The 57,671-nt window shown below is 58.0% G+C and carries 48 protein-coding genes (1 of these 48 cut by a window edge); 17 read left to right on the top strand and 31 right to left on the bottom strand.

Features of this window, described 5'->3' with window-relative positions:
- From ACUNV4_RS05345 to manD, 4 genes are all read left to right on the top strand, one after another.
- A protein-coding gene (locus ACUNV4_RS05345; protein WP_430877477.1) for a VCBS repeat-containing protein crosses the window boundary here: on the top strand, positions 1-1,719 show its 3' portion. It extends 1,170 nt beyond the left edge of the window; 1,719 of the gene's 2,889 nt are visible here — the last part of the coding sequence; the start codon falls outside the window, past its left edge; it ends in the stop codon at positions 1,717-1,719.
- A gap of 294 nt (positions 1,720-2,013) precedes the next feature.
- Positions 2,014-2,742 carry a TerC family protein gene (locus tag ACUNV4_RS05340; RefSeq protein WP_430877476.1) on the top strand — a complete coding sequence of 243 codons (729 nt, stop codon included), beginning with the start codon at positions 2,014-2,016 and terminating at the stop codon, positions 2,740-2,742.
- A gap of 134 nt (positions 2,743-2,876) precedes the next feature.
- The gene (locus ACUNV4_RS05335; RefSeq protein WP_430877475.1) at positions 2,877-4,004 is read left to right on the top strand and encodes a Gfo/Idh/MocA family protein; all 1,128 of its coding nucleotides are present in this window, start codon (positions 2,877-2,879) and stop codon (positions 4,002-4,004) included.
- Positions 4,005-4,032: 28 nt separating this feature from the next.
- Positions 4,033-5,259, top strand: coding sequence for a D-mannonate dehydratase ManD (manD, locus tag ACUNV4_RS05330; RefSeq protein ID WP_430877474.1), 1,227 nt, complete (start codon positions 4,033-4,035; stop codon positions 5,257-5,259).
- 33 nt (positions 5,260-5,292) lie between these two features.
- Here the strand turns inward: manD and ACUNV4_RS05325 are convergent, their stop codons facing one another.
- From ACUNV4_RS05325 to ACUNV4_RS05250, 16 genes are all read right to left on the bottom strand, one after another.
- On the bottom strand, positions 5,293-6,441 hold the full coding sequence (locus ACUNV4_RS05325) for a CaiB/BaiF CoA transferase family protein (protein WP_430877473.1): 1,149 nt from the start codon (positions 6,439-6,441) through the stop codon (positions 5,293-5,295).
- 68 nt (positions 6,442-6,509) lie between these two features.
- Entirely contained in the window at positions 6,510-6,833 is a 324-nt protein-coding gene (locus tag ACUNV4_RS05320; RefSeq protein WP_430877472.1) for an AzlD domain-containing protein, read from the bottom strand.
- Positions 6,830-7,558, bottom strand: coding sequence for an AzlC family ABC transporter permease (locus tag ACUNV4_RS05315; protein WP_430877471.1), 729 nt, complete (start codon positions 7,556-7,558; stop codon positions 6,830-6,832). The genes ACUNV4_RS05320 and ACUNV4_RS05315 overlap by 4 nt, the downstream gene beginning before the upstream one ends.
- A 152-nt stretch (positions 7,559-7,710) precedes the next feature.
- Positions 7,711-9,924 carry a 1,4-alpha-glucan branching protein GlgB gene (glgB, locus tag ACUNV4_RS05310; protein ID WP_430877470.1) on the bottom strand — a complete coding sequence of 738 codons (2,214 nt, stop codon included), beginning with the start codon at positions 9,922-9,924 and terminating at the stop codon, positions 7,711-7,713.
- Positions 9,925-9,936: 12 nt separating this feature from the next.
- Positions 9,937-11,211, bottom strand: a complete 1,275-nt coding sequence (gene glgC / locus ACUNV4_RS05305; protein ID WP_430877469.1) for a glucose-1-phosphate adenylyltransferase — start codon at positions 11,209-11,211, stop codon at positions 9,937-9,939.
- A 134-nt stretch (positions 11,212-11,345) separates the two neighbouring features.
- Positions 11,346-12,869, bottom strand: coding sequence for a mannitol dehydrogenase family protein (locus ACUNV4_RS05300; RefSeq protein ID WP_430877468.1), 1,524 nt, complete (start codon positions 12,867-12,869; stop codon positions 11,346-11,348).
- Between the two features lie 96 nt (positions 12,870-12,965).
- Complete coding sequence (locus ACUNV4_RS05295; RefSeq protein WP_430877467.1) at positions 12,966-14,738, bottom strand: purine-cytosine permease family protein; 1,773 nt, start codon at positions 14,736-14,738, stop codon at positions 12,966-12,968.
- Positions 14,739-14,803: 65 nt separating this feature from the next.
- The gene (locus ACUNV4_RS05290) at positions 14,804-16,051 is read right to left on the bottom strand and encodes an ABC transporter substrate-binding protein (RefSeq protein WP_430877466.1); all 1,248 of its coding nucleotides are present in this window, start codon (positions 16,049-16,051) and stop codon (positions 14,804-14,806) included.
- Between the two features lie 1,290 nt (positions 16,052-17,341).
- Positions 17,342-18,481 (bottom strand): spondin domain-containing protein, encoded by a 1,140-nt coding sequence (locus tag ACUNV4_RS05285; RefSeq protein WP_430877465.1) that lies wholly within the window; start codon positions 18,479-18,481, stop codon positions 17,342-17,344.
- 329 nt (positions 18,482-18,810) lie between these two features.
- Positions 18,811-19,707 carry a thymidylate synthase gene (gene thyA / locus ACUNV4_RS05280; RefSeq protein WP_430877464.1) on the bottom strand — a complete coding sequence of 299 codons (897 nt, stop codon included), beginning with the start codon at positions 19,705-19,707 and terminating at the stop codon, positions 18,811-18,813.
- Positions 19,708-19,712: 5 nt separating this feature from the next.
- Positions 19,713-20,510 carry a prolipoprotein diacylglyceryl transferase gene (gene lgt / locus ACUNV4_RS05275; RefSeq protein WP_430877463.1) on the bottom strand — a complete coding sequence of 266 codons (798 nt, stop codon included), beginning with the start codon at positions 20,508-20,510 and terminating at the stop codon, positions 19,713-19,715.
- Positions 20,511-20,716: 206 nt separating this feature from the next.
- Positions 20,717-21,898 (bottom strand): class I SAM-dependent rRNA methyltransferase, encoded by a 1,182-nt coding sequence (locus ACUNV4_RS05270; RefSeq protein WP_430877462.1) that lies wholly within the window; start codon positions 21,896-21,898, stop codon positions 20,717-20,719.
- A 78-nt stretch (positions 21,899-21,976) separates the two neighbouring features.
- Positions 21,977-22,465: a sigma D regulator gene (locus ACUNV4_RS05265; RefSeq protein WP_430877461.1), complete on the bottom strand. Its 489-nt coding sequence runs from the start codon at positions 22,463-22,465 to the stop codon at positions 21,977-21,979.
- Between the two features lie 207 nt (positions 22,466-22,672).
- Positions 22,673-23,131 (bottom strand): YcgN family cysteine cluster protein, encoded by a 459-nt coding sequence (locus ACUNV4_RS05260; RefSeq protein ID WP_430877460.1) that lies wholly within the window; start codon positions 23,129-23,131, stop codon positions 22,673-22,675.
- Between the two features lies 1 nt (position 23,132).
- Positions 23,133-24,152 (bottom strand): class 1 fructose-bisphosphatase, encoded by a 1,020-nt coding sequence (locus ACUNV4_RS05255; protein WP_430877459.1) that lies wholly within the window; start codon positions 24,150-24,152, stop codon positions 23,133-23,135.
- Positions 24,152-24,322 (bottom strand): rubredoxin, encoded by a 171-nt coding sequence (locus ACUNV4_RS05250; RefSeq protein ID WP_430877458.1) that lies wholly within the window; start codon positions 24,320-24,322, stop codon positions 24,152-24,154. Before ACUNV4_RS05250 ends, ACUNV4_RS05255 begins: the two co-directional genes overlap by 1 nt.
- Before the next feature lie 110 nt (positions 24,323-24,432).
- On the opposite strand from ACUNV4_RS05250, the gene hemL reads away from it, so the two are divergent.
- Both hemL and ACUNV4_RS05240 read left to right on the top strand, forming a co-directional pair.
- A complete protein-coding gene (hemL, locus tag ACUNV4_RS05245; protein ID WP_430877457.1) occupies positions 24,433-25,752 on the top strand; it encodes a glutamate-1-semialdehyde 2,1-aminomutase in 1,320 nt (439 codons plus the stop codon).
- Between the two features lie 30 nt (positions 25,753-25,782).
- On the top strand, positions 25,783-26,502 hold the full coding sequence (locus tag ACUNV4_RS05240; RefSeq protein WP_430877456.1) for a sulfotransferase-like domain-containing protein: 720 nt from the start codon (positions 25,783-25,785) through the stop codon (positions 26,500-26,502).
- A gap of 8 nt (positions 26,503-26,510) precedes the next feature.
- Here ACUNV4_RS05240 and ACUNV4_RS05235 read toward each other — a convergent pair whose 3' ends face one another.
- The gene (locus ACUNV4_RS05235; protein WP_430877455.1) at positions 26,511-27,239 is read right to left on the bottom strand and encodes a Crp/Fnr family transcriptional regulator; all 729 of its coding nucleotides are present in this window, start codon (positions 27,237-27,239) and stop codon (positions 26,511-26,513) included.
- Positions 27,240-27,485: 246 nt separating this feature from the next.
- Positions 27,486-28,202, bottom strand: coding sequence for a DUF4159 domain-containing protein (locus ACUNV4_RS05230; RefSeq protein WP_430877454.1), 717 nt, complete (start codon positions 28,200-28,202; stop codon positions 27,486-27,488).
- Between the two features lie 271 nt (positions 28,203-28,473).
- Here ACUNV4_RS05230 and ACUNV4_RS05225 point away from each other — a divergent pair, with 271 nt between their 5' ends.
- Entirely contained in the window at positions 28,474-29,427 is a 954-nt protein-coding gene (locus ACUNV4_RS05225) for an AEC family transporter (protein WP_430877453.1), read from the top strand.
- Positions 29,428-29,440: 13 nt separating this feature from the next.
- On the opposite strand, the gene ACUNV4_RS05220 is transcribed toward ACUNV4_RS05225, so the two are convergent.
- Positions 29,441-30,328: a VOC family protein gene (locus ACUNV4_RS05220; protein WP_430877452.1), complete on the bottom strand. Its 888-nt coding sequence runs from the start codon at positions 30,326-30,328 to the stop codon at positions 29,441-29,443.
- 10 nt (positions 30,329-30,338) lie between these two features.
- The gene (locus ACUNV4_RS05215) at positions 30,339-31,079 is read right to left on the bottom strand and encodes a serine O-acetyltransferase (RefSeq protein ID WP_430877451.1); all 741 of its coding nucleotides are present in this window, start codon (positions 31,077-31,079) and stop codon (positions 30,339-30,341) included.
- Positions 31,080-31,266: 187 nt separating this feature from the next.
- Here ACUNV4_RS05215 and ACUNV4_RS05210 point away from each other — a divergent pair, with 187 nt between their 5' ends.
- The 6 genes from ACUNV4_RS05210 (at position 31,267) to ACUNV4_RS05185 (ending at position 38,251) form a co-directional block, all read left to right on the top strand.
- Positions 31,267-32,202, top strand: coding sequence for a LysR family transcriptional regulator (locus ACUNV4_RS05210; RefSeq protein WP_430877450.1), 936 nt, complete (start codon positions 31,267-31,269; stop codon positions 32,200-32,202).
- 167 nt (positions 32,203-32,369) lie between these two features.
- Positions 32,370-32,504 (top strand): ABC transporter ATP-binding protein, encoded by a 135-nt coding sequence (locus ACUNV4_RS05205; protein ID WP_430877449.1) that lies wholly within the window; start codon positions 32,370-32,372, stop codon positions 32,502-32,504.
- Between the two features lie 15 nt (positions 32,505-32,519).
- Positions 32,520-33,380 (top strand): NAD(P)-dependent oxidoreductase, encoded by an 861-nt coding sequence (locus ACUNV4_RS05200; RefSeq protein ID WP_430877448.1) that lies wholly within the window; start codon positions 32,520-32,522, stop codon positions 33,378-33,380.
- Positions 33,373-34,890: an aldehyde dehydrogenase family protein gene (locus ACUNV4_RS05195; protein ID WP_430877447.1), complete on the top strand. Its 1,518-nt coding sequence runs from the start codon at positions 33,373-33,375 to the stop codon at positions 34,888-34,890. The genes ACUNV4_RS05200 and ACUNV4_RS05195 overlap by 8 nt, the downstream gene beginning before the upstream one ends.
- A gap of 10 nt (positions 34,891-34,900) precedes the next feature.
- Positions 34,901-36,076, top strand: a complete 1,176-nt coding sequence (locus tag ACUNV4_RS05190; RefSeq protein WP_430877446.1) for a M20 aminoacylase family protein — start codon at positions 34,901-34,903, stop codon at positions 36,074-36,076.
- Between the two features lie 186 nt (positions 36,077-36,262).
- Positions 36,263-38,251 carry an integrin alpha gene (locus ACUNV4_RS05185; protein ID WP_430877445.1) on the top strand — a complete coding sequence of 663 codons (1,989 nt, stop codon included), beginning with the start codon at positions 36,263-36,265 and terminating at the stop codon, positions 38,249-38,251.
- Positions 38,252-38,326: 75 nt separating this feature from the next.
- Here the strand turns inward: ACUNV4_RS05185 and ACUNV4_RS05180 are convergent, their stop codons facing one another.
- The 4 genes from ACUNV4_RS05180 to gcvT all read right to left on the bottom strand — a co-directional run bounded on the left by ACUNV4_RS05180 (position 38,327) and on the right by gcvT (position 43,539).
- The gene (locus ACUNV4_RS05180; protein WP_430877444.1) at positions 38,327-38,875 is read right to left on the bottom strand and encodes a porin family protein; all 549 of its coding nucleotides are present in this window, start codon (positions 38,873-38,875) and stop codon (positions 38,327-38,329) included.
- A 198-nt stretch (positions 38,876-39,073) separates the two neighbouring features.
- Positions 39,074-41,968: an aminomethyl-transferring glycine dehydrogenase gene (gcvP, locus tag ACUNV4_RS05175; protein ID WP_430877443.1), complete on the bottom strand. Its 2,895-nt coding sequence runs from the start codon at positions 41,966-41,968 to the stop codon at positions 39,074-39,076.
- A 64-nt stretch (positions 41,969-42,032) separates the two neighbouring features.
- Positions 42,033-42,422: a glycine cleavage system protein GcvH gene (gene gcvH / locus ACUNV4_RS05170; RefSeq protein ID WP_430877442.1), complete on the bottom strand. Its 390-nt coding sequence runs from the start codon at positions 42,420-42,422 to the stop codon at positions 42,033-42,035.
- Positions 42,423-42,459: 37 nt separating this feature from the next.
- Entirely contained in the window at positions 42,460-43,539 is a 1,080-nt protein-coding gene (gene gcvT, locus ACUNV4_RS05165; RefSeq protein ID WP_430877441.1) for a glycine cleavage system aminomethyltransferase GcvT, read from the bottom strand.
- A gap of 122 nt (positions 43,540-43,661) precedes the next feature.
- On the opposite strand from gcvT, the gene ACUNV4_RS05160 reads away from it, so the two are divergent.
- Positions 43,662-43,805 carry a hypothetical protein gene (locus tag ACUNV4_RS05160; protein WP_430877440.1) on the top strand — a complete coding sequence of 48 codons (144 nt, stop codon included), beginning with the start codon at positions 43,662-43,664 and terminating at the stop codon, positions 43,803-43,805.
- A gap of 16 nt (positions 43,806-43,821) precedes the next feature.
- Here the strand turns inward: ACUNV4_RS05160 and lnt are convergent, their stop codons facing one another.
- Genes lnt through miaB form a run of 5 tightly spaced genes read right to left on the bottom strand, consistent with a single transcriptional unit; the run spans position 43,822 to position 49,113 of the window.
- Complete coding sequence (lnt, locus tag ACUNV4_RS05155) at positions 43,822-45,324, bottom strand: apolipoprotein N-acyltransferase (RefSeq protein WP_430877439.1); 1,503 nt, start codon at positions 45,322-45,324, stop codon at positions 43,822-43,824.
- Between the two features lie 13 nt (positions 45,325-45,337).
- Positions 45,338-46,186, bottom strand: a complete 849-nt coding sequence (locus tag ACUNV4_RS05150) for an HlyC/CorC family transporter (RefSeq protein WP_430877438.1) — start codon at positions 46,184-46,186, stop codon at positions 45,338-45,340.
- Complete coding sequence (ybeY, locus tag ACUNV4_RS05145; protein ID WP_430877437.1) at positions 46,183-46,809, bottom strand: rRNA maturation RNase YbeY; 627 nt, start codon at positions 46,807-46,809, stop codon at positions 46,183-46,185. Before ybeY ends, ACUNV4_RS05150 begins: the two co-directional genes overlap by 4 nt.
- The gene (locus tag ACUNV4_RS05140; RefSeq protein ID WP_430877436.1) at positions 46,802-47,767 is read right to left on the bottom strand and encodes a PhoH family protein; all 966 of its coding nucleotides are present in this window, start codon (positions 47,765-47,767) and stop codon (positions 46,802-46,804) included. The genes ybeY and ACUNV4_RS05140 overlap by 8 nt, the downstream gene beginning before the upstream one ends.
- On the bottom strand, positions 47,755-49,113 hold the full coding sequence (miaB, locus tag ACUNV4_RS05135; RefSeq protein WP_430877435.1) for a tRNA (N6-isopentenyl adenosine(37)-C2)-methylthiotransferase MiaB: 1,359 nt from the start codon (positions 49,111-49,113) through the stop codon (positions 47,755-47,757). The genes ACUNV4_RS05140 and miaB overlap by 13 nt, the downstream gene beginning before the upstream one ends.
- 1,267 nt (positions 49,114-50,380) lie before the next feature.
- Here miaB and cysD point away from each other — a divergent pair.
- From cysD to ACUNV4_RS05120, 3 genes are read left to right on the top strand one after another with little or no spacing between them, the layout of a single operon-like run.
- Complete coding sequence (gene cysD / locus ACUNV4_RS05130) at positions 50,381-51,265, top strand: sulfate adenylyltransferase subunit CysD (protein WP_430878283.1); 885 nt, start codon at positions 50,381-50,383, stop codon at positions 51,263-51,265.
- The gene (gene cysN / locus ACUNV4_RS05125) at positions 51,265-53,181 is read left to right on the top strand and encodes a sulfate adenylyltransferase subunit CysN (protein WP_430877434.1); all 1,917 of its coding nucleotides are present in this window, start codon (positions 51,265-51,267) and stop codon (positions 53,179-53,181) included. Before cysD ends, cysN begins: the two co-directional genes overlap by 1 nt.
- An 18-nt stretch (positions 53,182-53,199) precedes the next feature.
- Positions 53,200-54,126: a nucleoside hydrolase gene (locus ACUNV4_RS05120; RefSeq protein ID WP_430877433.1), complete on the top strand. Its 927-nt coding sequence runs from the start codon at positions 53,200-53,202 to the stop codon at positions 54,124-54,126.
- Between the two features lie 136 nt (positions 54,127-54,262).
- On the opposite strand, the gene ACUNV4_RS05115 is transcribed toward ACUNV4_RS05120, so the two are convergent.
- Positions 54,263-54,652: a DUF1127 domain-containing protein gene (locus tag ACUNV4_RS05115; RefSeq protein ID WP_430877432.1), complete on the bottom strand. Its 390-nt coding sequence runs from the start codon at positions 54,650-54,652 to the stop codon at positions 54,263-54,265.
- Positions 54,653-55,192: 540 nt separating this feature from the next.
- Positions 55,193-57,394: an esterase-like activity of phytase family protein gene (locus tag ACUNV4_RS05110; RefSeq protein ID WP_430877431.1), complete on the bottom strand. Its 2,202-nt coding sequence runs from the start codon at positions 57,392-57,394 to the stop codon at positions 55,193-55,195.
- Positions 57,395-57,671: the final 277 nt, after the last annotated feature.

Below are 57,671 nucleotides of genomic sequence, written 5' to 3'. Positions count from 1 at the left end.
GCCTACGGTCGCTTCACGGAGGAAACCATCTGGACGTTCAATGGTATCGGTGACATCAATGGCGACGGTCTGGAAGAGAGGTCCCAGAACAACTACGTCGGTGTTGAAGTGATCTACGGCGGTGTCGACGCAGGGTTCGGTTCGGTTGCCCTGAACGGGATCAACGGTTTCACGATCTCCGGTACGGTTGACTCTGTCTATATCGATAGCGTGACCGGTCTCGAAGGCGACTTCAATGGTGACGGCCTGAATGATCTCCTGATCGGCAGTCCTGGCGGCTATGACCCCGGCGTGGACATCGATGCGCTGATCGACTCCCCCTACGCCGATGAGTTTTACCAGCTGAGAACAGGCGTTGCCTACATCATCTTCGGACGAGAAGACAGCGGAGCACCGGCATCGCCATGGCAGGCCTATCCTGCCCTGGCACCCGACTCCATCGAATTGCGCTGGGAGCAGTCTGCTGCTGCGGATATTGCCGGATTCGAGATAATCCGCGATGAGCTTGTCATCGGAACGCCCGGTCCCGAGGAGCGCTCTTTCGAAGTGCCCGATGCCACACGATACAATCGCCAGACCTACCAGCTGATCACGATCGACGCGGCAGGAGAACGTTCGTCTCCACTGTTCCTGAGCGTCAACAACAACATCGACAATTTCCCGGAGCTGGGTGGCGAGGTCTATTCAGACACACTGGCCGAGATTTTCTGGGTATTTTACAACCGCGAATATGACATCTATCGAGACGGTGTGAAGGTTGATCGCCTGCAGGCCCAGAGCTGGCTTGACACGCTGTACGATGCTCAGGAGCATACCTACCGCATCGAGACCATCAGGCAGTACTTCGAAGACCACGTGCTGCGCTCAACCCTCTTCACGCTTCCGGCACAAACGGGCACCCGCCCGCCAGCAGCGGTCACAGGGCTCAGCTTTGCCCTGTATTCCGAACACACCCTGGAACTGTTCTGGGAGCCTGCTGCCTGGGGTACACCGCCGCTGAGCTACGAAATCAGGGAGTCTGGCAGACCACTTGCCACTACCTCGGGAACCAGCCTGATGGACTACGACATCTATTACTACGGCGGTTATGACTACGAGATAGTCACCGTCGATGGAAACGGCCGTCGCTCGGCGCCTGCCAACCTGTTTGTATCGGTGTACTCGGCGCTGGCGGAAATCCGGCCAGCCATGCCGGTAAACCTGTCATCCATCGCCTTGTCCGAGACGTCGATACAGCTGGAATGGGAACCGTCTGATATTGGCACACCAGCTACTGGCTATGACATCTACAGCTACGAGACTCATATCGGTCGAACCAGCGATACACGCTTCAACATCGACGGACTTGCGCCTGACACGATCCATCATGCCTACCAGGTTGTCGCCTTCAATGATGATGGTCAGCAGTCGGAGTGGAATTACTTCCCCGAGGTATCAACTGCGGGCGGACCGACAGCTCCCGCCTCGGCCGAGGCGATCGCCTATGGGCCGCACACGGCCGAGCTTTTCTGGTCACGCGTCGAGTTCAATGCCACGCCCGTCAGCGGCTATGACATATATCGCGACGATGTGCTGATCGACACCGTATCCTCGATCAGTTACATGGACTACGCGCTCGACGCGGACACCGCGTATCGCTATACCGTGTACTCGGTATCCGATACCGGCGTGCGCTCACAGGCCTTTGCAACTGCCCTGGTGCAGACCCCGGCAAACTAGCCTAGATGGACTGAAACGCCAATCGATCGCCCGCAGCTACGCGGGCGATCGCCCGGCCTGATTGACACTCTGACCTTCGCCCCTTGCTGCCGAACAAGACCGGGCTGCGTCGCGCCATTGCCCTGGTAGTCACATTGACCGCTTTCACCGTTGATTACAAACAACCGCCATCCCCATCCTGACAGGCTATAAAGAGACCAAGTAAACTGCCGCACGAACCGTATGTGTCAGTTGCACGGATGATCACCTCCTGGCGACGCACACTCCACCGAACACAACAACAGAGCGCACACGATGTTTGACTGGTTGGCAAGCCCCGAAGCCTGGATTGCACTGGGCACGTTGACGGCACTGGAAATAGTGCTGGGTATAGACAACATCATATTCATCTCGATTCTCGTCAGCCGCCTGCCGCTCGAGCAGCGGGATCGGGCAAGAAAGCTGGGGATCGGACTGGCCATGTTTGCCCGCCTGGCTCTGCTTTTCTCGATCACCTGGGTCATGGGGCTGGTGGATCCGTGGTTTACCGTATTCGATCAGCAGATTTCCGGACGCGACATCATCCTCATCGGTGGCGGCCTGTTTCTGCTGGCCAAGTCCACTCATGAGATCCATGCCAGTTTCGAGGTCGAGGAGGAATCCGAGAAATCAGCCGCATCGGCTGCCTTCTACAGCGTTCTCATCCAGATCGCCATACTGGACATCGTCTTTTCCCTGGACTCGGTCATTACTGCCGTCGGTCTGGTGGATGAGCTGCCGATCATGGTCGCTGCCATCGTCATCGCGGTCGCTGTCATGCTGCTGGCCTCGAAGGCCATCAGCGATTTCGTCGACAACAACCCCACCATCAAGATACTGGCGCTCTCCTTTCTGATCATGGTGGGCATGACGCTGATCGTCGAAGGCTTCGATGTCCATGTGCCCAAGGGATACATCTACTTTGCCATGGCCTTTTCGGTCGCTGTCGAGATGATCAATATCAGGATGCGCAAGCGGCATACCCATACCTTGAAGCTGAAGTAGGCTCGAAGGAACTCGGAGCTCTGCGACTCCGGCGCCCGAGTGTTTGCTGACCGATACAGGAACCTCATGAAATGGACCGGCGTATTGATACTCCATACTGCCGGCACCAGAGGAACAATGAGGGAGCGATTCAAATGAAAGTCCTGATTCTCGGAACCGGCTTTGCCGGAGAAGGTCACGCCGATGCCTTTCGTGGCGCTGGCGTCGACGTGGTGGGTATTGTCGGACGTACCCCGCATGTCGTCAGCAAGGTTGCTGAAAAGCTGGGTGTCCCCTACCACGGAAGCGATTGGCAGAGCGCGTTGCAAGAGTGTCGGCCGGACATCGTCTCCATCGCCACACCCGGGGGCGCGCATTACGAACCCATCAGGCAAGCCATCGACTTCGGCTGCCATGTGTTCTGCGACAAGCCCATGACAGACAACGCGGAGACCGCTGTCGAGCTCTATGAGCTTGCACGGCAGAAAGGCGTGAAGACAGCCTATGCCGCCAGCTTCCGCTTCACCTCCGGTGTATTACACGCGAAGCGACTGGTTGCCGAGGGTGCAATCGGCGAGCCTGTCGAAGTCGAGTGCATGTCTCACTTCAACCTCGAGAAAACCATTCCCTTTGGGTGGTCGCATCGCAAGGAGGAAGGCGGCGGTCGTCTCAACAACAACTTCACTCATACGCTGTCAATCGTGACATCGGTCATCGGTGAGCGCATTCTGTCGATCATGGGTGAGGTGCGCGATGACATGAGGAAAGCGCCGATCGTGGATGGCGTGCACAACTTCATGCAGAGACGAGAGTTCATTCCCTCGGACCTGAATGACCCATCGCTGAAGTGGGGAGAGAGTAACGTCGAGTGGTCCTATACCGTCATGGCCAGACTGGCCAGTCCATGGGCGACGAAGCCCGTCTCGGTTCTCTTCAAGCACGGCGGACTGGTACCACGGTTCCACGAAGACCATATCGTTTTCTATGGCAAGGAAGGCGCAATCTATCTCAAGGGGCATTACGGCAGTGGCCAGCTGTACCTGTGGGGCAGGAACCAGGCCTGGGAGGAAATCGCACGCCCTGCCGACCTCATGGCATCGATACCGGATGTCGAGGGTGAGACGGAACAGTGCTGGCACTATCTCGCCCGCGAGTTCGTCAAGGACATCCGCGGCAAGGATGTCGAGCCCTACCCGACCTTCCGGGAAGGCAGCCAATACCAGCAGATCATCGACTTGATTCGCAGGAACGATGACTGGAAAGACGTCACCGACTTGCAATGAACCGGCATCGTCAAAGGAGAACTCACGCATGAAGATTACCGACGCCAGGGTATTTGTGGGTGGCCCGGCCAAGAACTATGTGACGCTCAAGATCATGACCGATCAGGGTGTTCACGGCCTCGGGGATGCCACTCTCAACAACCGCGAAACCCTGCCGGCAGCCTATCTGCAGGACTACCTGATCCCGAACCTCATCGGCATGGATCCGCGCAACAGCGAAGACATCTGGCAACTCCTGTATCGAGGCGCCTACTTTCGTCGTGGCCCCATCGCCATGGCCGCCTATGGCGCCATTGACATGGCCTTGTGGGACATCAAGGGCAAACTGGCCGACATGCCGCTCTATCAACTGTTTGGCGGCAAGAGCCGCGAATCTGCCATGGTCTATGCACATGCAACCGGTGCCGACCTGGAAGACCTCGTCGATTCCATTGCCTACTATGTCGAGCAGGGCTACAAGGCCGTGCGTGTGCAATGCGGCATTCCCGGCATGCCAACAGCCAGTTATGCCGTGCCCGAGAAAAAGGGTGATGTGAAGAACTACATTTCCGACTTCAGCGGCATCCGCCCCAAGGTAGAGATCTGGGATAGTGATCGCTACCTGCGCTTCATGCCTGAGGCTCTGGCGAAGATTCGCGAGCGTTTTGGTCCAGAGTTGCATATTCTGCACGATGTCCACCACCGACTCACGCCACGTGAAGCCGCCGAATTTGCCAAGGCAGTGGAGCCAATACGCCTGTTCTGGCTCGAAGATCCGACACCTGCCGAAGATCAGAATGCGCTCCGATTGATCCGGCAGCATTCCACCACACCCATAGCGATTGGTGAGGTGTTCAACTCGGTGTGGGAGTGCAACAGGCTGATTGAAGAGGAATTGATCGACTTCATACGAATCGCCGTGACCTATGGCGGAGGCATCACACCGGTCAAGCGCATTGTCGATCTTGCCTCCTTTCACCACGTGCGCACCGGCTTTCACGGAGCCCCCAGCCACTCACCCATTTCCATGGCCGCTCAGGCACATCTGAATGCCTGGGCGCCCAATTTCGGCATCCAGGAATATCTGGTCCTGGGCACCCCGGAATGCGATGCCCTGTTCCCATCGGAACATCGCATGGAAAACGGCATGTTCCATGTCAGTGACGCGCCCGGTCTGGGCGTGGAGTTCGATGAATCCGAAGCTCGGCGCTACAGCTACCAGCCAGGCAGTCACCCGATCGTCAGACTGCAGGACGGAACAATGTGGAATTACTGACCGCCCCCTGATGACGGCCTCGGGAAGGTCCTTTCACTCACTGACATCGCCAGCAGTACCGCCAGAGCCGTGTGGCGACTGATCACAATCCTCCTCCTGCCATTGACGCAATACCTCGGCACCTGGCTGACAGCCTGCCGGTGGAGGACCTTGAATACGGCCCGGCGTTCGACTGAATCGTGGCGCCGGTGCCGGCTGAACGCAGCCATCATGAGTTTCGAACACGACTCGGGACGCGTTGTGAGGGTGTTCAGCGGCGGCGCGCAATCCCAGTACCGGCGCAACGCAGCAATCGGTCCCTTCCAGCAGGGCACGCCAATGTGTCGAATCTCGCTGTGCAAAAAGGGTGGCCAGGCGTTTCTTCAGTCGTGGCCAGCACTCGGGGTTCTGGTAATCCTGAAAATCTTCGTCGTCCTGCAACCGCAGACATCGCAGGAACTCGCCATGGAACTTCGGCTCCAGAGGCCCGATCGATATCCACTCTCCGTCAGCACACTGATAGGTATTGTAATGGGGAGCGGCGCCATCCAGCAGATTCTCGCCTCGCCTGTCCTGCCAGCGATCATTGTGCATCAGACCATGCAGCATGGTACTCAGGTGCGCAGTACCATCGCAGATGGCCGCATCGACCACCTGTCCCTTACCACTGGTCCGGCACTCGTACAAGGCCGCCATGATGCCAAAGGCCAGGTACATTGCACCACCACCAAAGTCGCCCAGCAGGTTCACCGGTATGGCAGGCCTGCCGTCCCGCTCGCCCATGGCACTCAAGACCCCGCTGATCGCAATGTAGTTGATGTCATGGCCAGCCGATCGAGCCAAAGGACCGTCCTGTCCCCAGCCTGTCATACGCCCGTACACCAGAGCAGGGTTCACCTGCCAGCACACCTCGGGGCCCAGACCCAGCCGCTCCATGACGCCAGGCCTGAAACCTTCAATCAGCACATCGGCCCTCGATAACAATTCAAGCGCAGTCGCAATACCGTCAGGGGTCTTCAGGTCTACAGCGACAGCACGCTTGCCACGATTGAGCACATCGTAGTCAATGCCCAGCAGATTGTCGCTCTGCTGGCGTTCCAGCCGGACAACATCGGCCCCCATGTCTGCCAGCAGCATGGCTGCAAACGGTGCCGGACCCAGCCCTGCAAATTCGATGACGCGCAATCCTGTCAAGGGCCCCAATGGTCTCTCCTGTTCAGCGTCGTTAGCGTAATACCAGAGAATGCACCAGCATCGGCAGAACAGCCGATTTACAGGAAAAACCGCAGTGCCAGAAACAGGGCCATTCCCGAGACGATGGTCCACAACAGATGCCGCGTGACAGCCACGAACACGATACTGGCAATGCCGGCCACCAGATACTCGTTGTGCAAGCTCAATTGCATCTCGCCCTGTGGTGCCAGCATCATCGGTACCGTGATGGCACTCAGAACAGCTACTGGCACATAGCGCAGGGCCTTGATCAACCAGGCCGGCATGGGCAAGCGGCCACTGAGCGCAAGTACCGGATATCGAACACCGAAGGTGACGATCATCATGCCCAGAATCAGGAGTGCTTCCTGCCAGTGAGTCATGATGGCAATTCTCGAGATTTCGACATGGTCGTGCGCCTGCCACCGACCTCCACCAGCATGGCAATGGCAATCCCCGTCAGAGAACCCAGCATCAGACCCAGTTGATTGGGCCACTCACGCAACAGCAGTGAGACGGCACCTGCCACAACCGCACACAGGATCATCGGAACGTTCTGCAATAGAGGTACCACGATACCGATGAAGGTCACGACCATCGCAAATTCCAGCCCCCAATTGGCCATCCCCTGAAGTTGCGTGCCGGCTACCATGCCGATAACCGTACACAGCAACCAGTTGGAATACATCGCCATCGACGAGCCCAGGTGATACCAGTGCGTGAAGGGGGAGTCATCGCCTCGGGCATAACGTTGCACCACCACGGCAAAGGTCTCGTCGGTAAGCCAGAAACCCAGCGGAATCAGCCAGCGCTGCGGCAGTCTCGACAGATAGGGTCCGAGAGAGGCCGAATACAGGGCATGGCGCAGATTCACGACAAACGTGGTGAGAACAATCACGAGGATACCGGCCCCTTGCGCCACCAGCCCCGCTGCCACGAATTGCGATGAACCTGCAAACACGAACAGACTCATGCCCAGGGTTGCGGCTATCGACAATCCGGCATTGATGGCCAGTGCGCCGAACAGTATGCCGAACGGGATGGCGCCTACCACCACAGGTATCGTGTCACGTGCGCCGGACCAGAATTCCGAGGATGCGTTTGACATGCTGATCGAGATACAAGCTGTTAGGGGACGCAAACAGTTGATTTGCCAGCTTATACTATCTGATGCCAACGCGTTTTGGTTGCCCCTGCGACAAGTGACACTAGTACTGGTGCAGTTGCTCTGGCAAATGCACCCTCCCGCAGCGCGGAAGATCAGCCATCAGTCTCGATCCCGATAACCTGCTCCACCAGTGGATGCACCTGGAAGATCATCGTCGCCAGTGGTGGCAAGGTCAGATTTACCGAGTCGGGTCGGCCATGTGACGGAATGCTCGCCGCCATCACCTCCCCCAGATTACCCACACCACTGCCACCGTAGGCGGTACTGTCGCTGTTGAGTCGCTCGATATATCGACCGGGTACAGGTACGCCGATTCGGTAGTTGTAATGCACCACAGGCGTGAAATTGCAGACAACAACGACAAGGTCTTCAGCGGCCTTTCCGTGCCGAATGAATGCAACGACACCGTTGTCATTGTCCGTGCAATCGATCCACTCGAACCCTGATGAATCGCAGTCCCTTTCGTAGAGCCCCGGTGTGTTCCTGTACAGCCGATTCAGGTCCCGCACCAGCCTCTGCACGCCTGCATGTTGAGGATCATCCAGCAGATTCCAATCCAGCTCACCATCGTAGGCCCATTCGCGACCTTGCGCGAACTCCCCTCCCATGAACAGGAGCTTCTTGCCGGGATGCGCGTACATGAACGCGTAATACAACCGCAAATTGGCGAATTGCTGCCAGGCATCCCCTGGCATTCGTGCCAGCAGCGAGCCTTTGCCGTGCACCACCTCGTCGTGGGACAAGGGCAGAACGAAATTTTCAGTGAAGGCGTACAGCAGGCTGAAGGTGATCTTGTCCTGATGAAATCGTCGATGAATCGGATCTTCCTTGAAGAAGCTCAGCGTATCGTGCATCCAGCCCATGTTCCACTTGTAGGTGAAACCCAGGCCGCCCAGATAGACAGGCCGAGACACCATTGGCCAGGCAGTGGATTCCTCAGCCATGGTCATCCCGCCGTGAGCATGCACCACCGTGTTCATCTGTTGAAGAAAGGCCACGACTGCCAGATTTTCGTTGCCTCCATGTTCGTTGGGTATCCACTCGCCATCTTCACGTGAATAATCCAGATAAAGCATTGATGCCACCGCGTCAACCCGCAATACATCGATGTGATATTCCTCTATCCAGAACAAGGCATTGGCAAGCAGGTAGTTCACTACCTCATTGCGCCCATAGTTGAAAATCAGAGTGCCCCAATCGCTATGCGCCCCCTGACGCGGATCGGCATGCTCGTACAGATGAGTGCCATCGAACTCACCAAGCCCATGGGTATCGCGAGGAAAGTGCGCAGGTACCCAGTCCAGAATCACACCAATGCCTTCGCGGTGACAGCGATCGATGAACATCTTGAACTCGTGTGGTGTACCAGAACGCCAGGTTGGCGCATACATTCCGATGGGCTGATAACCCCATGAGCCATCGAACGGGTGTTCGGTAACCGGCAACAACTCGATATGGGTATAGCCCATCTCCTTTACATATGGCACCAGTTCATCGGAGAGTTCCTGGTAGCTCATCCATTGCGAGTACTCACCAGCCTTGCGTTTCCATGAGCCCAGATGCACCTCGTAGATGGACACCGGTGCATCCAGTGCGGTCGCGCTGGCCCGGTTTGCCAGGTAATCGCTATCGCCCCATTGCATCTCGATATCATCCGGGACAATGGAGGCGTTCCCCGGGGGCGGTTCGAAGTAGCGTCCAAAGGGATCAGCCTTGAGTGGCAACAAGGTGCCGTCGCGCCCCTTGATTTCGAATTTATACAACTCACCGGGCATCAGACCGGGAACGAACAGATCCCAGGCCCCGCTATCAGGGTGTGCCCGCATGACATGTCGGCGACCATCCCAGTCGTTGAAAGGTCCGACGACACTCACACGCCGGGCATTGGGTGCCCAGACGGCAAAGTGTACGCCGGTGACACCATCGCATTCCATGACTTTGGCACCCAGCTTGTCGTAGAGCTTCAGATGGGTACCCTCACCCATCAGATATCGGTCCATGTCACCCAGCAGTGATGGAAATCGATAGGGGTCATCGATCGTGCAGTACTCCTGACCTGTATGCACACGTAGACGGTAACCGTTGGTGGCAGGAAGCAAAGTGGCTTCGAACAATCCGGGATGCCTCATCGACATGTCGGCCAATACCGAGCCCCGATGATCTACCACCTCGACCGCGTCAGCCTGTGGTTGCAGCGTACGCACCACGACGTGCCTGTTCTCGGAATGCGGCCCCAACACCGCAAACGGATCATGATGATCTCCACGGGAAACAGCCTCCACGGTCTCTCTGTCGACAACGGTCATGGCAATGTCCTTTTATCGTACGCTGTGCAGGCTTTGTCCCAACATATCCGGCGTCACCAGCACCACGCCCTTGTCTGTCACGCGAAAGCCGCGTGCTCTGTCCTGCTCATGGTCCTCACCAATGACCGTATTCTCAGGCAAGTGACAACCTCGATCGATGATGGCCTTTTGAATGCGGCAATGACGCCCGACCTCGACATCTGGCAACAGCACCGAATCGGTCACTGTCGAATACGAATGCACCGTGACATTGGAGAACAACAGCGAGCGGTTGATTCTTGCACCTGATATGACGCACCCCCCCGACACCATGGAATCGTGCGCTTCTCCGCGCCTGTCATCGTCATTGAATACGAATTTTGCCGGTGGCAGTTGCGTCTGATGCGTCAGGATCGGCCATTCCTGATCGTACAGGTTCAATTGAGGTTCCACAGATACCAGTTCCATATGCGCCTCCCAGTACGCGTCCAGCGTTCCGACATCCCTCCAGAAAGCCTGTTTACCGGTGTCCGCATCACGGAATGGGTAGGCAAACACATTGTTGTTTTCGATCATCGACGGAATGATGTCGTTACCGAAATCGTGCTGTGAGTCCTCGCTGTCCGCATCCGCAATCAATTGGTCGAAAAGAAACTGCGTATTGAAGATATAGTTACCCATCGAGGCAAGGGTCAGTGCGTCATTGCCGGGAATGGGCGTCGGGTGATCCGGCTTTTCATCAAAACGCAGCACACGACTATCCTCGTTCACCGTCATGACGCCAAACGAACCGGCTGCTTCGGCAATGGGGACTTCCAGGCAAGAGACGGTCATATCCGCCTCGTTGGCCACGTGAAAAGCCAACATGGGTCCATAGTCCATCTTGTAGATATGATCGCCGGAGAGCACCAGCACGTAATCGGGTTTATGCGTTCGGATGATATCCAGATTCTGATAGATGGCATCAGCGGTGCCGGAATACCACTCGTCCCCCGTGCGTTGTGATGCAGGAAGCACCTCCACGAACTCACCCAGTTCGCTCTGGAAGTTGCTCCACCCTCGCACCAGATGGCGTACGAGAGAGTGCGACTTGTATTGAGTGAGCACTCCAATACGACGTATTCCCGAATTGACACAGTTCGACAACGGAAAATCGATGATGCGACATTTTCCGCCAAAGGGCACCCCCGGCTTGGCTCGCCAGTCCGTCAACTCATACAGCCGCGAACCACGCCCGCCTGCCAACACCAATGCCAGCGTCTTTTTTGTCAGACGACTAACGTAGCGAGAATCCTGATCAATTGCCATACATGAATCCTTCTGTTTCCAGTCAGTGGTTATCGAACATTTGCCAACGGATGTCGAGTGAGTTTGCCAGCCCTGTTTGCATGTCACATGACCCACCGCTGATGGTTCACGGTGGTTTCTTGAGGGAGTGGCTACTACTCTGGCATGACATACAAAGTCCCTTCCAGATAGCGACGCAGCGTACTCTCGGTACCGTCTGCCCACAGAGCCTTCAAGGCACGCGTGAACGGTTGGCTGAAGAGCCTGACGTGAGCCAGATCCCCGTAAATTTCACGCATGCCAAGCCAGGCCCCCGGATCAGAGCGAGCTGCACGAGCGCGCTCGACAAGGTGACCCCAGGAAGGGTCGTTGGCTTCGATAACGGCGCCACTTTCCGTCTCGCCAAAGCAGTAGCGGCACCACAGAGCTGAAGCGAGTGCCAGCCCCTCTACGCTATCGCCCTCGGTCGTGCGATCGATGATGCTGGGTACGATGAACTTTGGCTGCCTGTTCGATCCGTCCAGACACAGGCGCCGCACGGTATCCACCACGTGCGGATTGCGGAAGCGCGATACGATCGCCGCATAGTAGGCTTCAAGGTCAGTATCGGGTACAGGCGGTACGATGGGTAGAATCTCCTCGCGTTCCACCCTGTCCAGAAAGCCGCTAATCAGTGGATGTGCCATGGCGTCCCCCGAGCCTTCGATGTCGAGCAACCCGGCCGGGTAGGCAATCAGGGCGTGTCCGCCATTGAGGATGCGAATTTTCATGGTCTCGAATGGCGTCACATCTTCCACGAATTGAACGCCAACGGCCTCCCACCGAGGGCGACCGTCCACGAACTTGTCTTCAAGTACCCACTGCAGGTAGTCCTCACAGAATACCGGCGCTGCATCGGCTATACCCAACTTGTCGGCGACAAGACGTCGCTCCCTGTCGCCGGTGGCGGGGGCAATCCGGTCAACCATCCCGTTGGGAAAACTCGAATGCGCATCGATCCACAGCGCCAGCGCGGGTTCAACCAGGCTCGCCATGCCGACCACGGCACGCCGAGTCACCATACCGTTATGTGGCAGATTGTCGCAGGACATCACGGTGAAGGCCTGCTGACCTCTGTTCCGCCGTGTTCTCAGCGCTCGTGTAATCAGTCCGAATACCGTGGAGGGTGAATCGAAATTCGTGGCATCCGCCTTGATCGCCGGGTGTTGCGCATCAAACAGGCCACTCTCAGCGTCTACAAAGTAACCCCCTTCGGTTACCGTCAGTGACACGATACGAATCGCCGGATTCTCCAGTGCCGCCAGAATGGCCGCGCTGTCAGCCGGTGGCAGGTAATCGATCATGACTCCGGTGACGCGGGAATCACTTGTGGTTGCAGATTGCGCAGTCACCGTGCCCAACCAATCCTGGCTCATCAGCTGATCGCGCGCCTGCGCATCACCAGGCATGACGCTCGCGCCAATGACGGCCCAGTCAAGGTCACGTCCCTCGTTCATCAGAGCGTCCAGATAGATACCTTGATGGGCCCGATGAAAGTTGCCCACGCCAAAATGCACGATTCCGGCGGACAATGAATCTCGCCCATAGCAAGGTCGAGCAACCGCTTCGGGCAGGTCGTCAAGCGTCTCCAATGAGAGCGATACCCCCCTGGCCCGCACAGTTGTCTCGTCCGTTGTCATGGAGATGCCTCACGTCAAGTGTCAGAATCGTTGACAAGTGATGCGGTATGGCTACCGCATCACTCGGTTCACTGCTCTTTCGTGCAATCTGCCTGATTACGTCGCTGGGGCAGCCTGCATCGGACCGGTAGAGGCGTGATCACCCTTCTGCATTGCCTTGGATCGTTGTAGATCCCACCAGGCAAAGACAAAATAGATCAGCGTGCACCAGATGGTTACGCTATAGAACATCTCCCTGTTGACATAGTAGGCGTAAAGATCCGGGCTGTTGAACAGCACGCGCCAGGCTAACACCGCCGGCACGACCAGACCGACCAGGATCCACACCGCTCGAATTCCCTTTGTCAGCGTGGATGTGTCCTTGACATCGACATGGGTTTCCGTCGCCGCCAATCTGGCATGGTATTCCTCGACCTTCCTGTTGAACTCCTGCTCCCGCTGCTCCGCTTCCGGGTAGCTCTCGCCGGCGCCCGCTGCCTTCGCCAACAGGGTGTAGCAGACAATCGCGACCATCCAGGTCGGCAGGAACAGGTATACGAAATACAGGATACCGGTGGCATTCAGCCCGAAGCCGAACACCAGACAGATCGCCCAGGTTATCAGCGCCGGTTTGTTGTCCCTGAGCCCCTTCAGGCGGTGCCAATTGCTCTTGAGGCCGAGCCGAGGAAAGACATGCTGTTCGGCGAATACGATACCGCCAATTGGTACGAGTACGAGTCCTGCGTAGGCCAGAATAGGCAGGATCTGGCGGTAGATGAACGGGAAGCAGCTGCCGACGACGACCACAGCCCCGACGGCAAGCGTCACTTTCTGGCGCGGAACCTTGGGGAATACCGCTTGAGCTGCAAGACCTGCGCGATAGAGATTCGGATTGGCCGTTGTCCATCCCGCGATGATGACGATGACAAAACCGGTGGCACCCAGCGCGTAGTAGGCAACATCCCCCGGTGACACCACTGCAATGCTCAGCTTCATCATGGACGCCGTCGCGGCCCCCATCAGTGCGGCAGAAATCCAGGCAACGTAATGACCGAACATCATGCCGGTTGCAGTGCAAAGACCGTAAACCGACTTCTTCGCATAACGCAGCATCGCCATATCAACCAGACCGAAATGCGCGAAGGTGTTCGCCGCCCAGGCGAAACCAATCACTTCCACCAAACCGATCCCGGGCTGCCCTTCAGCATTGATGCCGGTAAAGACAGTCGCGCCCGCGAGGTTCACGAATTCGGAGAAACTGGCCAGCGTTGTATATCCGGTCAGAGTTTCATTCAACGCCGGTATCAGTACCATGCCACCAGCCGTGAACATCACCATCAGCCAGGGTGTGCAAATGGTGGCAAACTCGGCCACCACGTTGAAACCGTAGTAAGCCACTACCACCGCTATCACGCTTGCCGAGGCGGCAATGGCGGCGAAGGCAAGATTGCTGGGATACGGATAGATCTGCGGTGGGATATCGAACAGTACCCGAACCGCGGTCGCCGACACCGTGATCATGGCTGCCGAAATGGCCGCGAATATCAATACATTCGCGCCATTGTAAATCCGCGAGGTCATATCCCCAAGGTGATATTCGATATAGGTGTACAGGCTGAGCCGGGTCTTGACCGCGATCGGCGCGGTGATCAGCCAGAAGCTCATGGCGGCAAGTGTGTTGCCGATGAGGAGCCCGAGCAGGATATCCTGGATGCTGGCGCCCATCGCCACGAAGGCAGCACCGATGACAAACTCGGTTGCGGCGACGTGTTCTGCGCCATAAAGTCCAAGGAAATGTTTGGGCCCGTGTAGCCGGTGTTTTGGCACGGGTAGCAATTCGTCGTCCATCTCCGATATGGAGTGACCTTGATCGGTTGCTGTATCTACCATCGGTTTACCCTCTCCTGATTGATGATTGTTCGACACACAGCCATCCGGCAGCGTGTCGATCCCTGTTACCGGTTAAGCATCTCGACTCGGACCATCTGTTTCTCGGTTACCCACTGAGAGTTCTTGAGCGCATCTTCAATGGTGGCAGCGTCCTCCAGAACGTCGGCGAACTGTTGGCCGACCGCAGTTGCAATTCCCGTGAACTCGGGAAAGGCCACGAATTGCACTCCGGTGTAAGGCACCTCTTCTACCGTTGGTGCCGTCGGGTCCGCCGATTCGATGCTGGCGAGCGTCATGGCGGCAAATGGAACCTTCTGATACTCAGGGTTTTCATACAAGGACTTGCGAGTTCCCGGTGGCACGCTGGCCCACCCGTCAATCTCTGCAACCAGGGCAAGGTAGTCTTTCGATGTTGCCCAGGCCACGAATTTCTTCGCAGATTCCTGTCTGTCGGTGCTTGTGGGAATGGCCAGCGCCCAGGCCCACAGCCAATTGGCTCTCTTACCCAAACCGTTGTCGGGTGCCATGGCGAAACCCACGGAGTCGGCAACAGTAGAATCCTCGTTCATCACGAACTGACCGGCGGCTGTAGCATCTATCCAGATGGCGCACTGGCCCTGTTGAAACAACGCCAGATTTTCCTGGTAGCCCTTGGAATGGGCATCCACCGGACCGTACTTCGATAGCAATTCTGCATAGGTGGTCAGAGCGCTGTTCCAGGCTTCACTATCGAGCTGGGGTTGCCAGTCCATGTCAAACCATCTGGCACCAAATGAATTCGCCATGGATGTCACTAGCGCCATGTTTTCTCCCCAGCCAGCCTTGCCTCGCAGACAGATCCCGGAAACACCCTGTTCCCGATCCGTCAACGCACTGGCAGCCTCTATGATGAAATCCCAGGTAGGCTCCTCCGGCATTTCCAGGTCCGATGCCTCGAACAAGTCAGTGCGATACATCGTGAAGGAAGACTCTCCATAGAATGGCGCTCCGTACAGCACCCCGTCGTACGACAAACCGGCTCGAATTGGCGGTAGAAGGTCGCCAATATCATAGCCACCCGGTAGATCATCCAACGGCACCAACCAGTCCCGCTCCGCCCAGATGGATGCTTCATAGGTACCTATCGTGACCACATCGAACTGGCCGCCGCCGGTGGCTATGTCTGTTGTCGCACGTTGACGCAAGGTGTTTTCATCAAGCGTCACCCATTCCACGGTAATGTCAGGGTTGGCTTTTGTAAAATGTTCCGTCAAGCCCTGCATACGAACCATGTCGCCATTATCGACGGTTGCAATGGTAATCGTTTCAGCCATCGCAGCTGAAAAGGTTGTGCTGAGAGCAAGACACGCGATCGGCATTGATGTGATACGTGTGGTTTTCATCTTCGGTCCTCCTGGAGATGTGAAAGCACTTTGATCGTTACGAGAGGCAATGAGAGCGCTCGGCCGGCGACGGGACAGGCCTACTCGGCAGGTCTCCGCCTGCGGAATCGGACGAGAAATGTAGTGTTCTCGGTAAGCCCTGCACATCGATGATCGTTCCTCACAGAAACTGTTATCACCGGGCACAACCTGAACATACGCTCGTCAAAACAGTCAAACCAGTACATAACTGCTCGATATCGGTACAACCCTGCAAGTTGCCGGTTCGCAATGAAGTCAGTTGGTACGCTTGACGAGGACACACCAACGGCCTCGAGGACACGCTTGGCTGCGTATCGGAAACTGCTGCGCAAGAGACAAGACTACCGTACCCTTTCACGTAGTCGCTACGGGTAGTCACTCATTGACACCCGCTCGGAAACGCATCGCGTTGTCGCTCTTGCGCGAAACAGATCCATTCACAGGTGAGCGGTACGATGAAAAACTCTCGCCATACGAGTAATTCATCGAAAATTTTCCAACGATCACGTGGTGCATCAATCTTCGATATGACGGCGACCACATCCTGCGGACCTGGCATACCGAAATGCAGATATGGAAAAACCCACGTTAGGCCTATTCTGGCAGGAGGCGTTACGGAATGATGCATAGTCAGGGATGACCTTGCTAGCTGCCCACAAAGGCACTCAGGTCATCCACCACAAGAGCCGCAGCAGACCTGGCGATGTGATCGCGGGCCTTCCGCCGATCGATCAGCTCGCTCTAGCACGCGCAGAAAGCGCAAGCCACAGGATTTGACAACCCGCTCGGGGGAGTATGACGTCTCCAGAATGAACTCGAGAAGTCCAAATGCGGCTACGTCACCGGACAGGGGAATTGAAGTAGATCGGATTCGATCCCCTGTTCTCGATCAATCACACCCTGGCCATGCACCGTGCCAATGTCAATCGCCTGGTTCATTGCCTCTGCTGCACCACCAGGAAACCCGAGGCACTGGTGCAACATCAGCGGATCCATCTAGCCAACCACAATCGGATTATTCGGCAGAAGCAGAGAGCAAGGGGTCCGGTGATGTGACAGATCAAGCAACAATACAATTCAAGTACTTCTTGACGAACCATCGAACACATCGAACACATCGATCGAAGTCAGTTTTCAGTTGCTCCGGTGTAAAAAATACACCGGAGCAAATTTCACTACATGAAGGATTTTTCGACAGGATTATGGTTGAGGAGTAATGGTGACTCGCAGCACACTGCCGTTCAGACTGACGCTCTGGCCGCGACCACTCAGGCTGCTGACTCGTGTGTCCGGGTCTATATCACCGGTATTGGCTTCGCTTTGCCTCTGAACCTGATTCGCACCGGTACCAGGCTCCTCATCCAGCTCCGTCCCTGCATCCCAGATGGCAATATCCGATTCCAGCACTGCTCCGGATACCGGTTGACCATCGACGAAAAGATCCAGACTGTTATCCGCATCGGTCGCTGTGTAGAACCAGTCGTTTGACGGGATAAACATCGTGACGAAATCCAGCTTGTCACCATCGACTGCCTGCAGGGTGAATTCGTAGGAACCACCCGGACCAATTGGCCCAGGAGCTTCAGCACCGACAGGAATACTGAATGCCACCGAGCCAGGTACGGCTTCAGCATACGGCGCGACATTTCCATCTTCGGCGACCGCTTCCAAACCGGCGTTGGCAGCATCACGAGGCAGCAGCAATGGACTATCGTCTTCATTTCGATGCACGATGAAGACGCCCGGTGACAATGGAACAGCCTGAGTAGTATTATCGGACAACACGTTCAATGTGTCTGCTGTGGAAATGTTTTCCAGCAAGACCGAGAACGTTGTTGCATTGCCTGCATCGATCTGCCCACGGATCTCGCCCGCAGCGTTAGCGTCGGTATGAACGTTGAAATACAGTTCACCGCGATTGAATGCACCTATTTCATCATCAGTCAAGGCCCTGGCATCCGCCGGTACAGTCCAGGTCGATCCGCCGTCGGCGCTCGTCAGACCAATCAGCACCGGACCAGTGGAGCCTGCGAAGCCGCGATGGATATGAGCCATGGTTGCATCACCCGACAGGTTGCTGACACCCACCGTGGCGGTCACCATACCATCGGCGTCAACGGAAACCTCTGCCGAACCACTGGCGCCATCCGGCACAGCTACAGGCACTGGTATTTCCTGTGCAGCGCTGAGAGTCACCGAGATACTCTGAGACTCATCAATGCCCGACTGGTCGACGTCGTCATCATCGTCACTACTGCTGCAAGCACCGAGCGCAAGCAGGACTGACAAGGTCAACACGCTCTTCAATGGCGCATTCATTGGTGATTTACGTTTTTTCATCACGAATCCAAATAGTAGAGAGAGGGCGGATCACTCCCGCAGACAGTCAGAAGAGCTATCCATGAGCAAGACAGATATCTGTCCGAGACAATGACGGGATCGAGCAGCAAGGATCGCCGACCATGAACATATGCCATGGCCGGCATTCCATTCGTTCCCGATTCGCGTCTAAGGTTCCCGGCTCGAAGGTTGATTCGGACTACAAGTATGCCAACCGGCAGTTTTCTTCAGGAAAGGCCAAAATGCCATCCGCTCATTGCACACCAACAGTGAGGCACACACTGCACTCACGCCAGCTGCACGCTGGCAAGGCGCCATTTCGACCCTGTCTATACTGCAACATCCGCCTTGATTGCAGGATGTGGGTCATACCCCTCGACCTCGAAATCCTCGATTCGATAATCATCGATATTCGCGGCCTGGCGTGTCAGGCGCATCCGAGGTAATGCGCGAGGTTCACGCGAGAGCTGCTCACGTGCCTGCTCGAGGTGGTTGAGGTACAAATGCACATCGCCACCTGCCCAGACGAACTCGCCGGGGCGCAGACCGGCTTGCTGCGCCAGCATCAGCTGCAGAGCAACGGCCCCAACATAATTGAACGGTGCGCCGAGCAGCAGGTCAACCGAGCGCTGATACATAAGACAATTGAGCCGGCCATCCGAAGTCACGTGATACTGATAGATCATGTGGCAAGGTGGCAGCGCCATCGAACCCAGCTCGGGAACATTCCAGGCGTGGAAGATCATGCGCCGGCTCGCCGGTGTTTCCTTCAGCATACGGACAAGGTCGGCAATCTGATCATATTCACGACCATCATTACCCAACCAGCGACGCCACTGCTTGCCATACACCGGTCCAAGCTCGCCCCACTGAGCCGCGAAGGTATCGTCATCCATGATACGTTGCTCGAATTCCTCTTGCGAAATCTCATCGCCCGTTTCGCGACGATAGCTGGCCAGGGGCCAATCGCTCCAGATCCGCACATTCTCGCGCAGTAACGGCTGAATGTTAGTTCCACCAGTGAGAAACCAGATCATCTCCTTGACCGCGGTTTTCCAGTAAACACGCTTGGTGGTCAGGATGGGAACTGTACCGCCTGAGAGATCAAAGCGAATCATGGCTCCGAAAATGGAGCGAGTACCAACCCCGGTACGATCCACTCGTTCGTCGCCACGTTCCAGAACCTGGGTGAGCAAGTCGAGATATTGGTATTCCGGGTGTCTCATGCAGATCAGGCCGTTCGCTTGTCATAGGCGCTGTACAACAACCACGCCCCTAGCAGAATCATCGGGAAGGACAGCAGCTGTCCCATGGTCAACCAGTTGAAGGCGATGAATCCCAGATCAGCATCCGGCTGTCGAACGAACTCGATGAAAAATCGGTAGATGCCGTAGCACAGGACGAACATGCCGGACACCGCCCGACGTGGTCGCTCAGTGGATGAGAACCACCAGACGATGAGAAACAGCACGATGCCTTCAAAGAAGAACTGGTAGAGCTGATTGGGGTGACGCGGCAAGTCGCCGGCATGGGGAAACACCATACCCCAGGGCACATCGGTCACCCGGCCATACAACTCGCCGTTGATGAAGTTGCCGATGCGCCCGGCGCCCAGGCCGATCGGGAAGGCCGGCGCAAAGAAGTCGGCCACCTGGAAGAAGGTGCGTTGGGTTTGCCGCGCATACAGCCAGAACGCCACGATGACGCCCAGAAAGCCTCCGTGAAACGACATGCCGCGCCAGCCGTATTCACTGAACGGATTGATGGCGTCCAGCGGCCGCGTCAGCAGAATGTCGGTCTGGTAGAACACCAGCGAACCGATCTTGCCACCGAGCACCACACCCAGCACGATGTAGAACACCGCATCACCGATCTCGTCAGGATTCCAGCCGGAACCGGGTTTTCTGGCCCGATGGGTGGACAACCACCAGCCGGCCAGGAACGCCACCAGGTAGGTGATGCCGTACCAGTGCACGGTCAGCGGTCCGAGCGAAAACGCTACGGGATCGATATCAGGATATTGCAGCATTCGGGACGTTGATCCGGAGAGGGTTCGGAAGGCAAACAAGCCGATAATTATACCCGCAGAGCGCCGCTTGGTTCCGTGAATTGCCGAATCAGACTGATCGGCAACCCTTCCACCCAACGATCAGTCACACGGCATGGCATGACGGGCAGTGACAGGAAAAAAAACGATCATGAGCCGGCAATGGACCGGCTCACCTTGGCCTGTTCCTACAGCAGGCGGGCGATGCAACCGGTCAGGTACAGCGTCTCCGGCATGGCAATATTGACCGGGTGATCCGGCCCCTGCTGCAAGGGAGCCAGTACCTGCAGACCCAGACTGCCCCGCGGTGTGTTCTGTCGCATCTGCTGGAGCAGATCATCATGACTCAGAGCCTGTGAACAGGAGGCACTGACGATGATGCCACCGGGGTTCAACAGACGCATGGCCAGACGATTGTTCAGCGCATAGTGCCGCAAGCCCTGCTCCCGGTCCTTGCGACGTTTGATGAAGGCAGGCGGATCCAGCACGACCACGTCGAATCGTTCACCGTCTTCGAACAGTGATCGCATGGCTTCGACCGCATCGTCACAACGAAAGCTGACGCGATCCTGCAGGCCGTTCGATACGGCGTTGGCTGTTGCCCCGTTGACAGCCTGCTGCGATCCATCAACGCCGATGACCTCTCGTGCTCCGCAGGCGGCAGCGTTCAGTGCAAAGCCCCCCAGGTAGGTATACAGATCCAGCACGCGCCGCTCCCTGACCCAGGGCGCCAGCGCTGCTCGGCTGCTGCGATGATCGTAGAACCAGCCGGTCTTCTGCCCCAGCTCCGCCGGCACATCGAACTGCAGACCGTTTTCCCGCACAGACAGCACCTCGACCGCCTCGCCAACCACCCACTCGCGATATTCGGGCAGATGCTCAAGCTTGCGCACTGGTGCATCGTTACGCAGGTAGATGGCCGTGGCGCCAGTAACCGATTGCAAGGCATCGACGATCTCGTCACGGTACCTCTCCATGCCCGCTGTCGTGATCTGCACGACCAGTACATCGTTGTAGCGGTCGACGGTCAGCCCGGGCAGAAAATCACCTTCACTGTGAACCAGCCTGTAGCAGGGATCATCGTACAGATATTCACGCAGCTCCAGCGCACGCTGCAGTCGCGCCCGCAATACCGTGGCATTGAACGGTTCGCGCGCGTCACGACTGGTAACCCGGGCGGCAATCAGGGAGTGAGGGTTGACGTAGGCGTGAGCCAGGAATTTGCCGTTGGCAGATTCGAGCGTGACAGAGGAACCCGGCTCCAACCCCTTCAGAGGAGTCTGCTCGGTATCGATCTCGTTGGAAAACACCCAGCCGTGCCCGGCCAGTACGCGACGTTCTTCACGCTTCTTGAGTTTGAGTGCAGTCACGCGGACGGCGAGCCTCCGCGGTTGGAGCACTGCATCAAGGCAGTGCGGAAAATGGAAGCCGTTGAAACGGCCGGGGAATTACTGTTCGAGCGCAGCCAGAATCTGGTCTTCCAGTTCGCCGCGTACGGCAATGATCTCACCCAGTCGAGACAGATCACCCGCGAGCATGTCGACATCTTCAGCAGTGCCCTCAAAGGCGTCATATTTGTCATTGAAATCCACCAGGTAATCAGTGGTTTCGGCGATGGCAGGATAGACATCGGCAGCGACCTCCTTGACGGCTCGCCGGCGTTCCTTGCCCTCAATGATACGCTGATAAACCTCGAAGTGCCCCATTGCCGTGTAGTCCACCATGATCTGGCAGAAACGTCGTAACTGATCGGCTTCGACCGAGTGGGATTCCTCGTTGCGATTGTCGAACGAACTGACGCCCGAAAGTTGACAGTAACTGACGACCACTTCCTGACGCAGCTTCACCAGTGCAGCAATGGTGTTATGCAGGCGCTCACGACGCTCCACACCCGTAGGGGGAACAGGGTTGGAAGCTTCAGCATTGACTGTCGACATGTGCATCTCCGGCGGGTACTGGTGAGTATGACAATACTGTATTGATACAGCGCCATCTGCATGAAGCAAGGATGTTGCCATCTGGAGTATCAATTCAACCACAACTGTTGTCTGTTTACTACAGAAAATCGTAAAAAAGCGTTTCCTTGCTGGCTTTCAAGCAATTGATTTTAAAGGATATTTTCAAAGATACCCTGACAGCACATGTTAGTCGTCACCCGCATTGTCCCAATAAATCAGATAATGGAAATAATCCTCGGCGGCCACGTCCGCCTCCGAGACGCAGCGACCCGCCACCGAGATGCCTGCAGAGATGACGCTCTGCCGATTACCACTCACCAGAGGATGCCAGCTCTCCAGTGATTCTCCCTGTGCCAGCTTGCGGTAGGCACAGGTCTCGGGCAGCCAGCTGATCTTCTGTTCGGTCAGGGGGCGAACCGCCAGACAATCCGGCACCTTGCTGAAGCGATTGCAGTAATCCTTGCAGCGGCCGCTGTCACCATCGAGTTGAATGCAGGAAACCCGGGTGAACCAGACTTCGCCGGTGTCTTCATCTTCCAGCTTCTGCAGACAACAACGACCGCAGCCATCACACAGGGATTCCCATTGCTGGTCGTTCATTTCGTCCAGCGACAGGGTCTCCCAGAATGGACGATCGTCTGTCACCTCAGGCAGACGCCTCCTCGTGATACCGAATCAGACGCTCGACTTCGTCGGCCGACCCCATGATCACCGGTACGCGCTGGTGCAGGGAATCCGGCTGAATCTCCAGAATGCGTTCGGTCCCCGTATGAGCCAGACCACCGGCCTGTTCGATCAGCATGCCCATCGGGTTGGCTTCGTACAGCAGCCGTAATTTGCCTTGCTTGCCTGCCGCCTGCAACTTGGCATCCATCGGATACAGGAAGACGCCACCGCGGCACAGGATACGGTGAATGTCACCCACCATGGAGCCGGCCCAGCGCATGTTGAAGTTTCGTTCGCGAGGCCCCTCCGTACCGGCATTGCACTCCTCGATATAGCGCTTCTCGGGTGCCAGCCAATGTCTCGCATAGGACGCATTGATGGCATATTCGCTGGTTTCTCGTGGCACGTTGATATCCGGGTGCGTGAGGATGAACTCCCCGACGCTGTTGTCCAGCGTGAAGCCCGCCACCCCGTGTCCGGTGGTCAGAACCAGCATGCTGGCCGAACTGTAGAGGCAATAGCCGGCGCAGACCTGCTCGGTGCCGGCTTTGAGAAAATCGCTGTCGCCGGGTGCGGACGAGTCCACGTGACGGGTAATCGAGAAGATGGTGCCGGTTGCACCATTGACATCGATATTGCTGGATCCGTCCAGTGGATCGAACGCCAGCAGGTAGTCTCCGCGAGGAAAACGATTCGGGATCGGATAATGCTCATCCATCTCCTCGGAGGCGATACCCGCCAGCAGGCCGGACCGTTGCATGGCATCAATGAAAACCTCATTGGCGATGATATCCAGCTTCTTCTGGTCTTCGCCCTGCACATTCTCCTGTCCGGCAGCGCCAAGAACGCCTGCCAGCTCGCCCAGCCGCACCAGGTTCGACAGGCGCTTGCAGGCCGTCGCGACATCGTTGAGCAGCGCCGTGAAGGCTCCCCGCGACTCGTTCTGGGCGCGGCCCTGCTCGATGATGTATTGGGTAAGTGTCGTGCCAAGCTCGCTCATCAGATTTCCACCATGTCAAAGTCATCCTTCACTGCGCCACAATCCGGGCAGCTCCAATTCAGAGGGACATCATCCCACAACGTGCCGGGGGCGATACCATCATCGGGCCAGCCCTGTTCCTCGTCATAGATGAGGCCGCACACGCTGCAAAGATATTTCCTGTATTTCACCACGAATAGTCTCGTATCGATCCACTGCGTCGCATTGTCTCATTTACACGGCTGACATGCCGTAATATGCACGTACCGATTCATGCATCAACCGCCATCCGGAGCCCACCGTGTCCAGCAGCCGTTCGTCCACAGAATCCAATGCCGCTCAGCAATTGTTTGATCGTGCCCGGAAAGTCATTCCCGGTGGGGTCAATTCACCGGTTCGTGCCTTCGGCAGTGTCGGTGGCACACCACGTTTCATCGCCAGCGCCAGTGGTGCCTACATCACCGACACCGAAGGCAAGCGCTACATCGATTACGTGGGCTCCTGGGGACCCATGCTGCTCGGCCACGCTCACCCCGAGGTGATCGAAGCGGTACAGCAGGCAGCGGTCAACGGTCTGAGCTTTGGCGCTCCCACCGAGCTGGAGGTGCAGATGGCCGAGCTGATCTGCGACATCGTACCCTCGATGGACATGGTCAGAATGTGCAGTTCGGGAACCGAAGCCACCATGAGCGCCATTCGCCTGGCCAGAGGCTTCACCGGACGCGACGATATCCTGAAGTTCGAAGGCTGCTATCACGGACATTCGGATTCGCTGCTGGTGAAAGCCGGTTCCGGTGCACTGACTCTCGGCGTACCCAGCTCACCCGGTATCCCTGCCGACTTCGCCAGACACACGCTCACCCTGCCCTTCAATGACAAGGAAGCGGTACGAGCCCTGTTTGCCGAACGGGGTGACAGCATCGCCTGCATCATCGTCGAACCCATTGCCGGCAACATGAACTTCATCGAACCAGCCCCCGGCTACCTGCAGACGCTGCGCGAGCTCTGCACACAGCACGGAACGGTACTGATATTCGACGAAGTCATGACCGGTTTCCGGGTCTCGCTCGGCGGTGCCCAGGAACTGTACGGGGTCACTCCTGATCTGACCACGCTGGGCAAGGTCATTGGCGGAGGCATGCCGGTGGGTGCCTTCGGCGGGCGTCGCGACATCATGGAACACATCTCTCCGGTGGGCCCTGTCTACCAGGCTGGCACCCTGTCGGGCAACCCGATTGCCATGGTGGCGGGCATCAAGACGCTGGAACTGCTCAAGGCCCCTGACTTTCATCGGCAGTTGCACGAAAGGACAGGCCGCCTGCTGCACGGCTTGAAAGAGGCTGCCGACCAGCACGGTATCGACTTTCATACGGCGCATGCCGGCGGCATGTTCGGTTTCTTCTTTACCGATGCCGCCGAAGTCACCGGTTTCGACGGCGTCATGAAATGCAATCTCGAACAATTCAAGCAGTTCTTTCACGGCATGCTCGACGCCGGCGTGTACCTGGCGCCATCGGCCTATGAAGCGGGTTTTTCCAGCTCGGCGCACAGTGATGCCGATATCAATGACACCATTACCGCCGCCGAGCAGGTGTTTGCCAGCATGGCTGCCAGTCGATAGTACGCGTTGAACAATCAGGGAGCCAGCAGCATGTCAGGACGTTGTATCGCCATGTGGTCGGGACCACGCAATATTTCCACGGCCATGATGCGTGCCTGGGAGAATCGTGACGACACGGTGGTGGTGGATGAGCCTTTCTATGCACATTATCTGCAAAGCACCGGCCTCGACCATCCGATGCGCGAAGAGGTCATTGCCAGCGGCGAAACCGACTGGCAGGCCGTGGTGCAATCCTTGATCGAACCACCTGCCAGCGGCATCTACTACCAGAAGCACATAGCCACACACTGGCTCCCGCATTTCACTACCGAGTGGCTGGACTCGCTGGATCATGTCTTCCTGATCCGCGAGCCCGAGCCAGTGGTGGCGTCCTACTCGATCAAGCGAGAAGGCCTGACGGCCACCGACCTGGGTTACGAACAACAGGATTTTCTGTTCGATCTGTTGCTCGAACGTACCGGTGCTCGACCGGCAGTCATTGACAGCAAACGCTTTCTGGCAGACCCGGAAGCACAACTACGCTCTCTGTGCACCCACCTGGATATTGCCTTCGATACAGGGATGCTGTGCTGGCCCGCCGGTGCACGCGACTCCGATGGTGTGTGGGGCGCACACTGGTACGACGCGGTCAACGCCAGCACCGGCTTCGCACCGGCACGCAACAAGGAGCTGGCACTCACAGAGGATCAACTGATCGTTGCCAGAGCCTGCCGCCCTTATTATGAACGCCTGCGTGAACACGCCATCTGAGCGCCAGGCTACACAACCGTGTCTTCGTCATAGTGGCGCATGGCCTCTACATCCAGCAGCTCGATTTCGTATTCTCTGACGCCCAGCAGGCCTTCACGAGACAGCTTCGCCAGGGTTCGCGAAAACGTGGCTGGCACGATCGACAAACGGGAAGCGATGACGTTCTTGGGGGCCTGTAATCGAACCACTGCACTGTCGCCGTCATACCCCTCTGGCAGCTGCCCGAGCAGATAGGTAATGAGCCGGGACGAGGCCGTGTGCAGACTCAGGCGCTCGATATCGGCAACCTGTTCGTGCAAGCGTTCGGTCAACCTCTTGAGCACTGAAAAACAGGCGGACGTGGACTGCTGCAGTTCGCTGCAATAATGCTCCCCGTTGACGGCCCAGACGGTACTGGCCCCAATGGCTGCGGCATCCACCGGATAGACTCGGCCTCTGGCAAAAATGACCGCTTCGGCAAACGTACTACCGGGTGTGACCAGGCTGATGATCTTCTCGGCGCCATTCGGGTGGCGTCTGGCCAGCTTGATCTGACCCGTGGAAAGCAGAAACACGGAAGGCGCCGCATCGCCCTGACTGAACAGGACTTCACCGTCCTGCAGCAGAACCAGGCTCATGCGATCGACAATGGCTTGCAGACTATGCCCTTCCAGACCCGCGAACAGGTCTGCCGCCTTGAGTTGTGACAAGGCTCGTTCTCGCTGAATTCCGGACAGACGCGTGATGACTTGAGGCACGAGTTCTCGACAGTTTCTGATTCAGCCCGTGTACAGGCGGTCAGTCATTATGGCTCAGAACCGTAATTCATTCCTTGAACCCTTGCTCGCGAACCACCCGTTCAATCTCGACGTGGTGGTATGGGCTTCCTGCCAGCATGCTCCGCGAATCTCGCCGCTCCATTCGCTGAATGGGTACCCGGCGACTGGCAGTTCTGAAGAACGCAGCGCCGTGCTTGGTCGACCGGTGAATGCCTCGCAACACCATCAGTGAGTCAAGGCATAAACCACATAATTGATTCCCAAGCGGTACGCCTGCGTGGTCAATCGTGCCGGATACCTGACATCGTCGGCATGTTCCCACGCGTCGCCAAGATCCTGATTGAAGTTGACCGCCACCATGACGCGCCCCTGATCATCCACGATGCCTCGCCAGTGAGGATGACGACCGCCCTTCTCCCAGGTCTGGTTGTTCAGCCAGGCACGAATGCCGGGAATCTGCTCGCGTTCCGCCAGATCGTACACGACGTGGAATATCTCGCTGTCATTGCTCAGCTCTTCGATGGCTCGATCCGGGAAGACCAGACTCATGATGTACTCGAATTGCTGCCACTCGGCCTGACCATGAAAATCGTCAACCATCAGAAAACCGCCACGCAGCAGATATTCTCTCAACTGGGCGATCTCGTCCGGCGCCAGACTCAGGAAACCGACCTCGACCACGTAGATCCATGGATAGTCGAACACATCGGTGCCTGCCATGCGCAACACCACACCCTCTGCTGCCACATCGATCGAGGTCAGTCTGTCCAGGCCGGTGGAGAAATGCGTTTCCGCCTCTGGCCAGTCTGCCTGCCACCGGGGCCAGCCATCATAGCCACCACCATACATCAGCCGGGCAAATACGAACTCGTTTGCACGTGATGTCGCAGGAATCAACCACACCAACGCCAGGGTGATGATCAGGGCTGTGGAAACACGCATAAAGGCACCAGGATGCAATCTGCCTGATTCGATAATCGTGCATTCAGCCGGCAAGTGCAATGATTTGCCTGAGCCGTGTGTCGGGAGAGCCTGATATTGCGAAAGTCTGTGTCGTCACAAATCAATTCGAGCGACACCTTGTAAGATCATCGATTGGCAGAGCGTCAAGCTGGCATTTCAGCGTTGCAGGGACGACGTTTCGCGTCGGCCTGCAAGAGAGAGCGCCGAGACTCCGCTGCCGGCAGTCAGTTACAGGAGAGTTCTACGCTCGATGGAAATCGTCAACACACTCGCATTGGTGTTCGCACTCGTGGCCATCGGCTACACCCTTGCGTGGCGTGGCATCCTGCGCGACGGAGCTGGAGAAGCCCTGGGGGATTTCGTCACCACCGTGGCCATCCCGACCTTGCTGTTCCGCACCCTGTCTCAGGCAGACTTCGGCAGTGTCACGCCGGTCACTCTCTGGATGACCTACTTCACCTCGATCATGCTCACCTGGGTGGTCGCGACGATGCTCATTCGACGCGGCTTCGGCCGCGACGCGCGTTCCGGTGTGGTGGCAGGTCTGTCCGCCAGTTTCTCCAATCTGCTGCTACTGGGATTACCGGTGACATTCGCGCTGTTCGGACAGGCCGGAACCGAAACGCTGTCACTGATCCTGGCAATACACCTGCCGATCATGATGGCAACTTCGGTGATACTCAACGAGCGAGCCGAAATCATCGACGGCTTGCGTGATCAGCAGACGGATCCGTGGACCACCCTGCGGCGAATACTGGTGTCGCTGGCATCGAATCCTCTGGTACTGGGTATCGTGGCTGGTGTGATCTGGCGTTTTCTGCCGGCCGAACTACCCGGTTTTCTCAGCGAGCTGATCGACCGACTGGCAGCTCTGGCAGGTACCCTGGCGCTGATATCACTCGGACTCAGCCTGCGCCGTTTCGGCATTGCACGCAATGTGCCGCAAGCGGCGACGATGACCGCCCTGAAACTCCTGCTGATGCCCTGTATTGCGACACTGATGTCACTGGTCTTCGGCCTTTCTCCATTGCAGGCGGAGATCGTGATAGTCGCTGCCGCCATGCCGACCGGTGTCAACCCCTACCTGCTGGCCACACGCTTCGGGACCGGCGAGGCCATTGCCTCCAACGCGCTGTTGCTATCCACTCTGATGGCACCAATAACCTTGTTGTTCTGGTCTTTCGTGGCACGAACAATCTTCTGATGCTGCAATCGCATCAGCGCCCTTGCGGGTAGAACCGAAAAAGCATGTTCCCCATGCTTCGAGCCTGCGGCAAGCGGAACACGCCGTCGGCTTCATCGAATGGCGTATCGCCTTGCTGAAGATGATGACGCAACGCATCTGCATTGGCATAACGCAGGTCCATGCCGACGATGCCGGGTTGTCCATCGGCCAGTATTTCCTGCGGCAGCGCTCCAGACTCCGTCTCGATAGCCTGGCTGGACAACAAACTGATTTTGCCATTGGCGCTCTGCAGACGATAACCACCCTCGACTTTGTCCGCCGCTCCGTACAAGGCACTGAATTTCCCTACCAGTGCCTCCTGACTGTCCGGTTCGGCCAGAATGGTAATGCCACAGATACCATGCACGGTATTCGGATGTGCCAGCCACTCCGGCACATAGATCAGTTCTGGCCGATGTTGCTGACACAGAAAAAACGACAAGCGTGGCCAGCGTGCATCGGGCAACAATGCAAGTGTTGTCTTCGTCCTGTCTTCGCTGCCATCTGGCAGAGTGACGTCACGGCCGAATTCCAGATGACCGGCAAGCTCGAACCCCGCCGCCTGTGCCTTGCGGGCATCGGCTTGCGAGTCCGTGCTGTGCAAGGCGGTCAGTGCCACGCCTTCACGTTGCATCAGGTGCTCATGAACATGACGCCCGAAATGAAAGTCACCGGCGGGCACTTCATCGATCAGGGAGTCGTCAAAGATCCCCATGATCTCGATCAGACAACCATTGAACATGGCCAGCGACGTGCTGGTACCCCAGGGGTGCTTGCCAATGGGGGTCATGTTGAAGCCCATGGACATCAATCGATCACGCAACTGCTCGATATCGTGTACGGCGATCAGTGGGTGGTCAATGCCGAAGGGTGCATTCATGTCTGGATGGCTACTCGATGAAGGAGACTTTGGCCGCACCGATGGCACGAGCCTTGGTACCGACCACGGCCGTATTGTCAGGCACGTCCTGCAACACGATGGAGCCGGCGGCGACATTGGCGCCGGCACCAACGCGGATATTGCCCAGTATGACAGCGCCGGCGCCGATGACCGCGCCCCGCCCAATGGCAGGATGACGGGTTGCCCCACTGTCATTGAGAGTACTGCCCAGGGTCACACCGTGCCAGATCGACACCTCCTCCTCGATGACCACCGTCTCGCCAGCCACGAAGCCCAGGCCATGGTCCAGCCAGAAGCCCGCACCTATTCGGGCACCGGGATGGATATCGGTGGCCAGCGCCCTGCCGCAGACAGCTTTCAAGGCCAATGACAGATCCGCATCACCCTCATTCCACAGCTGATGGCAGACACGGTGCGCCATGACCGCCTGCGCTCCGCGTGCATACAGCATTGTGGCGGCAACACCACCGGGTTCGAAGTTGCGGCGTGCCGTCTCGGCGATGTCATGTTCGCACAAGGCAACCAGAGACGGGTTCTCACGGAACACTCTCGCCACCTGTTCCCTGACCTGCCGATTACCCTGACACAGGCCTGCCAGAACGGCTGCAGCCAGGTCGGCAAAGCTGGCCATGGTATCCGTGTCCACACCCAGCATGGCAGCGATATCCGGCCGGCTGTCCAGCAAGCGCAGCACGTCAGACATCACCCCTTTTCCGGAAACGTCGTTCATTTTCTCTCCCGACAAGTAAACGCTGCGCCATCTGCACGCATTGCCCTGACCCTCCGCGGCCTCTTGATCCTGATCACACACTGTAACCGGCCCTTCGGCTGCCCCACCTGCACCGAACACAGGCTCTCACGCTATGCTGACAACCGGGCATCCACCGCTGTCGAAACCGGTATCAATACAATCATTCATGTCACATATCGAACACAAGCAGGCGCTGGCCTTCATGACCATCTGTGCCGAAGGCTCGATACGGGCCGCTGCAGAATACCTCGGCATCGAGCCATCCACCATCAGCCGCCAGATTCAGGCGCTCGAGAAGTCGATGTGCATCACCCTGATAGAACGTGGCCGCAAGGGTATCAGAACGACGGAAGCCGGCGCATTGTTGTTGCAACACCTGAAACGTCAGCAGCATGAGCTGGAAGACATCCAATCCGAATTCGATGCCTTGCGTGGCATGCGCCGCGGTCGCATCATCATTGCTCTGGGAGAGGGTTTTGTCAGCGATTTCATCACGCACACCCTGCCTGAATTCAGTGCCAATTACCCGGGTTTCACCTTCTCGCTGCAAACCGGTTCCACCGACACCGTACTGCATGCCCTGCGCAATGATCAGGCACATATCGGCATCGCCTTCAATGCACCCGGGGACAATGCCATTCGCGTCATCGGAGAGACCACTCGACCGCTGGACCTGATGGTCGGTGCAACATCGGCCCTGGCCGATCTGCCTGAAACACTCGACATTCGGCAACTGGCAGATCTGCCATTCGCCCTGCTCAATCCGGGTTTCGGTGTTGGAGCCATGGTGCGTGACGCCGAAATCCGCTACGGCATTCATTTCCAGTCGCTGGTTGAAACCAATTCACTGACTGTACTTCGCAACTTTGTGCGCGAGGGTCTTGGCTTGACGATATTGCCCTCCTTTGTCGTCACCCGCGAGATCAGCGATGGTGTTGTCATCAGCAAATCGCTGAACAATCCGGAGTTGCATGCCGGCGAGGTATCGGTGTTGTGCCGCAGTGGTCGACGATTGCCGGAAGGCGCCTTGCGTCTGGCGCAACATGTCTTGCGCTCCATGACCGCATTTTCCACCCAGAACATCTCACCGCCGACGGATTGAGCCGAACCGGTGGACTCGGATCGTCCAGACTGCCCAGCCCGGCATCAGCGTTGCACCACACGCAACGATAAACTCCAGACATTGCACTTCTCGTCATGGATCGATAAGGCTATATTGTCAGTCGTGACCTTGCTGTTGTCCGGCAAGTCTCGGACCGGGTCGCCGTCATGCGCAACAGCCGTTTTGTCGAGTGTGGCCCCTCGGAGACTGTGTTCGACTCCCCCACCAGTGAATACACCCGACTTCTGCTCGACACGGCTCCGCGACTGGATCCGCACACTCGATCAATCACTCAACCTTAACCGGAAACTCAGACCATGATAGGAATCGTAGGCTGTGGCGCCATGGGTGGCGCCATGGTGCAAAGACTGTTGGAACAGGGACAATCCGTCATCTGCCATGATGCGATGCCCGACGCGCGCGCGCGCATGGCAGCGTCCGGTGCTTCCGTCGCCGATGATCTGGGTACCCTAGCCAGTCAGTGCACTACCATCATTCTCTCCCTGCCCAGGGCTGATGTCGTCAAGGCCGTCATGCAGGAACTCGGACCCTTGCTGCAGGCTGGCAGCATCATACTCGACACATCCACCTCCGAGCCCGATGTGACGCGAGAGCTCGCTGCACAGGCTCAGGATGCCGGCCATGTGTTCATCGATGGTCCGGTCAGTGGTGGACCCAATGGCGCACGCAAGGGCACCATGACGATGGTACTGGGCGGCCCCGCAGAGTCCATCAGCAGCATTCAACCCCTGTTGGCACATCTCACGGCGAAGACCGTCCACATCGGCCCGTCCGGTTCCGGGCATGCCACCAAGATTGCCAACAATCTTCTGTGTGCCGCCAATCTTGCGCTGATGAGCGAAATGGCAAGGTTGGCTGCAACACAGGGCGTGAGCCTGGAGAACCTGCTGGAAGGCGTCAATGCAGGCTCAGGACGCAGTGCTGTCAGCGAAGTCAATTTCCCCCTGTGGATTCAGAACAGGCAATACAACTCTGGGTTTACCATGGGATTGATGCGCAAGGATGTCGGCCTCGCTGTCTCCCTGGCTGAACGAAGCGAGCTGGCCCTGCCCGCCACCCGAGCCATCGCCGCCATCTGGGAAGCCAGTCGCGAGCAATTGTCCGATGATGCCGATTTCAACGAAATCTACAAGTATGGAAATTCTTCCGATGTCTGATCGCAGGGAACTGTTTGCAACACTCATGGCCGAGCTGGGTCTCGGCACCCGACCACAGAGTCTGATTGGCGGAACACTACGCGAAGGTGGTGGTGCCGAGATCACTCTGGAGGACCCCTACACACGCCAGACACTGGCCATATACGCCGACTGCGAGGCCGAGCTGGCCCGCAGTGCCTGTGATTGCGCTGCGGCTGCACAGCGAGTCTGGGTACAGCAGTTCAGCGGCGCTGCACGCGGCAATGTGATGCAGGCCATAGCCGCGTCGGTTGAAAACCATCTGGAGACCATCGCCAGACTCGAAGCACTGGTCGCCGGCAAGCCACTGCGCGATTGCCGCGTGGAAGCATCGAAGGTTGTGGAAATGTTCCGCTACTACGCCGGCTGGGCCGACAAGTTGCACGGTGAAGTCATTCCGGTACCATCGGGTCACCTGAACTATACCCAGCGTGAACCATTGGGAGTCGTGTTCCAGATCACCCCGTGGAACGCCCCCGTATTCACCGCCGGCTGGCAGATTGCACCGGCCATTGCCACCGGCAATGGTGTGGTCATCAAACCCAGTGAGCTCACGCCGGTAACCAGCGTCGCTCTGGTGCTGCTGGCCGAGCAGGCCGGCCTGCCCAAGGGCCTGGTCAATGTCTTGGCGGGGCTGGGCCCGACCGCCGGCGATGCTGCCATTGCCCACAAAGCCGTACGCAAGGTGATCTTTGTGGGGTCTCCTCAAACCGGCCGTGCGGTGGCCACTGCCGCCGGCCAGGCCCTGAAGCCCGTTGTTCTGGAACTGGGTGGAAAATCTGCCAACATCGTCTTTCCCGATGCAAACCTGGAGGCCGCCTGTCGCGGTGCCCAGGCGGCCATCTTTTCCGCCTCGGGCCAGAGCTGCGTTGCCGGTTCACGTCTGTTGATACACCGGGATGTGCAGGAGCAGTTTCTCGGCATGCTCGAATCGGGCATGAAGAAACTGACCCTGGGAGACCCCCTGGATGAATCCACGGAGATTGGTCCGATCAGCAACGCTCGGCAATTCCGGCACGTCAGCGACATGCTTCGTCAGGCAGGCGAACAGGATGGTGGGCGTATCATTGCAGGTGATACGCCTGATGGTCAGGGCCTGTTTGTCTCTCCGACCATTCTGGCCGATCTGCCTGCCGATGCCGCTGCCGCACACCAGGAAATCTTCGGCCCGGTTGTCACCAGTCTTGCATTTTCTGATGAAGACGATGCCATCGATATCGCCAACAGCACTGACTTCGGCCTGGCGGGTGCTGTCTGGACGGCCGATGTCGGACGAGCCCACCGGGTTGCCGCTGCCGTGCGCGCCGGTACCTTCTGGATCAACAGTTACAAGGCCATTCATGTATCGTCCCCGTTTGGCGGTTCTCTCTCCTCCGGCTTTGGCCGCTCCAGTGGTACCGATGCCCTGATGGAATACACCAGCCCCAAGAGCGTCTGGATAGACACCGCCAGCACACCTCGCATTGCCTTCGGCTATGCGCCTGACGCCTGAGGATGTATCGATGAATTCCACAATCAATGACTATTTCAACGAATTGCGACCGGAAATGGAATCCTGGCGCCATGAGTTGCATCGTCACCCGGAGCTGGCCTACCGGGAATATCGTACGGCCGATTTCCTCGCCGAGCACCTGCAGGCCTTTGGCTATCAGCCGGCGCGTGGTATCGGCGGTACAGGCATCGTGGCCACACTGGACCGGGGTGATGGCCCTTGCATCGCTCTGCGCACCGATATGGATGCCCTGCCCATACAGGAAGAAGCCGACGTCCCCTATGCCTCCACGAAAGACGGCATCATGCATGCCTGTGGTCATGATGGACACATGACCATGTTGCTCGCCGCTGCACGCTATCTGCAGGAACACGGTGGCCCGACCGGCAAGATCCATTTTGTCTTTCAGCCCGCCGAGGAAGGTGAAGCCGGCGCACGCGCCATGATCGAGGACGGCCTGTTCCGGGATTTTGACATCGACGAAGTCTACGGCCTGCACAACTGGCCTGGCCTGCAGACCGGGAGTTTTGCCGCACGGGTCGGTCCCCAGATGGCTGCCTTTGACGTCTTCGAGATCACATTACGCGGCCAGGGAGCTCATGCCGCCATGCCGCACAGAGGACAGGATGTGCTCTCGGCCGCCGCCAACCTGCAGATGCAGCTGCAGACCATCGTGTCCAGATCACTGGACCCACTCGATGCCGGCGTTGTCTCGGTGACCGAAATGCACGGAGGTGATACCTGGAATGTATTGCCCTCGCATGCCGTGCTGCGCGGTTGTACGCGCCATCTGAGTGCGGCCACCCAGGATCTGATCGAACAACGGATACTGGAGATCTGCAATGGTATCGCCCGCAGCTTCGCGCTGGACGTCAGGCTGCATTACGATCGCCGATATCCGGCTACCGTCAACACATCGCAGGAAACGGCGACAGCCTTGCTGGCTGCCAGAGATACCACGGGAACCGAGGCACTGGCCGAGGAACCGCCGTCGATGGCGTCCGAGGATTTCTCTTTCATGCTGGGGGAAAAACCCGGATGCTTCATCTGGCTGGGTACAGGTCTGCCTGACCCCGGCTGCGTGCTGCACAGCCCGACCTACCGCTTCAACGACGATGTACTGGCGACGGGTGCCGCCTACTGGGTCAACCTGGTGAAGCGTCGATTGGCGTCGAGCAGTGCCTGAACGAGGCCCTCCGACTCGGCCCTGTCATGACCGTAACCTTCCGCCGATGGCAAGGTCTGTCTACCCGCTCACCTTTCAACAACCTTCCTGACAACCTCGCGACACAGAAAGCTACACTTCCGCATCGGTGTGAGTCTATTCTCCATGCCTGTATCGACCTACATGGCCCCGCAGGGAAGTTCCTCAATGCAATCACGACAAATCATCCTGCTCGTCACTCTCGGGCTGATCACACTGATGGCTGCCTTTCGAGTCGCCCATGCGCAAGGCTACGACCCGATCATCGAGAATTTTCGCCTGGGGGCAGATGACCAGCTCACCATTGACCGCGGCGGGCCGGTTGATCGAGCAGGCGATGTCAACGGCGACAATCTCGAAGACATACTGGTCGGTGCTGGGGTAGGCGGCATTCGCGTGATCTTCGGTCCTACGCGAGGCAACAATGGCGTCCTCAATGGACAGCAACTGGACGGCACCAGTGGCTTTGTCATTCTCAATGACGAAGAATTCGACTCGGTACTGGCCGGAATCGGCGATATCAACGGTGACGGCCTGGATGACATCGCGGTCGGTTCACTGACAGGCACACGCGTCATCTACGGTTCTGATGAGGGATTCTCACGTACTTTCGACGTTGCCAGTCTGGATGGCAGCAATGGATTCGTATTCGGGTCCGCCGCCACCGATCTGAAGCGAGCCGGTGACGTCAATGGCGACGGCCTCGACGACTTCATTGTCGGCAACGCCAATGCCTCGCCCAATGGACTGAACGGTGCCGGAGTCAGCTACGTCATATTCGGTAGTCGTAACGGCCTGCCTGCCACCTTGTCGCCTGCAGCACTCGATGGCAGCAACGGTTTTGCCATCATCGGCGTCAGTGCCGAGGATCGCAGCGGCCTTCATGTTGCCGGAGCCGGAGATTTCAATCACGATGGCTTCGATGATGTCCTTATCGGTGCCCCCTATCAGACCACCGATGGCAAGGCCGAAGCCGGGGCCGCCTATCTGGTTCTGGGTGGCGACGATTTTCCGGCAGCATTGAGTCTGGCCGATCTCGACGGTGGCAATGGCATGCTGTTCAAGGGCAGCAACATTCAGGACGTGGCTGGTGCCGCCGTTGGTGGTATTGGTGATATCAATCACGATGGCATCGATGATATTGCCATTGGTGCTCCCGGCAAGGGGCCCTTCGGCGTACCCAGCGATTACCCGGGAGAAACCCATGTGCTGTTCGGAGGTCATTTCGAGGGTGTCGCGACCGTGGTCGAAGACGATCTGAACGGCATCAATGGTCTCGTCATACGAGGCATTCGTGGCGGTGTCATTCCCATCGAGGAAGGTCAGGCCATCTGGGGCGACATGGCTGGCGCCGATCTGGACGCTGCCGGAGACATCAACGGTGATGGCATCGATGACCTGCTCATCGGCGCCCCACACACCATCATCAACCCTCGTCGCAAAGGGGTGGGCCAGGCCTATTTCGTGTTCGGTTCCGAAGCGGCGTTTCCGGCTCGCCTGAATCTGTCTGACCTGGACGGCAGCAACGGCTTTCGGATCAATGGCACAGGGACCGTGGACTACTACGCCGTGTCCGTAGCCTCTGCCGGTGACTTCAATGCAGACGGTCGGGACGATGTGATGATGGGAGCATCCGGTCAGGGAGAGACTTATGTCTTCTATGGCAAGGACACCGGCAATGCCATGGCGGCAGCCGCCTCGCCGGCCTCACCCGGCACGCCTTCGACGGGATTTCCTGCTGCTGCACTGAGCCTGGGCAGCGAAGCGGAACCCCTGGCCTTCAACGAGCGCGCCGACCCGACCGGCCCGGAGCCCCTGCCTCCCGGCACACCCACCGACCCGACCAACCCACTGACACCTGGCTACCAGGCACCGCATCCATTCAATGATGCGCCACCCGCCAGACCCGATGCAGACAGCGGCGATACCGGCGGCACCACGGGTGGGTCGACCGGTACAGACGGTGGCAACGACGGCGATGATGCAACGGGGGGCGGCAGCGATACGGATTCACCACCGACCAGCACTACCGGCGGTGATACCGACAACAACGGCGCTGTCGTCACTGGCGGCGGCGCTGCATTCGGCCTGCCCTTGTTGCTGTTGCTGATGACCACGATGCGCAGAAACAGGGGTAGCTACAAGCAGGCTCGGTGAGCATCCGACCCTGCCTCAAGAATGAAGTCTGACCCCCAGCTTGCATCAGAAACGAAGTCTGCCCCCAAGCCTGCATCAGAAATAAAGCTTGACCCCCAGACTGACACTGGACAACTCGGAGAACGGTCCATCGTCACTGACGTAGCGCACATAGTCCGCTGACAGATCCAGACGTCGCGATAACTCGGTCTCGAGGCCGAAGCCGTAGGAAAACCCGGAACGTTCATCGGAGAAATCTCGACGATCGATCGTCTGCGTGTAATCCACGGCGGACAAGCCGCCCAGAACGTAGAAGGCACTGTGCCGACCGACAGGCAGATACCCTTTGACAAAGGCTCCCATGTACACCGCCGTGAGCCGATCCGCTGCCGTGGTTTGCGATTCACTACCACCGCCCAGATGCAGTTCGACATCGAGCATGGGAGCCACCGGCATGCCCAGTCGCAGCCGGATTCCGCCCGGATTCAGTTCATCATCCAGATCACTCTCGATGTTCAGTGATGAACCGTCCAGCCCGATATAGCCGCCTGCCTGAGCCACTCCGCTCACCGCCAGACCTGCCAGCAAGGTCAGCATGGCCGCCCGGCCCCTTGTATTTCGTGAGTTCTTGTCAAATCGCGCCATTGCGATGATCCCGGTTTCTAGGAATCAGCAGACTAGCCCGGTTGCGCTGAACCGATTCTGAATGAATACGGCTCAGTGCAACAAAGCGTTGACCCGCAAAGGCCTATCGGTGCGCCAGTGACAGTGTGCTCCTGCGACGCTTGTTCGAAGGGGCAGGATCGACGTCATGCATCGCGTCGATCAACGACTGAACCTTGCTCAGGCGGCACCCACAGCCGCTTCGCCTTCCTCGGCCTCGTAGCTGCTCAGCGGTGGACAGGAGCAGATCAGGTGCTTGTCCCCATAGACGTTGTCGATGCGCTGTACCGGTGGCCAATACTTGCTCTGCTGTTGCTCGACGCCTCCCGGATAGACCGCTTCCGCGCGCGTATAGGGATGTGTCCAGTCATCCGCCACCAGTTCACTGGCAGTATGCGGTGCGTTCAGCAGTGGATTGTCTTCAGCTGGCCAGGTACCGTCCTTCACCTTCATGGCTTCGGAATGAATCTTCAGCATCGCATCGCAGAACCGATCGATCTCTGCCAGAGACTCGCTTTCGGTCGGTTCGACCATCAGAGTGCCGGCTACCGGGAATGACATGGTGGGCGCATGGAATCCGTAGTCCATGAGACGCTTGGCGATATCATCCACCGTGATACCCGCTTCGGATTTCAGGGCCCGGGTATCCAGAATGCACTCATGCGCCACATACCCTCCTTCACCGCGGTACAGAATCGGATAGACACCGGAGAGTCGGGCTGCAATGTAATTGGCATTCAGAATGGCGATTTCCGTGGCCTGCCGCAATCCCTCCGGTCCCATCATGCGAATGTACATCCAGGTGATGGGCAGGATCATGGCACTGCCGTAGGGCGCCGCACTGACGGCCCCACGGGTGTTGTCCAGCTCCCCGTGCCCCGGTAGCCAGGGTTTCAGGTGCTCACCCACACCGATGGGACCGACACCCGGTCCACCGCCACCGTGCGGAATGCAGAAGGTCTTATGCAGGTTGAGATGCGACACATCGCCACCGAACTTGCCTGGTTGTGCCGTTCCCACCATCGCATTCAGGTTGGCACCATCGATGTAGACCTGCCCACCAGCAGCATGTACACGTTCACACACATCGATGACACCGGATTCGAAGACACCGTGAGTCGACGGGTAGGTGATCATGATCGCTGCGACCTTGTCCCCGTGCTTGTCGAGTTTCACCTGCAGATCGTCGACATCGATATTGCCGGCGCTATCGCATTTGACCACCACGACCTGCATACCGGCCATCTGTGCACTGGCCGGATTGGTGCCGTGCGCAGAGCTTGGAATCAGGCAGACCGTTCTCTGTGTGTCGCCGCGACTGTCGTGGTAACCGCGAATGGCCAGCAGACCCGCATACTCACCCTGACTGCCGGCATTGGGCTGCAGGGACATGGCATCGTAGCCAGTGCAGGCGCACAACATGGCCTCCAGCTGCCTGATCATCTCGCGATAACCCTCGCTCTGACTGGCAGGTGCAAACGGATGCATGCGAGAGAATTCAGGCCAGGACAGGGGCATCATCTCGGCAGCGGCGTTGAGTTTCATGGTGCAGGACCCCAACGGGATCATCGCCTGATCGAGCGCAATATCCCTGGATGCCAGGCGCCGCAGATAGCGCATCATTTCGGTCTCGGAACGAAAGTCGTTGAAACAGGCCTGCGTCAGATAATCTGCAGGACGGTCCTTGCTCTCGTCACGTTCAGCTACCGTGGCACTGGACAAGGGCACCGCGTTCTGCGCCTTGCCGACAATGGCGGCCACGATCTGAGGCAATTGCTCCTCCGTGGTGGTCTCATCCAGCGCCAGGCAGAGACTGGAACTGTTCAGGACTCGCGCGTTGTAACCGGCCTCTTCCAGTCGCTGGCGACATGACTCCGCATTATCAGTGCGCACGCACAGCGTGTCGAACCAGCTGTCGTGCGACAGTGCCAGCCCCTGCTGTTTGAGCATTGCGGCCAGTGTGTCGGCATGTTGGCGTACCTGAGTGGCGATGCGTCTGAGACCTTTCGGTCCGTGATAACAGGCGTACAGGGTGGCCATGATGGCCAGCAATGCCTGTGCGGTACAGATGTTGGAGGTCGCCTTTTCCCGCCGAATATGCTGTTCCCGGGTCTGCAGAGCCAGACGATACGCCGGTTGCCCGTCGACGGTCAGAGATTGCCCGACAAGCCGTCCGGGCAGATTTCGCTTGTAGGCATCCGTGGTCGACATGAAGGCGGCGTGCGGACCACCAAAGCCCATGGGCACGCCAAAGCGTTGTGCGCTGCCAACGACGATATCGGCACCCCACTCTCCGGGCGGCGACAACAGAGTCAGGGCCAGCAGATCTGCAGCGACAATGACCAGAGCACCGGCCTGCTTTGCCGCAGCCACTGCCGCCTCCGGCACGGATGCTTCCCCCGAGGTTCCCGGGTATTGCACGAGAATCGCAAAGGTATCATCGGGCTCGGCCGCCAGTGCATCGCTGATGTCGGCCACGGGCAACACCTTGACCTGTATGCCCAGTGGTTCGGCACGGGTGCGCATCACATCCAGCGTCTGCGGATGGCAATCCGCAGACGCCACGATGGTATTGCGTTTGCCACGCAGTCCCCGGTGGGCCATGCTCATCGCTTCGGCCGCCGCCGTGCCCTCATCCAGCAAAGAGGCATTGGCGATCGGCATGGCAGTCAGTTCGGCAATCAGGGTCTGGAAGTTGAACAGCACTTCCAGTCGACCCTGAGCAATCTCCGGCTGATACGGTGTGTAGGCGGTGTACCACGCCGGATTCTCGAACACATTGCGAGCGATCACGGCAGGTGTATGACAGTCGCTGTAGCCCTGCCCGATCAGACTGGTCAGCAGCCGGTTCCTGCCGGCCAGTTCCGCCAATTCGGCCAGAGCGGCCGGCTCATCGATTCCCTCATCCAGCGTCAGTGGCTGCAGGTGCCGGATGGATTCCGGGATGACCCTGGCAACCAGAGCATCCAGAGAGTGTTCGCCAATGGTGTCCAGCATGCGGGCGACATCGTCTCGGCGGGGGCCGATGTGCCGGTTCGCAAACTGTCTGGAAACAAACTCTGTGTGCTCGCTCATGCTGTCATTTCTGAATGCGTTTGAAGGGTATCGGGGGGTATTACGCTGGCACGGCGGTCGAGGTTTACTCCTCGGACTCGATGTAGGCCGCGTAGGAATCCGGATCCATCAGATTATCGACATCGGCAACCTCTTCCGGTTGCAGCTTGAACAACCAGCCTGCGCCATAGGGGTCGGAGTTCACCAGCTCCGGATTATCGGCAAGCTCGGGGTTGGTATCCACCACCTTGCCGGCCACGGGGGCATAGATATCGGACGCCGCCTTGACGGATTCGACCACGGCAATGCCTTCTTCCGCGTCGCAGACCAGGTCGATTTCCGGAGTTTCCACGAACACCAGATCGCCCAGTTGCTCTTGCGCATGACCACTGATGCCGACCGTCAGGGTGCCATCATCTTCGACCCGGACCCATTCGTGGGACGGTGCAAATTTCAGATCGCCGGGAATTTCCATACGATTGTTCTCTTGGAGTTGGTTGGACAGGTTTATTCTACTCGCGGGCTTGCCCGTGAGGCACGAATGGTACGGAAGTGATATGTGCGCCGATGAGCCGGTCACGGATCCTGACGTCACAACCGCCCAGAAAAGTCTTGTCGACCCGGGCCAGAGCAATCGACACTTCCCGAGTCGGGCTGAAGGTTCCCGACGTGACCGAGCCGATGGGGCGACCGACACGTTCGACCACCTGCCCGTGGCGCAATACTCCACGCCCATCCAGGATGATGCCGATCTGCACGAAACGGCCGCCGAACAGGCGATGATCTTCCAGCACTTCGCGGCCGATGAACTCACGGTCGTCATCCTTGATGTCGATGGTGAATCCGACACCGGACTCGGCCGGGGTATGGTCTTCATCGAGATCCTGGCCATACAGGCACAGGCCGGCTTCCAGTCGCAGGGTATCGCGTGCGCCCAGTCCCGCAGGCTGAACTTCCTGAGCCAGCAGGGCCTTCCACAATTCCGTCGCCTTGTCCGCCGGCAGGGCAATCTCGACACCGTCTTCACCGGTGTAACCGGTACGACCGACAAACCAGTCGCCCGGCACAAGCGCGCTGTGCCGATCCATGGAGATCAGATCGACAGACTGCCCCAGTTCGGCAAAGGCAGCGTTTGCCTTGCACACTGCATCCGGACCCTGTACCGCGATGAGCGCCGTATCCTGCACTTCGACCAGTTCCACATCGGCAGGCTTGTGTCCTTCCATCCAGGCAAGATCCTTTTCCCGAGTAGCCGCATTGACGATGAGACGGAAGCGGTTCTCGGTGAGCCGATAGACGATCAGGTCATCGATGACACCGCCCTTCTCGTTGCACATGCAGGTGTAGAGTGCGCGCCCGTCCGACAGCTTGGCAACATCGTTGGTGAGCAGAGTTCGCAGCCAGGGAATCACCTCACCCTGCAGATCGATGATGGTCATGTGAGACACATCGAACATGCCAGCCGACTCACGCACAGCCTTGTGCTCGACAATCTGCGAGCCATAATGGATCGGCAGAGAATACCCGGCAAAGTCGACCATCTTGGCCAGATTGTCCAGATGTGCCTGATATAAGGGTGTTTGCTTGCTCATGAGTGTCTGGCTTACCTCGGCTTGAAAAGTATGGGGCATTGGCTGCAAACGTCGGCCGGGTTTCCGGACAGCTCTGCAACACGCCGCCATCCCCGTGTCATCAACAACACGGCGAATCGTGAGTGATCGCAATTGTACTGCATCGGGGCAGACGCTTTCTCACCAGACTGGCCGGTTTTGGCCATCCGCCACGCGATCGAATCGGATTCGCAGGCACCCTGCCCGAGACTCGGCGTACCTGGGACACCGAGGTTGTCGTGCCCTGAGCATCAATGGCAACGATCAGCGGTTCTGTCGATGCGCCGCTCGCCGAGCCTGCCATACCCCCAGACACAGCAGCAGACAGATGACGAAGACCGGCCAGTTGCCAGTACGCGCGTAGGGGGTCAAACCACTTCGAGGCTGCACCTGTACATCCAGAATACCCTGCACATCGTGCTGGATCCGGCCCTGGATATTCCCCTGATGATCAATCGCCGAAGATACCCCGGTATTGGTCACACGAACCAGCGGCCTGGCAAATTCCCGGGCACGCATGCGCGCCTTCTGCTCATGCTGGTGCGGCGCTGCCGAATCGCCGAACCAGGCATCGTTGGACACATTGACCAGTATCTGCGAGGCGGGCAGCAAGGCGCGCATTTCTTCGCCATAGACATCCTCGTAACAGATCGACACACCCACGGCCGTGCCCTGCAGGTACAGCGGCTCATGCGGACCACTACCTGCCGACAGATCCGACATGGGAATATCAATGAACCTGGCGGCAAAATCCAGCACGAAACGCAAGGGCATGTACTCGCCGAACGGTACCAGATGACGCTTCTCGTAAAGCGCTCTGTCACCGCCGAGCTGCCGTACAGCGTTGTAGACCTTGTCGCCGTCGCGCTGAAAGCCTCCGCTGAGCACATCGATGCCACGGGCGTCCAGGGACTGGATGAAAGGTCGCATGCCGGCGTCGACCCGGTCGAAATATGTTGGAATGGCGGTTTCCGGCCACACCACCAGATCGATGTCCTGCCACCCTGGCTGTTTGGTCATACCGGTGTACTGGCTGATGGCCGTTCGAAGGCGCTCCGGAGAGAACTTCATTTCCTGCGGAATATTGGCCTGAACCATCCGCACTGCCAGCGGTTCGCCCACCGGCGAGGAAAAGCTCAGACCCGCAGACAGTGTCGCAGTCAGCGCAACGGCAATCATGGTGACGGCAGATGCGGCGCGCTGTCGCCAGCTACCCAGTGCCAGCACCACCAGCATGGTAGCCAGCAACACCACCAGAAAACCGATGCCATAGACCCCCATGACGGGAGCCAGACTGCCCATCGGACCCGAGGTCTGACTGTAACCCACCAGAATCCATGGAAATCCATCCAGGACCTTGCCGCGCAGCAGTTCTGACAGGGCCCACATTGCCGCGAACAGCACGGCATTGGTGACAGGGGAATCCGGCAGGCGCCAACGCGCCCACAACCAGCAGCACAACGCCGGGAACACGGTCATCACCAGAACGAAGGCCAGCGTCAGGGCGGCGGCCATAGGCGCGATGGCAGCACCGAACAGATGCAGACTGAAATAGACCCAGTGGACACCAATCCCGAAATAGCCCAGTCCGAACAACCAGCCCAGCCACAGAGCCTGGCGTGTACTCACCCCTTGCAACAGCGCATACAACAGGGCCAGCGTCACGATGGCAACAGGCCACCAGTGTGTCGGAGCGAATGCCAGCGGCAACAGCAAGCCACTGCAGACTGCCAGCGTGGCGGCGATCCAGCGAGGAAGTGCGGACATGATCAGTGCTTGTTCATTCTTCCGTTACTGGCGGCGTGACCTGCAGCAGTTCCAGACGTCGTGAGTCTGCCGAGAGTACCCGGAACTTGCATCCCTCGATGACGGCGGTTTCACCAACCTTGGGGACATGCCCGATGTGCTGCATCAGCAGGCCACCGATGGTGTCGAAATCCTCGTCACCAAAACTGGTGCCCAGTGTCTCATTGAACTCGTCGATTGGCGTCAAGGCACGTACCGAGAAGCGTCCGTCGCCGTGATCGCGAATATCCATATCCTCTTCGGTGTCATGCTCATCGTCGATCTCGCCAACGATCTCCTCCAGCACATCCTCGATGGTGACCAGTCCGCCCACACCACCGTATTCATCCAGCACGATGGCCATGTGATTGCGAGCCGTGCGAAATTCCTTCAACAGTACGTTCAGGCGCTTGGTTTCAGGCGTGAAGGTGGGTGTGCGCATGATGTCGTCGATACGAAACCGCTGGCTGGAGTCCACACCGGAGAATCGCAGCAGATCCTTGGCCAGCAATACCCCGACCACGTTGTCCTTGTCCTCGTTGATGACCGGAAAGCGTGAGTGTCCCGACTCGATGACCACCGCATGGATCTCCTCCAGCGTGGCATCGTATTCCACCACTTCCATCTGGCCGCGCGGAATCATGATGTCCCGCACGCGCATCTCGACTACCTGAAATACCCCTTCGACCATCTGCAGGGTATCGGCATCGAAAATTTCACGTGCCTGAGCATTGCGCAACAGCTCCAGCAATTCATCGCGATCGCGCGGCTCGCCGCCGATGGCATGCACCAGCCGATCCATCAGGGATCGTCCTGAATTACCATCCTGGGTATCGTCACTCATTGTCCGTTCACTGCGTTTTCAACTGCGTAGGGGTCCGGAATGCCGAGTTCCGATAGTATCCGAATTTCCGCGGCCTCCATCAACTGCGCCTCCGCCTCCACCTCATGGTCATGACCGCACAGGTGCAGGCAACCATGGACCAGCATGTGCGCCCAGTGATGCAACAGAGGTTTGTCCTGTTCCCGTGCTTCTTCCGCGATCACGGCAGCGCACAGCACCAAATCGCCCAGCACCAGCAAGCCGCCAGCAGGCATTTGCGGACCAGGATCGGGCTCATCCAGCATGAGTGGCAGTTCTGATGCAAAGCTCAGAACGTTGGTCGGACGATCCTTGTGACGGTATTGCCGGTTGAGCTCGCGCATGGCCTGCGTATCCAGCAACTGCACCGACAACTCCAGAACGGCAACATCCTTCAGGGACAGCAGGGACTGTTCACCAAATGCAGTCCGACAGCATTCCTGCATGAACGTCTCCGTCAGGCCTTCAGGCACTGACTCATCACCGGGTTCGAACAGCACCTGCAACCGAGTCTCGGACCCCGGCAGGCCGTCCTCACCGTCCATCGTGGTGAAGGTCAGTGCATGGGTCGACGGAGGCTCGGCGTCTGACTGGGAATCAGGCATCGTCATCCTTCTCCACGGCTTCGTAGGCGGCCACGATACGCTGCACCAGCGGGTGTCTCACCACGTCCGAGGCGTTGAATTCGCAAAATCCCAGACCATCGACGCCCTTGAGCACTTGCTGTACATGCTTGAGACCCGACAATTGGTGCTTCGGCAGATCCACCTGTGATATGTCGCCGGTCACGATGGCCTTCGAGCCGAAGCCGATGCGAGTCAGGAACATCTTCATCTGCTCGACCGTCGTGTTCTGAGCCTCATCCATGATGATGCAGGAGTGATTCAGCGTGCGGCCACGCATATAGGCCAGCGGTGCAATCTCGATGACGTTGCGTTCCACCAGCTTGCCGACCCGCTCGATTCCCATGAATTCGTACAAAGCATCGTAGATCGGACGCAAGTAAGGGTCGACCTTCTGCATCATGTCACCCGGCAGAAAACCCAGCCTTTCACCCGCTTCCACCGCCGGTCGCACCAGCACCAGGCGTTGTACCTGATCGGACTCCAGCGCCTCCACGGCACAAGCGACCGCCAGAAACGTCTTGCCGGTTCCCGCAGGCCCGATACCGAAGGTCAGGTCGCGCTCCTTGATGCTCTGCACATAGTCGATCTGCCGGGGTCCGCGGCACTGGATGGTTGAGCGACGCGTCTTGATGATGGTGTTGTTGCGCGGGGCCGCCGATGCCTCCTTCATGGAAGCCAGACCGGACTCCTGCAGGGACAGATGCACCTCTTCGGGCGCCAGCGATTCGTTTTCAGTCATGTCGTAGAGGTGATCGATAAGCGCTCTGGCGCTGTCAGCAGAAGTTGGATCGCCTTCGACCGAAAACTGGTCACCGCGATTACTGATCGAGACATTGAGTCTGTTCTCGATCTGTTTCAAGTGTTCATCGAACTGCCCGCACAAACGCGCAAGTCGCTCGTTGTCGGGCGGTTCGACGCGAAACTCTAATTTTGACATGCAGCAATCGCAGGCTCGGCCACGTCCACAAACTCACCACGCAGCGAATTGGGCAGCGCCTCGGTAATGCGCACATCCACGAACTTGCCGATCAGACCCGCATCACCGGCAAAGTTCACCACCCGATTGTTTTCGGTGCGACCACTGATCTCGCGCGGATCCTTCCTGGCCGGACGATCCACCAGAACACGCTGAACGCTACCAACCATGCTCTGGCTGATGGCTGCTGCCTGGCGGGTGATCTGCGCCTGCAGACGTGCCAGACGCTCCTTTTTCACCGCCATGGGCGTGTCATCCTGCAGCGAAGCAGCCGGCGTACCGGGCCTGGCACTGTAGATGAAGCTGTAGGAATGATCGAAGCCGATGGTCTCGATCAGCTTCATGGTGTCCTCGAAGTCCTTGTCGGTCTCTCCCGGGAAGCCGACGATGAAGTCCGATGACAGGGTCAGATCGGGACGCGCCTGCATCAACTTGCGAATTCTGGACTTGTATTCGATGGCCGTGTGACCGCGCTTCATGGCGGCCAGGATGCGATCGGAACCGCTCTGCACCGGCAGATGCAGAAAACTGACCAGTTCGGGCACCGTGGCATAGGCCTCGATCAGGGAGTCACTGAACTCGACCGGATGGGAAGTCGTGAAACGAATGCGCTCCACACCTTCGACAGCGGCAACGTAACGAATCAGCAGGGCCAGATCGGCAGTACCACCTTCATGCATCGGCCCCCGATACGCGTTGACGTTCTGACCCAGCAGGTGGATCTCGCGAACACCCTGCTCGGCCAGCGACATCACCTCATCGATGACATCATCCAGTGGTCGACTGATTTCCTCACCGCGTGTATAAGGCACCACGCAGAAGCTGCAATACTTGCTGCAACCCTCGATGATGGAGACGAACGCAGTCGGTCCATCGGCGCGCGGCTCTGGCAGACGATCGAATTTCTCGATTTCCGGGAAACTGATATCCACCACGGAGTGTCTGTCGTTACGGCTCTTTTCCAGCAGTTCGGGCAAACGATGCAGTGTCTGTGGACCGAAGACCACATCGACATAGGGAGCACGTTGATTGATGGCATCCCCTTCCTGACTGGCAACACAGCCACCGACACCAATGACCACACCGTCACGAGCCTCTTTCAGGGGGCGCCAGCGACCGAGCTCGGAAAAGACCTTCTCCTGCGCCTTTTCGCGAATGGAACAAGTGTTGAGCAACAGAATGTCGGCTTCGGCAGGATCTGAAGTGGCCTCGACAGGCCCATCCTGAGCCAGCACATCGAGCATCTTCGCCGAGTCGTATTCGTTCATCTGACAGCCGTGTGTCTTGATGAATACCTTTCGAGTCATGAAATGTACGGAAAACGCCAAAAGAAGCAAGTATACGCTCCTGGGCCACCTGCCGTTGGCTCCGTATATGGACTGTTGACGGAACAGTCGCCTGCCTCACGTGAAATATCGGCAATATCCGGCATTCAGGGGTAACACTCGCGCAACCATAAAAGTTTTAAAAAACACAATTAACGGCATGAAGGGTGCAAACTTGCCGATAACTTGAAACATAAACTTTTATAGCTAGAACAACGTGCCATCCCGGGAATCAAGCCGCCAATCCGTTACGACTCTGAATGCCCTCCGGCGTCAGGCCGTGACGTTGCGTCTTGCCGGCAGCACTCTGGCCGAGACGCGTGATTCCGTCGGCCTCAGCGTTCCGACCATCATTGCCGCCGTCAAGGCCTATCATCAGGGCGGCTGGGACGCAGTGGACGTCGGACCACGCGGGCGGCCCCGAGCCGACAGCGCCGTGGCCGAACTGTCAAGATTGCAGCAGCAGTTGCTCGATGCTGCAACTTCGAGACCGGAAACCGGCCATCACCCCATAGCACCCTGGAGCAGCGAACGCGTTGCGCAGTGGCTGGAATCCCGATCACTCAAGGTAAGCCGTTCGACCGTCCTGAGCTGGCTCAACAAGTGGTCCCTGCAGCCTGCCAGCCGCTATCGGCGACTGATGCAGGACAAGCAGAACACCGACTGGCGCCCGGCCCATGAACGTTTCTGCCGGCGGGCTCGTCGTCGCGGCACGCCCGTTTTCTGGATAGGCAGCCGCAATCTGGACGAGGCGCGCTGCCAACTGTTTGCCCACGACCTGCGCGGCCACGCCTACTGGTGCCTGACAGACGGAACACCGCGAGCGCCCCATTACCTGCACTTCCTGCAGTCCCTGTGTGCCGCACTGAACCAGGAACACCCGGACGGCATCGCTCTGGTATTGCCAGGCGAACACCTGCGTCGTGACAGTCTGCTGGCGCCCTGGCTGCAGACAAGCAACACGGAGGTTCTGATCGTGACGGCCCCCAGTGACCGACCCGTGAATGCCGGCGGTGTCTCGCTCGGCAGCAAACCCTCAGTCAAGACACCGGTGACCAGCACATCGGGCAATAGCCACTCAAGCGGAAGCGCCGAACACTCGCCGCCCCGACCCCAGGCGCATTCAATCAGACCTCTCCCCCTGACTCTACAGGTGAACCAAACCATGACAACACCCAGCGACCAGCAAGCAGCTGCATCGCCTGCCCCGTCCGGTGGCAAGGCGAGTTCGACCCGCACCCTCACCCACTTGCAGAGACTGGAGGCCGAAAGCATCCACATCATGCGCGAAGTGGTTGCCGAGGCCGACAATCCGGTCATGCTCTACTCGATCGGCAAGGACAGCGCCGTCATGCTGCATCTGGCCCGCAAGGCCTTTTTCCCGGCCGTGCCGCCATTCCCGCTGCTGCATGTGGATACCGGCTGGAAGTTCAAGGCGATGTACGAGTTCCGGGACTCCATTGTCAAGGAATACGGGATGGAGCTGCTGACTCACATCAATCCGGAAGGTCTGGCACAGAAAGTCAACCCGTTTACGCACGGCTCGGCACTGCACACGGACATCATGAAGACACAGGGTCTGAAGCAGGCGCTGGATGAGCACCGCTTCGATATCGCCTTCGGCGGTGCGCGACGCGACGAGGAGAAGTCCCGCGCCAAGGAACGTGTGTTCTCGTTCCGCAGCGCGCAGCACCGCTGGGATGCCAAGAACCAGCGCCCTGAACTGTGGAGCCTGTACAACGCGCGCAAGAAGCCTGACGAATCAATTCGTGTGTTCCCGATTTCCAACTGGACCGAACTCGACATCTGGCAGTACATCCACCGCGAGAACATTCCCATCGTGCCACTGTATCTGGCGGCCGAACGTCCGGTCGTGAAACGCGATGGCACCTTGATCATGGTCGATGACGATCGCATGCCCATGCAGCCGGGCGAAGTACCCGAAATGCGCAATGTACGATTTCGTACTCTGGGCTGCTACCCACTGACCGGCGCCGTTGAATCGACCGCCACCACGCTCGAGGAAATCATTCAGGAGATGCTGCTCACGCGCACCTCCGAACGTCAGGGCCGCATGATCGATCACGATTCAGCCGCCTCCATGGAAAAGAAAAAGCAAGAGGGTTACTTCTGATGCAAGCTGAATCCGATGCGCTGATCGCCAATGACATCAGTGCCTACCTCGACCGACACGAACACAAGAGCCTGCTGCGCTTCATCACCTGCGGCAGCGTGGACGACGGCAAGAGCACACTGATCGGCCGCCTGCTGTATGAATCCAAGACCCTGTTCGAAGATCAGCTCGACACGGTGACCAGCGACTCGAAGAAATGGGGTACCCAGGGCAAGAACATCGACTTTGCCCTGCTGGTTGATGGCCTGGCTGCCGAACGTGAGCAGGGCATTACCATCGATGTGGCCTACCGCTTCTTTTCGACAGACAGCCGCAAGTTCATCGTGGCCGATACACCGGGACACGAGCAATACACGCGCAACATGGTGACCGGCGCTTCCACCGCTGATGTGGCTGTGATTCTGTGCGACGCGCGCGCCGGACTGTTGACCCAGACCCGTCGCCACAGCTACCTGGTGTCGTTGCTGGGCATCCGCAATGTGGTGCTGGCAGTCAACAAGATGGATCTGATGGACTACGACGAATCGGTTTTCGACTCGATCACCGAAGAGTATGCCGAGTTCGCCAAGGCACTGGATATCGAGAACATCACGGCCATTCCCATGTCGGCGCTGGCCGGTGACAACATCACCGAACCCAGCAACAACATGCCCTGGTATCACGGCACCACTCTGCTGTCATGGCTCGAAACCGTGAAGATCGACAACGAGCGCCGTCAGCAAGGTGCCTTCCGCATGCCGGTGCAATGGGTCAACCGTCCATCACTGGATTTTCGCGGCTACGCCGGCACCATCGTCGGTGGGCGCGTAGCGCCAGGAGACCCGATTCGCATCCAGCCTTCAGGCCGCATGAGCCAGATCGCACGCATCGTCTCGATGGACGGCGATCTGGAAGAGGCGGTTTCAGGGCAGTCGGTCACCTTGACGCTGACCGATGAAGTGGATGCTTCACGCGGTGATGTCATCTCGGCCGGCGATGAGCCAGCCAGTATTGCCGACCAGTTCGAAACCACCATCGTGTGGATGCATGACGAACCTCTGTTGCCTGGTCGCCCCTACCTGCTGAAGATGGGCACCAAGACTGTCAATGCGACGATCACGACCATCAAGCATCAGGTCAACGTCAATACACTGGAAGAAAGTGCGGCAACACAGTTGCAGCTCAACGCCATAGGTGTCTGCAACATCAGCACTGACCAGCCCATGGCCTTCGATGCCTACAAGACCAACCGGGAAATGGGCAGCTTCATCCTGATAGACCGGATGAACAATACAACTGTGGGCGCCGGCATGCTGCATTTCTCGCTGCGTCGTGCCGACAACATCCACCTGCAGGCAACCGATGTCGACAAGAACGTGCGGGCCAGCCTGAAGGGTCAGAAACCGGCGGTCGTCTGGTTCACCGGCCTGTCCGGCGCCGGCAAATCCACTGTCGCCAACCTGGTCGAAAAGCAACTCACGGCCAAGGGACATCACACTTATCTGCTGGACGGTGACAATGTGCGCCATGGTCTCAATCGCGACCTGGGCTTTACCGATGCAGACCGGGTCGAGAACATTCGCCGTATCGGTGAAGTGGCCGGACTGATGGTGGATTCGGGCCTGATTGTCCTGACTGCCTTCATCTCACCGTTCAGGTCGGAGCGCGCCCTGGCTCGCTCGCTGGTCAAGGAAGACGAATTCATCGAGGTTCATGTCGATACTCCGCTGAAAATCGCCGAGGACCGTGACCCGAAAGGACTCTACAAGAAGGCGCGTCGTGGTGAACTGAGCAACTTCACCGGCATCGATTCACCGTATGAAGCACCCGAGAATCCGGAGATCATGATCGACACCTCGACCCTGAGTGCCGAGCAGGCGGCCGAGCGAGTCATCGCCGAACTGCGACGTCGTGGTATCTTGAGCGCCCCGGAATAGAGTAAAGACTGGAGTGACATGCGGCGACTGATCATCGACACGGATACAGCATCGGACGATGCAGTAGCGATCATGATGGCAGTCGCCGCAGATGATGTTCAGGTAGAGGCCCTGACCATCGTGGCAGGCAATGTCACGTTGGCTCAGGGTAGCCGCAATGCACGCTACACCTTGCAGTTATGCCAGGCAGACGTGCCTGTTCACGAAGGTTGTGATCGCCCCCTGCAGCGAGAACCAAGCACTGCCGAATGGTTTCACGGACAGGACGGCATGAGTGACCAGAACTACCCCGCGCCCCATGCCCAGCCACTGCAAGGACATGCCGTGACTGCCCTGCTGGAGCGATTCGGCGCTGCGCCCGGAGAAATCGATCTCGTCACGCTCGGCCCACTCACGAATATTGCAACAGCGCTGGCCATCAATCCGCAACTGGCACAATGGGTCAGGCACTGCTATGTCATGGGTGGCGCTGCTGCCACGCTGGGAAATGTCACCCCGGCAGCAGAATACAACTTCTGGTGCGACCCGGAGGCGGCACGTCGCGTGATGCACTCAGGCATGAACCTGACGCTTGTGGGCTGGGAATTGAGCTGTGGTGATGCCACACTCGATGATCAGGAGATACAGGACATACTTGCGCTCGATAACGACCGAGCCCGGTTGGCCATCGACAGCAATCGCACCGCACTACAAGCTGTTCGCTCACTGCAAGGCCAGACAGGCCTGGCACTGGCCGATCCGGTTGCCATGGCGGTGGCTCTGTATCCGGAAATCGTCACGAAGGCTGAAAGCCTTTATGTGGATATCGAAACTCATGGCGAAATGACGAGAGGCATGAGCGTGGTCGATGTCAACAAGGTCATGGGCAAGGCGGCCAACGCAACGGTCTGCTTCGCTATCGACAACGCCCGCTGGAAACAGGAACTGCTTCGAGCCTTACGGTAAAGCGCAACAAGCGCCGGAACAGACTGTCGCTTTGCTGCTTACCCTGAATGACGGGCCGGGACTGGCACCGTGAATCCATCCCTGGAACTGCACAGGCATGAGGCGACACCCAGGTCGCCTCATGCAATACCACAAATCACGCTGCGTGCTTGCTGGAATCGAACACGCCTTCCACGGCAGGACGACCGTAACGAACCGCTTCTTCGATACTGTGACGAGTCACGCCGAGCTCAGCCAGTTCTCGATCAGAGTAGGAACTCAGTTCGTTGATCGCCTGCTTGATCTCCTGACGGGCATGCGACGGCCTGACAGCGCTACCATTGACAGATGACTGGACAGCTACCTGCTCATCGCTTTCTGCACGCCATGGCCATGCAGAGACACCGTCGAGCAGCAATTCGCGGGAAAAACCGAAATCGGCCAGTTGTCGATCACTCATTCGCAGCAATTCCTGGCGAGCCCTTACCTTGCCGTTGTGCTCCGAGGCCATGACAAATGCGTTCTTGATCTTGTTGAAAATACTCATGCTTGCTTACTCTCCAAACGTAGTTACCGACAAGCACATGCTTGTCGGTGGGATGCGGTATAGGGGTTACGTGATTCATCAATAACCGCTTCTGGTGCTTATTATGTCGTCAAAGAGCATCAATGCAACAGCAAACTTCGGGCATTACTTCTGTTGCGCTGCGTCATAAGCAAACTTACCGTTACGCTGGAGAGCGCGTCATATCAGGGCTGAGTGTATTTTTTTCGCCTCTTTTCAGTGCATTCCGAATTAAAACAACTACCTTTCTGTCTTATTGACAAACACAGCAAATAATTGTTGCATCGCAACAACATTCGATGACCTGTCATATGATTCCTGTGACCCCAAGGAACAGGCTGTGAGTGACTTGGAGAAACCCGACCGGTATCTCAGATCCCACCACAACGGCACCACTACGGCACCACTACGGCACCACTACGGCACCCTTTACCCGGCACCCTCTACTCGGCACCACCAGATGACCTCATCCCCGACTCTTCGAGGCACCAATGGCAACCAGGAAGAGTCGGAGGAAATCCATCATTCGACGCTGGACAGCTGACTCGACAGGTCCACAGCGAAGAATTGCGACTCTCCACTGCTGTCGTCGACACCATCGTTATCCGTCACGGCAAAGGCCTGCCCGGCAACGTCTATGGCGAAACCTTCGACCTTGTCGAGTACGTAGCCACCGCTTGCCTGCAGATCCGGCAGAAAGTCATGGGCCAGTGTCTTTTCCACCAGTGGCAGATCATCGCCCAGCTGAGCCGGTTGCAGATCACTGAGGGCAACCTGGTACAGGCGCTTGATTCTCGCATTGTCAGCTATCTGGTTGTCTCGCTCCACGATAAAGACACGGTCCTTGTGAAACGTGATCTCCGAAAGCCCTACCCAACCACGGTCCGTGCTGTCCAGAGGGTAGCGTACCGCGCCCCAGCTCTCCTCATCCAGGTCATAGGCCAGCAATTTGACCGTACCATCGGGGTCATCCGACCAACTCCGCTGAATGGCGACCCACAAGGTTCGGTCAATCAGTGTGATGCCTTCGCTGGCAAAACGCTTTTCGCTGGCCAGCAACTCCGCAGGAAACGGTATCTGCTGCTGAATTTCCCCATCGGCATTGATGTGGTAGAGCGCATGCGGAATCAGGCGATCACTGCGACCTTCGGACGCCAGCCAGAACCCACCCTCGCCATCGCTGCTCACTCCTTCCAGATCCAGCAGCTGGGCCGCACGACCACCACGCGTGATGGTCGTCGCATCCGTGATTCGTGCGGGTTGTGACGTCGCGTCAATGGTCAGCAACTGCGGTTGCATGGCATAGAAGCTGTCCGTGACTGCATACAGGATACCGGGCATGACCGGATCGGCGGCCAGACCTGACAACGCTCCCCATCCCATCGGCTTGCCATCCTTCAAGGAAGACACCAGTGTCGGATAGCTTGCTGCGGTCTCATTGCGTTCGTACAGCATCACATGAGAACGTGGCCCGCCATCGGCGATCAGATCAGCCTCGTTGGCCACCACCAGCAGACCCCGTGATGGAATGGCGACAGCCCCCTCCGGCGCAATTCCGGTAGGCAGGAGCTGGACAAACTCCGGCGCCGCTCCAGTGTCGCGGTAGACACCTACAAGGCCGGCACGTTCGGCCAGCACGAACAGATAGCGCTCTCCATCGAAGGTGGCCACTTCCAGGCCTTCGGGTTCGATCCCCTTGTTGGCGCTACGCTTCTCCGGGTAATGTCCGGCCTGGATGGCACGGTACTCCAGATCCAGGCCACTGTCGTACAGCACTGCGCCATGTTTGTCGAAAATCGTGAACCCGCGGGATCCACCCTTGTAGTCCCCTTCATTGGCTGTGACAAAGCGCTCGCTATCCAGCCATTTCACCGCATCCGGCTCTCTGGCCCTCTCTACCTGCTGCCCGGTGAAGTCGAAGGCAAACTCCTCCTCGACATCAACACCGTTCAGGTCTACATGACCTGCGGAGAAGTCGCTCAGGATGCTGCCACTCGATGCGTCGATCACGACCAGATGATTGTTTTCCTGCAGCGTGACAACCAGCTCGCTCTGCTCATTGAAATCGACGAACTCGGGTTCCGGATCATCGGCCCCTTCCATCTCCAGCCCGGTCAGTGTCACCTGTCGCGACGCACTGCAATCGATGGCATTCTCGAGCAAGGGTAAGATACTGACGTATCCGGCAGGCAACTGAGGCAATGCACCTTCGTTCAGGTCCTCGTCACGCTCGTTCTCGATGGCAACAGCCAGCAGAGAGCCGTCATGCGACAAGGCAACCGAATCAGGCTGCCCGCCCAGATCACACTCACTGACGATGGCTCTGGACGCCACGTCAATCATGACCAGTTTGCCGGACGGCTCCACATAGCTGACTGAGGTGTTCACGCCAACCAGCGCATGACGACCTGCCATGACAACCGATGTCGGCTCACCCTGCAAGGGCAGGAAACCACCGGGTTCAGGCGAAGTCGCATCGGATACATCGATGAAACCGATACCACCCAGCGGGCTGTCGGTATAGACAAGCGTCAGGCCATCGTCGGACGCACTGATGATTTCGGCGGAGGTTTCCTGATCCGCAGCAGCATCCACCGGCAGGTTGGCAGCGACCGGGAAACTGGCCACTCGTCCGAAATCATCAGCAGCGGCATGGGTATTCGTGAGACCGAGCAACAGGCTGCTGATCATGAAAGTCAGCGGCTTTCTGTAACAGTGGGACATTGAAACGGGTTCCTTTTACGGGTGTCTGGAATCGATCAACTCTCGATTACAACGCTCTGAAGTGACATCAGCGTGAATAAGTCCGTTGAATTCAACGCGTATATGTAAACGGTGTCTTTCTCGAATAAGGCCTCTCCTTTCTGGTGCTCGGACAGTCTCCCCTTTCTCCCCTTTCTCCCCTTTGCCCCGGTGACTCCGTGACTCCGTGACTCCGTGACTCCGTGACTCCGTGACTCCGTGACTCCGTGACTCCGTGACTCCGTGACTCCGTGACTCC

The organism is Granulosicoccus sp. 3-233, from assembly GCF_052681095.1.
This window is presented reverse-complemented; position numbering and strand designations above follow the sequence as displayed.

Coding starts and splice junctions, on each gene's coding strand:
- ACUNV4_RS05320 (WP_430877472.1), bottom strand. CDS start 6,833: ATGACTCACTGGCAGGAAGCACTCCTGATTCTGGGCATGATGATCGTC.
- ACUNV4_RS05225 (WP_430877453.1), top strand. CDS start 28,474: ATGGAAATCGTCAACACACTCGCATTGGTGTTCGCACTCGTGGCCATC.
- ACUNV4_RS05295 (WP_430877467.1), bottom strand. CDS start 14,738: ATGGTAGATACAGCAACCGATCAAGGTCACTCCATATCGGAGATGGAC.
- ACUNV4_RS05115 (WP_430877432.1), bottom strand. CDS start 54,652: ATGAGTATTTTCAACAAGATCAAGAACGCATTTGTCATGGCCTCGGAG.
- ybeY (WP_430877437.1), bottom strand. CDS start 46,809: ATGCCTGATTCCCAGTCAGACGCCGAGCCTCCGTCGACCCATGCACTG.
- ACUNV4_RS05210 (WP_430877450.1), top strand. CDS start 31,267: ATGTCACATATCGAACACAAGCAGGCGCTGGCCTTCATGACCATCTGT.
- ACUNV4_RS05315 (WP_430877471.1), bottom strand. CDS start 7,558: ATGTCAAACGCATCCTCGGAATTCTGGTCCGGCGCACGTGACACGATA.
- ACUNV4_RS05255 (WP_430877459.1), bottom strand. CDS start 24,152: ATGAGCGAGCTTGGCACGACACTTACCCAATACATCATCGAGCAGGGC.
- thyA (WP_430877464.1), bottom strand. CDS start 19,707: ATGAGACACCCGGAATACCAATATCTCGACTTGCTCACCCAGGTTCTG.
- ACUNV4_RS05200 (WP_430877448.1), top strand. CDS start 32,520: ATGATAGGAATCGTAGGCTGTGGCGCCATGGGTGGCGCCATGGTGCAA.
- miaB (WP_430877435.1), bottom strand. CDS start 49,113: ATGACTCGAAAGGTATTCATCAAGACACACGGCTGTCAGATGAACGAA.
- ACUNV4_RS05180 (WP_430877444.1), bottom strand. CDS start 38,875: ATGGCGCGATTTGACAAGAACTCACGAAATACAAGGGGCCGGGCGGCC.
- ACUNV4_RS05240 (WP_430877456.1), top strand. CDS start 25,783: ATGTCAGGACGTTGTATCGCCATGTGGTCGGGACCACGCAATATTTCC.
- ACUNV4_RS05110 (WP_430877431.1), bottom strand. CDS start 57,394: ATGTCCCACTGTTACAGAAAGCCGCTGACTTTCATGATCAGCAGCCTG.
- lgt (WP_430877463.1), bottom strand. CDS start 20,510: ATGCTGCAATATCCTGATATCGATCCCGTAGCGTTTTCGCTCGGACCG.
- ACUNV4_RS05290 (WP_430877466.1), bottom strand. CDS start 16,051: ATGGCTGAAACGATTACCATTGCAACCGTCGATAATGGCGACATGGTT.
- manD (WP_430877474.1), top strand. CDS start 4,033: ATGAAGATTACCGACGCCAGGGTATTTGTGGGTGGCCCGGCCAAGAAC.
- ACUNV4_RS05285 (WP_430877465.1), bottom strand. CDS start 18,481: ATGAAAAAACGTAAATCACCAATGAATGCGCCATTGAAGAGCGTGTTG.
- glgC (WP_430877469.1), bottom strand. CDS start 11,211: ATGGCAATTGATCAGGATTCTCGCTACGTTAGTCGTCTGACAAAAAAG.
- ACUNV4_RS05195 (WP_430877447.1), top strand. CDS start 33,373: ATGTCTGATCGCAGGGAACTGTTTGCAACACTCATGGCCGAGCTGGGT.
- ACUNV4_RS05150 (WP_430877438.1), bottom strand. CDS start 46,186: ATGAGTGACGATACCCAGGATGGTAATTCAGGACGATCCCTGATGGAT.
- ACUNV4_RS05205 (WP_430877449.1), top strand. CDS start 32,370: ATGCGCAACAGCCGTTTTGTCGAGTGTGGCCCCTCGGAGACTGTGTTC.
- gcvT (WP_430877441.1), bottom strand. CDS start 43,539: ATGAGCAAGCAAACACCCTTATATCAGGCACATCTGGACAATCTGGCC.
- ACUNV4_RS05120 (WP_430877433.1), top strand. CDS start 53,200: ATGCGGCGACTGATCATCGACACGGATACAGCATCGGACGATGCAGTA.
- ACUNV4_RS05190 (WP_430877446.1), top strand. CDS start 34,901: ATGAATTCCACAATCAATGACTATTTCAACGAATTGCGACCGGAAATG.
- ACUNV4_RS05265 (WP_430877461.1), bottom strand. CDS start 22,465: ATGTCGACAGTCAATGCTGAAGCTTCCAACCCTGTTCCCCCTACGGGT.
- ACUNV4_RS05230 (WP_430877454.1), bottom strand. CDS start 28,202: ATGCGTGTTTCCACAGCCCTGATCATCACCCTGGCGTTGGTGTGGTTG.
- ACUNV4_RS05185 (WP_430877445.1), top strand. CDS start 36,263: ATGCAATCACGACAAATCATCCTGCTCGTCACTCTCGGGCTGATCACA.
- cysN (WP_430877434.1), top strand. CDS start 51,265: ATGCAAGCTGAATCCGATGCGCTGATCGCCAATGACATCAGTGCCTAC.
- ACUNV4_RS05340 (WP_430877476.1), top strand. CDS start 2,014: ATGTTTGACTGGTTGGCAAGCCCCGAAGCCTGGATTGCACTGGGCACG.
- ACUNV4_RS05335 (WP_430877475.1), top strand. CDS start 2,877: ATGAAAGTCCTGATTCTCGGAACCGGCTTTGCCGGAGAAGGTCACGCC.
- ACUNV4_RS05140 (WP_430877436.1), bottom strand. CDS start 47,767: ATGTCAAAATTAGAGTTTCGCGTCGAACCGCCCGACAACGAGCGACTT.
- glgB (WP_430877470.1), bottom strand. CDS start 9,924: ATGACCGTTGTCGACAGAGAGACCGTGGAGGCTGTTTCCCGTGGAGAT.
- ACUNV4_RS05300 (WP_430877468.1), bottom strand. CDS start 12,869: ATGACAACGGACGAGACAACTGTGCGGGCCAGGGGGGTATCGCTCTCA.
- lnt (WP_430877439.1), bottom strand. CDS start 45,324: ATGTCCGCACTTCCTCGCTGGATCGCCGCCACGCTGGCAGTCTGCAGT.
- gcvP (WP_430877443.1), bottom strand. CDS start 41,968: ATGAGCGAGCACACAGAGTTTGTTTCCAGACAGTTTGCGAACCGGCAC.
- ACUNV4_RS05215 (WP_430877451.1), bottom strand. CDS start 31,079: ATGAACGACGTTTCCGGAAAAGGGGTGATGTCTGACGTGCTGCGCTTG.
- ACUNV4_RS05220 (WP_430877452.1), bottom strand. CDS start 30,328: ATGAATGCACCCTTCGGCATTGACCACCCACTGATCGCCGTACACGAT.
- gcvH (WP_430877442.1), bottom strand. CDS start 42,422: ATGGAAATTCCCGGCGATCTGAAATTTGCACCGTCCCACGAATGGGTC.